Source organism: Pseudomonas segetis (assembly GCF_900188155.1).
GTDB classification, from domain to species: domain Bacteria; phylum Pseudomonadota; class Gammaproteobacteria; order Pseudomonadales; family Pseudomonadaceae; genus Aquipseudomonas; species Aquipseudomonas segetis.
The window spans coordinates 1-57,465 of record NZ_FZOG01000008.1 but is presented as its reverse complement, the minus strand read 5'-3'; the positions used below and the strand labels follow the sequence as shown (position 1 = coordinate 57,465).

General features: G+C 55.9%; 50 protein-coding genes, 1 tRNA gene and 1 pseudogene (1 of these 52 only partly in view). 22 read left to right on the top strand and 30 right to left on the bottom strand.

Translation table 11 applies throughout. The annotated features are described in order from the left end of the window. Positions 1–207, top strand: the 3' portion of a protein-coding gene (locus CHB79_RS20050; RefSeq protein WP_089361187.1) for an ATP-binding protein. The gene continues 3,036 nt to the left of window position 1, outside the view; 207 of the gene's 3,243 nt are visible here — the last part of the coding sequence; the start codon falls outside the window, past its left edge; the stop codon is at positions 205–207. A 6-nt stretch (positions 208–213) separates the two neighbouring features. Beyond that, on the top strand, positions 214–1,992 hold the full coding sequence (locus CHB79_RS20045; RefSeq protein WP_089361186.1) for a hypothetical protein: 1,779 nt from the start codon (positions 214–216) through the stop codon (positions 1,990–1,992). Positions 1,993–2,104: 112 nt separating this feature from the next. On the opposite strand, the gene CHB79_RS20040 is transcribed toward CHB79_RS20045, so the two are convergent. The 6 genes from CHB79_RS20040 to rpsU all read right to left on the bottom strand — a co-directional run bounded on the left by CHB79_RS20040 (position 2,105) and on the right by rpsU (position 13,708). Further along, the gene (locus tag CHB79_RS20040) at positions 2,105–5,089 is read right to left on the bottom strand and encodes a TrlF family AAA-like ATPase (RefSeq protein WP_089361185.1); all 2,985 of its coding nucleotides are present in this window, start codon (positions 5,087–5,089) and stop codon (positions 2,105–2,107) included. A gap of 257 nt (positions 5,090–5,346) precedes the next feature. After that, positions 5,347–5,423 (bottom strand) — tRNA-Ile (locus tag CHB79_RS20035). Between the two features lie 15 nt (positions 5,424–5,438). Continuing rightward, positions 5,439–9,173, bottom strand: a complete 3,735-nt coding sequence (locus CHB79_RS20030) for an EAL domain-containing protein (RefSeq protein ID WP_089361184.1) — start codon at positions 9,171–9,173, stop codon at positions 5,439–5,441. 111 nt (positions 9,174–9,284) lie between these two features. Beyond that, positions 9,285–11,129, bottom strand: coding sequence for an RNA polymerase sigma factor RpoD (gene rpoD, locus CHB79_RS20025; protein ID WP_089361183.1), 1,845 nt, complete (start codon positions 11,127–11,129; stop codon positions 9,285–9,287). Positions 11,130–11,196: 67 nt separating this feature from the next. After that, entirely contained in the window at positions 11,197–13,170 is a 1,974-nt protein-coding gene (gene dnaG / locus CHB79_RS20020) for a DNA primase (protein WP_010486069.1), read from the bottom strand. Between the two features lie 322 nt (positions 13,171–13,492). Continuing rightward, a complete protein-coding gene (gene rpsU, locus CHB79_RS20015) occupies positions 13,493–13,708 on the bottom strand; it encodes a 30S ribosomal protein S21 (protein ID WP_003296736.1) in 216 nt (71 codons plus the stop codon). Positions 13,709–13,917: 209 nt separating this feature from the next. Between rpsU and tsaD the strand changes: the two genes are divergently transcribed. Next, on the top strand, positions 13,918–14,943 hold the full coding sequence (gene tsaD, locus CHB79_RS20010) for a tRNA (adenosine(37)-N6)-threonylcarbamoyltransferase complex transferase subunit TsaD (protein WP_089361182.1): 1,026 nt from the start codon (positions 13,918–13,920) through the stop codon (positions 14,941–14,943). Between the two features lie 76 nt (positions 14,944–15,019). Here the strand turns inward: tsaD and plsY are convergent, their stop codons facing one another. After that, entirely contained in the window at positions 15,020–15,589 is a 570-nt protein-coding gene (gene plsY / locus CHB79_RS20005; RefSeq protein WP_089361181.1) for a glycerol-3-phosphate 1-O-acyltransferase PlsY, read from the bottom strand. Between the two features lie 379 nt (positions 15,590–15,968). Here plsY and folB point away from each other — a divergent pair, with 379 nt between their 5' ends. Beyond that, on the top strand, positions 15,969–16,325 hold the full coding sequence (gene folB, locus CHB79_RS20000) for a dihydroneopterin aldolase (RefSeq protein WP_010486102.1): 357 nt from the start codon (positions 15,969–15,971) through the stop codon (positions 16,323–16,325). After that, entirely contained in the window at positions 16,316–16,849 is a 534-nt protein-coding gene (gene folK / locus CHB79_RS19995; protein WP_089361180.1) for a 2-amino-4-hydroxy-6-hydroxymethyldihydropteridine diphosphokinase, read from the top strand. Before folB ends, folK begins: the two co-directional genes overlap by 10 nt. A gap of 11 nt (positions 16,850–16,860) precedes the next feature. Here the strand turns inward: folK and CHB79_RS19990 are convergent, their stop codons facing one another. The 12 genes from CHB79_RS19990 to CHB79_RS19935 all read right to left on the bottom strand — a co-directional run bounded on the left by CHB79_RS19990 (position 16,861) and on the right by CHB79_RS19935 (position 31,685). Then, positions 16,861–18,099, bottom strand: a complete 1,239-nt coding sequence (locus CHB79_RS19990; protein WP_089361179.1) for a multifunctional CCA addition/repair protein — start codon at positions 18,097–18,099, stop codon at positions 16,861–16,863. A 108-nt stretch (positions 18,100–18,207) separates the two neighbouring features. Next, positions 18,208–18,726 carry a DUF4136 domain-containing protein gene (locus CHB79_RS19985; RefSeq protein ID WP_089361178.1) on the bottom strand — a complete coding sequence of 173 codons (519 nt, stop codon included), beginning with the start codon at positions 18,724–18,726 and terminating at the stop codon, positions 18,208–18,210. 60 nt (positions 18,727–18,786) lie between these two features. After that, positions 18,787–20,367: a SpoVR family protein gene (locus tag CHB79_RS19980; RefSeq protein WP_089361177.1), complete on the bottom strand. Its 1,581-nt coding sequence runs from the start codon at positions 20,365–20,367 to the stop codon at positions 18,787–18,789. Next, entirely contained in the window at positions 20,364–21,635 is a 1,272-nt protein-coding gene (locus CHB79_RS19975) for a YeaH/YhbH family protein (protein WP_089361176.1), read from the bottom strand. Before CHB79_RS19975 ends, CHB79_RS19980 begins: the two co-directional genes overlap by 4 nt. A gap of 96 nt (positions 21,636–21,731) precedes the next feature. Continuing rightward, positions 21,732–23,654, bottom strand: a complete 1,923-nt coding sequence (locus CHB79_RS19970; protein ID WP_010486113.1) for a PrkA family serine protein kinase — start codon at positions 23,652–23,654, stop codon at positions 21,732–21,734. A gap of 413 nt (positions 23,655–24,067) precedes the next feature. Beyond that, the gene (gene glpE, locus CHB79_RS19965) at positions 24,068–24,397 is read right to left on the bottom strand and encodes a thiosulfate sulfurtransferase GlpE (protein ID WP_010486114.1); all 330 of its coding nucleotides are present in this window, start codon (positions 24,395–24,397) and stop codon (positions 24,068–24,070) included. Continuing rightward, complete coding sequence (locus CHB79_RS19960) at positions 24,394–25,218, bottom strand: symmetrical bis(5'-nucleosyl)-tetraphosphatase (RefSeq protein WP_089361175.1); 825 nt, start codon at positions 25,216–25,218, stop codon at positions 24,394–24,396. Before CHB79_RS19960 ends, glpE begins: the two co-directional genes overlap by 4 nt. Then, complete coding sequence (apaG, locus tag CHB79_RS19955) at positions 25,218–25,598, bottom strand: Co2+/Mg2+ efflux protein ApaG (protein WP_089361174.1); 381 nt, start codon at positions 25,596–25,598, stop codon at positions 25,218–25,220. The genes CHB79_RS19960 and apaG overlap by 1 nt, the downstream gene beginning before the upstream one ends. 102 nt (positions 25,599–25,700) lie before the next feature. Further along, positions 25,701–26,522 (bottom strand): 16S rRNA (adenine(1518)-N(6)/adenine(1519)-N(6))-dimethyltransferase RsmA, encoded by an 822-nt coding sequence (gene rsmA / locus CHB79_RS19950; protein WP_089361173.1) that lies wholly within the window; start codon positions 26,520–26,522, stop codon positions 25,701–25,703. 123 nt (positions 26,523–26,645) lie between these two features. Further along, positions 26,646–27,641: a 4-hydroxythreonine-4-phosphate dehydrogenase PdxA gene (gene pdxA / locus CHB79_RS19945; protein WP_089361172.1), complete on the bottom strand. Its 996-nt coding sequence runs from the start codon at positions 27,639–27,641 to the stop codon at positions 26,646–26,648. After that, positions 27,638–28,930: a peptidylprolyl isomerase gene (locus CHB79_RS19940; protein WP_176443232.1), complete on the bottom strand. Its 1,293-nt coding sequence runs from the start codon at positions 28,928–28,930 to the stop codon at positions 27,638–27,640. The genes pdxA and CHB79_RS19940 overlap by 4 nt, the downstream gene beginning before the upstream one ends. Continuing rightward, entirely contained in the window at positions 28,911–31,685 is a 2,775-nt protein-coding gene (locus tag CHB79_RS19935; RefSeq protein ID WP_089361170.1) for an LPS-assembly protein LptD, read from the bottom strand. Before CHB79_RS19935 ends, CHB79_RS19940 begins: the two co-directional genes overlap by 20 nt. A 125-nt stretch (positions 31,686–31,810) precedes the next feature. On the opposite strand from CHB79_RS19935, the gene CHB79_RS19930 reads away from it, so the two are divergent. The 3 genes from CHB79_RS19930 to CHB79_RS19920 are packed head-to-tail and all read left to right on the top strand — an operon-like array spanning position 31,811 to position 34,258. Further along, entirely contained in the window at positions 31,811–32,839 is a 1,029-nt protein-coding gene (locus CHB79_RS19930; RefSeq protein WP_089361169.1) for an aminoglycoside phosphotransferase family protein, read from the top strand. Further along, the gene (gene murU, locus CHB79_RS19925) at positions 32,836–33,507 is read left to right on the top strand and encodes an N-acetylmuramate alpha-1-phosphate uridylyltransferase MurU (RefSeq protein WP_089361168.1); all 672 of its coding nucleotides are present in this window, start codon (positions 32,836–32,838) and stop codon (positions 33,505–33,507) included. The genes CHB79_RS19930 and murU overlap by 4 nt, the downstream gene beginning before the upstream one ends. A 1-nt stretch (position 33,508) precedes the next feature. Further along, positions 33,509–34,258, top strand: coding sequence for a DnaJ domain-containing protein (locus CHB79_RS19920; RefSeq protein ID WP_089361167.1), 750 nt, complete (start codon positions 33,509–33,511; stop codon positions 34,256–34,258). A 32-nt stretch (positions 34,259–34,290) separates the two neighbouring features. Here CHB79_RS19920 and CHB79_RS19915 read toward each other — a convergent pair whose 3' ends face one another. Continuing rightward, a complete protein-coding gene (locus CHB79_RS19915; protein WP_176443231.1) occupies positions 34,291–35,313 on the bottom strand; it encodes a DUF3530 family protein in 1,023 nt (340 codons plus the stop codon). Between the two features lie 137 nt (positions 35,314–35,450). Here CHB79_RS19915 and rpe point away from each other — a divergent pair, with 137 nt between their 5' ends. The 6 genes from rpe to trpC all read left to right on the top strand — a co-directional run bounded on the left by rpe (position 35,451) and on the right by trpC (position 41,015). Further along, a complete protein-coding gene (gene rpe, locus CHB79_RS19910) occupies positions 35,451–36,125 on the top strand; it encodes a ribulose-phosphate 3-epimerase (protein WP_089361165.1) in 675 nt (224 codons plus the stop codon). Then, positions 36,122–36,838, top strand: coding sequence for a phosphoglycolate phosphatase (locus CHB79_RS19905; RefSeq protein ID WP_425439616.1), 717 nt, complete (start codon positions 36,122–36,124; stop codon positions 36,836–36,838). The genes rpe and CHB79_RS19905 overlap by 4 nt, the downstream gene beginning before the upstream one ends. Before the next feature lie 212 nt (positions 36,839–37,050). After that, a complete protein-coding gene (gene trpE, locus CHB79_RS19900) occupies positions 37,051–38,526 on the top strand; it encodes an anthranilate synthase component I (protein ID WP_089361163.1) in 1,476 nt (491 codons plus the stop codon). Positions 38,527–38,536: 10 nt separating this feature from the next. Further along, complete coding sequence (locus CHB79_RS19895; protein WP_010486144.1) at positions 38,537–39,130, top strand: aminodeoxychorismate/anthranilate synthase component II; 594 nt, start codon at positions 38,537–38,539, stop codon at positions 39,128–39,130. Next, positions 39,130–40,179, top strand: coding sequence for an anthranilate phosphoribosyltransferase (gene trpD / locus CHB79_RS19890; protein ID WP_089361162.1), 1,050 nt, complete (start codon positions 39,130–39,132; stop codon positions 40,177–40,179). The genes CHB79_RS19895 and trpD overlap by 1 nt, the downstream gene beginning before the upstream one ends. Beyond that, the gene (gene trpC, locus CHB79_RS19885; protein WP_089361161.1) at positions 40,176–41,015 is read left to right on the top strand and encodes an indole-3-glycerol phosphate synthase TrpC; all 840 of its coding nucleotides are present in this window, start codon (positions 40,176–40,178) and stop codon (positions 41,013–41,015) included. The genes trpD and trpC overlap by 4 nt, the downstream gene beginning before the upstream one ends. A 116-nt stretch (positions 41,016–41,131) precedes the next feature. Here the strand turns inward: trpC and crp are convergent, their stop codons facing one another. Beyond that, positions 41,132–41,776: a cAMP-activated global transcriptional regulator CRP gene (gene crp, locus CHB79_RS19880; protein WP_010486147.1), complete on the bottom strand. Its 645-nt coding sequence runs from the start codon at positions 41,774–41,776 to the stop codon at positions 41,132–41,134. A gap of 235 nt (positions 41,777–42,011) precedes the next feature. Between crp and CHB79_RS19875 the strand changes: the two genes are divergently transcribed. Together CHB79_RS19875 and speD are read left to right on the top strand one after the other, a co-directional pair. Further along, entirely contained in the window at positions 42,012–42,443 is a 432-nt protein-coding gene (locus tag CHB79_RS19875; RefSeq protein WP_089361160.1) for an OsmC family protein, read from the top strand. A 259-nt stretch (positions 42,444–42,702) separates the two neighbouring features. Next, on the top strand, positions 42,703–43,497 hold the full coding sequence (speD, locus tag CHB79_RS19870) for an adenosylmethionine decarboxylase (protein WP_010486151.1): 795 nt from the start codon (positions 42,703–42,705) through the stop codon (positions 43,495–43,497). 51 nt (positions 43,498–43,548) lie between these two features. Here speD and CHB79_RS19865 read toward each other — a convergent pair whose 3' ends face one another. Then, complete coding sequence (locus CHB79_RS19865; protein ID WP_089361159.1) at positions 43,549–44,316, bottom strand: carbonic anhydrase; 768 nt, start codon at positions 44,314–44,316, stop codon at positions 43,549–43,551. Between the two features lie 113 nt (positions 44,317–44,429). Next, positions 44,430–45,077, bottom strand: a complete 648-nt coding sequence (gene coq7, locus CHB79_RS19860; protein WP_089361158.1) for a 2-polyprenyl-3-methyl-6-methoxy-1,4-benzoquinone monooxygenase — start codon at positions 45,075–45,077, stop codon at positions 44,430–44,432. 345 nt (positions 45,078–45,422) lie between these two features. On the opposite strand from coq7, the gene CHB79_RS19855 reads away from it, so the two are divergent. Next, the gene (locus tag CHB79_RS19855) at positions 45,423–46,907 is read left to right on the top strand and encodes an AAA family ATPase (RefSeq protein WP_089361157.1); all 1,485 of its coding nucleotides are present in this window, start codon (positions 45,423–45,425) and stop codon (positions 46,905–46,907) included. On the opposite strand, the gene CHB79_RS19850 is transcribed toward CHB79_RS19855, so the two are convergent. From CHB79_RS19850 to hemJ, 4 genes are all read right to left on the bottom strand, one after another. Next, the gene (locus CHB79_RS19850; RefSeq protein ID WP_089361156.1) at positions 46,904–47,695 is read right to left on the bottom strand and encodes an SDR family NAD(P)-dependent oxidoreductase; all 792 of its coding nucleotides are present in this window, start codon (positions 47,693–47,695) and stop codon (positions 46,904–46,906) included. The genes CHB79_RS19855 and CHB79_RS19850 overlap by 4 nt on opposite strands. 53 nt (positions 47,696–47,748) lie before the next feature. Further along, the gene (locus CHB79_RS19845; protein ID WP_089361155.1) at positions 47,749–48,726 is read right to left on the bottom strand and encodes a DUF805 domain-containing protein; all 978 of its coding nucleotides are present in this window, start codon (positions 48,724–48,726) and stop codon (positions 47,749–47,751) included. Between the two features lie 168 nt (positions 48,727–48,894). After that, entirely contained in the window at positions 48,895–49,848 is a 954-nt protein-coding gene (locus tag CHB79_RS19840; protein WP_089361154.1) for an NAD(P)H-dependent flavin oxidoreductase, read from the bottom strand. Between the two features lie 40 nt (positions 49,849–49,888). Continuing rightward, positions 49,889–50,317, bottom strand: a complete 429-nt coding sequence (hemJ, locus tag CHB79_RS19835) for a protoporphyrinogen oxidase HemJ (protein WP_010486158.1) — start codon at positions 50,315–50,317, stop codon at positions 49,889–49,891. A gap of 133 nt (positions 50,318–50,450) precedes the next feature. On the opposite strand from hemJ, the gene argC reads away from it, so the two are divergent. The 4 genes from argC to erpA all read left to right on the top strand — a co-directional run bounded on the left by argC (position 50,451) and on the right by erpA (position 53,078). Beyond that, complete coding sequence (gene argC, locus CHB79_RS19830; RefSeq protein ID WP_089361153.1) at positions 50,451–51,485, top strand: N-acetyl-gamma-glutamyl-phosphate reductase; 1,035 nt, start codon at positions 50,451–50,453, stop codon at positions 51,483–51,485. A 47-nt stretch (positions 51,486–51,532) separates the two neighbouring features. Next, positions 51,533–52,219: a DUF6776 family protein gene (locus CHB79_RS19825; RefSeq protein ID WP_010486160.1), complete on the top strand. Its 687-nt coding sequence runs from the start codon at positions 51,533–51,535 to the stop codon at positions 52,217–52,219. A gap of 9 nt (positions 52,220–52,228) precedes the next feature. Beyond that, a complete protein-coding gene (locus CHB79_RS19820; RefSeq protein WP_010486162.1) occupies positions 52,229–52,654 on the top strand; it encodes a bactofilin family protein in 426 nt (141 codons plus the stop codon). Between the two features lie 73 nt (positions 52,655–52,727). After that, positions 52,728–53,078, top strand: coding sequence for an iron-sulfur cluster insertion protein ErpA (gene erpA, locus CHB79_RS19815; protein ID WP_010486164.1), 351 nt, complete (start codon positions 52,728–52,730; stop codon positions 53,076–53,078). A 73-nt stretch (positions 53,079–53,151) separates the two neighbouring features. On the opposite strand, the gene CHB79_RS19810 is transcribed toward erpA, so the two are convergent. Next, positions 53,152–54,243, bottom strand: coding sequence for an anhydro-N-acetylmuramic acid kinase (locus CHB79_RS19810; RefSeq protein WP_089361152.1), 1,092 nt, complete (start codon positions 54,241–54,243; stop codon positions 53,152–53,154). 6 nt (positions 54,244–54,249) lie between these two features. After that, positions 54,250–55,671 carry an OapA family protein gene (locus tag CHB79_RS19805; protein ID WP_089361151.1) on the bottom strand — a complete coding sequence of 474 codons (1,422 nt, stop codon included), beginning with the start codon at positions 55,669–55,671 and terminating at the stop codon, positions 54,250–54,252. 221 nt (positions 55,672–55,892) lie between these two features. On the opposite strand from CHB79_RS19805, the gene tyrS reads away from it, so the two are divergent. After that, entirely contained in the window at positions 55,893–57,092 is a 1,200-nt protein-coding gene (tyrS, locus tag CHB79_RS19800) for a tyrosine--tRNA ligase (RefSeq protein ID WP_089361150.1), read from the top strand. Between the two features lie 85 nt (positions 57,093–57,177). Here tyrS and CHB79_RS22135 read toward each other — a convergent pair. Further along, positions 57,178–57,465: pseudogene (locus CHB79_RS22135) on the bottom strand (hypothetical protein); the annotation flags it as partial.

The window sequence follows — 57,465 nt, the reverse complement described above, 5'->3', positions numbered from 1 at the left end:
GTGGGTGCCTATCTTCTTCTACCGGCGATTCTTAAAGATGGGCAGCCAGAGCTTCTCTTTGAGATGGCGATCATGAAGAGAAAACTGGTAGTCAGATCCGCTACGGACGTCGGGAAGAATGATCTGGAGGTCATGGCGCTTGGGGCTCAACTGTACCGTGAGCGATTTGGTGAATCGGGGGCGGGTGATAATGAAGGGGCTAGTTGATACGCAATGACTATTAATTATTTAGAGGCCTTTCCACTTCCTTTGGATTGTCTGCCAGAACGGTTGAAACAGCTCTTGGCACCAGCAGGTATGTCACCGAGGCAGATGGTGGAGGTAGCGTCACTCTACGAGAGTGATCCGGATGGGATGGAGGCCGAGCATCTTCATTTACTGATGGCCGTGGTTCCTGTCGGTCAGGATGTCCCGCTTGAGGTCCTGGACGAAGGTGCTAGTGGCGTCGTTGAGTACTCTGTTCCCGCAGGCGAGGTGTCTGGCTGTTCTGCGAGTTTTACGCCCTCCATCTCAGGGTACGATTACATTGTGGCGTCATGGGGTGATGGCTCCTTCTACACCTTCAACCTTGCGGAGAAGGTTTGGATGGCACTCGGATTGACCCCTCGCTGCGTTGGTAACGAGCATCAGAGTCTTGTCTTTGATGACTTAGGGCTTCCAGAATTTGGTGTGGCCGAGGGAGAGGTGTCCAGTGAATATCACTGGAACTTGAAGAGGCCCGTAAGTTGGCGCATGTCGAATGAGTACCTCCGTCGCTATCTTTGGCTACGCGGTGCCCGGGGTGTGCGAGTTTTTTACTACTCAGCCCAGCTACCGGATGTCCCCGAGGTGCGAGCGGTTATGGGAGGAAAGTCTCATGTAGGCTGCAAGCCTACCGAAGGTGTCGCCTGGTACGAGTTAGACATCCGCGAGCATGAGGGAGGTCTCCTACTACAGCTTTGGGCCTCAGTTGAGGCGGTAACGCCAGAGCTCTGTCCAGAGCAAACTGCTGAGGGCATCCTATGGCCAGGTCATGCCCAGCCTATGACTCACGCACGAGCAAACGCATTGGTGGGGAATGATCCGGTCTATCTCGATGATCGGTTCCTAAAGAGATATGAGGAGAGTGCTTTTTATGACTCGGTGCCTGCTTATGTTTGGGGGCAGTGGCATTGCAGTCCTTCATACAGAGGGCAGTGGAGTTTCACAGCTTGTCGGCGGGTTGGGAGAAACCTGCTCCAAGTGCCGATGCGTGAGCTTTACAAAGCGAAGCCTGATCGCGAGATAGTGCATGCCCGATCATTTGCGGTTGATCCGGCCGACTTAGCGCATGTGGACCTGAATGAAGAGCATGTTGTTGCGAAGGTGCAGCGGCTGCTCGATGTGCTTTTACAGTTGGGCGACGGCCTTTCTGCACTAGGTAGAGCCGTGGGTCTGAACAAGTCGGCAGAAGAGCTGACAGGTTTCCAGCGTACAGAGGTGGCGGCAAATGGTTGGTTGGCCTATCCAGCGCTCAGTCGCCTTGCCCAAGTGGCACCATTGGACATGACACAACAGATGTTCCTCGCTCGCTGCAAGAGTTTGCATGAGGTCTGGCAGCGCGTTCCAAACGGCTATCTCAAGTCATTGTTAGAGCATGCTGGGTGTCCGAGAGCGGCGGTCAAAGACCTCGGAAGTCTCAAGCTTTTGCAGGCACTTTTGAATGTCATCGAAAGACTGAACGTTCATGAGGAGGCGAGCGATACCTTCGCTTCAGGTAGCGAGCCCGAGGGCTGGAATGATCGCAATGAAGCCATGGCCCCCTTGTTCTTGAATAACGATCTCAGAATCGCTGATGCTCACGAGGCTATGGAGCGGTGCCTGAGCACCCTGCAGCAACTTGGTTTCGATATAGCAACTGTCAATGCAGGCTATGGAAGAGCTTTAGATTTTGTTATGGACGGAGTTATTGATGCTCTGGGTAAAGTCGCTGTTGCTATCCAGGGTTTGATAAGCCGCAGTCGACCTCAGTGAATCGCCCCGGACTGCTAGATCTCAAAGAGCACACTCAGATGGTGGTGCCAACATACGTCATGCTGTGACCGGCTTGATGGGGCGGCCCCATCAAGGTCTCCGGCGATCGGGTTCAGATTGAAACCCGCAGACGTTTGGCGCGTTCTTTGAAAGCACGCTCACCGCCTTCTAGGATTTCGCAGACGTGCTGCCTAATGAGCGGGTTTTCGAGGCTACCGCTCACGTAGGTAATGAGCGGCAACTTGCCAGGTCTATGCGACCCGCACTTAGCCACGATCACTTGATCCGCATCAGTGTTAACTACCAGGTTGGCATTGTGTGTCACGATGATGATCTGACGCCGCTTTTTAGCATCACGGAAGCGATGTACCAGCTCCTCGAAGATCGACTGAGGGTCCAGGTTTTCTTCGGGTTGGTCGATGATCAGCGGCCGGTCGTCTTCCGCATCAATGGCCAGATACAGCAATAGTAACACGATGCCGCGTGTACCAGGAGACAACTGCTCGATATCGACGCCGTCGTACTGCAAGCCATATCCGACAGTGATGTGATCGGTGCTGTAAAGCCAGTCGGAGATATCGCGCGCCCATGCGCGGAAGTCAGCATTCTCCGGCATGTGATCTCTGAGCGCCGACTCATTGGTTTTCACGAAGTCTAGTAAGGCTGTGGCAGCTTGGGTGGCGTCACCTGTCGACCAAGCTGACAGCAGCCCGGCGCGTGCGCATCGCAACAGTTCGCCGCGCCCTTTGAAGGGGCCATTGGTACGTAAGTCCAGGAGACTTTCACCTTTGGCTGCCCATCCTGCTAGGTCGACAACTCGGCGTACCGAGAATGACAGCTTTGATAGGGAACCGGCGGCCTCATCAATGCGAGATTTGATGGGCCCATAGAGATCTACTAGCTCCTTTTCTTCTTCGACGATGGCCTCGAAGATGGCTGCATATGCCGTACGACGTGTGTCGAGCAGTACCCGTATACGCTCATCGGCTCCTTGGGCGCGTTCAATCTGCTGGAGCACTTTGTTAAGTGCAGTCTCTGCCCTGGTGATCTTGTCCGACAAGGTTGTGAAGCGCTTGGCGTTCTGTGTGTCAACGCCAACCAGTGTACGTATGCGTGCCAGCTCTCGTTCCAGCAAGGAGAGAGACTGATTGGCAAGACTCGAATCCAGGGATATTAGTGCGACTGTTGGATCAGGGTTCGCCTGAACCATTGGATCAGTATTCGCGGGACCTTGCAGCTCAGCAATCAACAGGCTCGCCTGTTTGATTTGTTCGGTCAGAAGCAAGTCGACTGGGCCTACAAAGTCGAGTTTGAAGTAGTCCCAGTCAGCGTCGCTTAAACCGGCGTTCTCGCGATCGCGCTTAAGGTCGGCGAGGAATGCTGGCGCTTGCCTGGAGCGGAAGTCACGCACGTCGTTTTGCAGGTTGAGCAGGGATTGATGCTTACGTACAGCCTGATCCACCTGCTGCCGTTTCGCGTCGACCGCAAGGGAGATTTGTTCATGACGTCTGGCCCGTTCTTCATTGCCCTTGGGGATCAGTGCGTCGCGATCAGTTTTGTCCTTATCAATAGCTCGTTTCTTCTCGTCGCGATCCTTCTCCAGTGCCTTGAGGCCGTCCTTTCTAACGCGCTCATCGGTGAGGTCGGCGGATGCCCTAGTCAGCGCCTGCTGCTGCCGTTCGCGCATCTGGCGTGAGGAATCCAGGCGAATATTCAGCAGTTCCATAAATGAGTCGGCACCTTGGCGATCGGCGAGCGGGTGCGCATTGAAAATTACTCGCTCGATCTCCGCGACCAGAGCGTCATCCAAGCCTTCCGCCGAGCAGAGCTGATCAACAAACTGTTGCGACAGGTACTGAACATACGGGCTGGCTAGATAGTCTTCCATGTCAGTTTGGGTGAGCTGATTTCCGGTCTTTTCTCCAGATGCCCAGTGCAACTCGGCTTCACTGTCACCGAGGTGCTGTTTCGCTCGATGGATAAAAGATCGCTCGTTCAGATGGGGGGAAAGCGCAAGGCCACCGGCCGCGATCAAATCTGCCAGTGCAGTTTTGCCTGACCCCCGAGCACCGATCACGGCAACCAGGCCCGCATTCAGTGCTACGGCGCCATTCGCGATCCACGGCGCGTTTGTGACGGACACTGACTTGATCGCATGGCTATCCAGTGCACCGCGCGGAGGCTCGGCACCAACAAAAACCCGCTCTTCAGGTTCGATGCAAATCTGGCGTAGCGAATCAAATGTTAGATCTCCTTTGATCCAGCATCGGCGGTCACCATCGGGTTGGCCTACCTTGGCTACAGAATGGGCGTCTGACCCATGCAGGCAAGGTTTGCAACCGTTGTACTGGCTTTCAAGTTCATCGACCGAGGCTGACTCTTTGCCGAGCCAGAACCGGATTTGCTTTGGATTCGCACTGAAGACGATATGCGCCAGACCTTCGATATTCTTGCGCTGCGCGGCGAATGAGCCTGTCGCGTCGCGTAGTCCAGATGAGCCATCTTTTTCTCCGCCCGCTACTGCGATAAGGGTGTTCTTTTTGACCCATTCGTTCTTCGACAACACCTGCTTGAGTTGATCGAAAGTTACCTTGAATTGGTTGGCGCCTTCGGATCGGGCTACATCGTCGTCTGTCAGCTGTGCCTTGTGAGTGCGCCCCAGCCGAATGAGGTCGTCGCGATGGCACCGATAGGTCTCACCTAGATGAGGGAACTCGAACTCTAGTAGGAAGCGCTTAATACGCTCAACATGATCCGAATCATGCGGTGAGAACAGCAGATGGATATTGACTGCGGATGCCTTCGCCGTCTCGATGCCCAGACGCAGTTCGACGTTGGGGAAAATCAGGCCGACGCCAGGCAGCCGGCCCTGTTTTTTTAGGTCAACGACCTGCTCGTAGCGCTCAATGCCGAAGTAGTCGGTGATGCCCAGGGCACGAATGGGAGGGCTTGAGGCTTCAATGGCACTGAGGAACTCCTCCCAGGGATCTGGCCCCGTGTATTGGTCGTTCAGAGCAGTACCGGGCGTATGGATATGCGGGTCCCAGCGATGCCACAGAGAGCCTAGATCGCTTTGGACATCAAACTCGTCAGCCATGAGATTCCCTTCGGTGCTTTGCCAAGCTAAGCAATCTATAAGAAGCCGAAGTAATTGCCTAGCGGTGTCTTCATAGTCTCCAGGCGGGGCAGGATTGAGAAGCCATAGAGTGTGCTTAGCTCGCAACAAAGGTGGAGTGAGGCGTTGAGGGGGGGTAAAGCGGGAGCAGAGATGAGATGTGGGGACTAAAGCGGGGACTAAAATGGCTGAAAACGAAAAAGCCCACTGGGGTGGTGGGCTTAAGTCGTTGTTTCATATGGTGGGCCCACACGGACTCGAACCGTGGACCAAAGGATTATGAGTCCTCTGCTCTAACCAACTGAGCTATAGGCCCTCAGAAGCTGGCGGATTATACCGGCGCCTTTCGTGTCATGCCAACTGATCGCTTCGGTTGAAGGAATTTATCTGCAAAAAGTTGGGCAGACAGGGGGCGATTTATGAAAAAGCCCTGTATCTGTTCACAGCCTGCGTCGGCTAGGAACTGCGCCTGGGCTTGGGTTTCGACGCCTTCGGCAATTACGCTGAGCTGCAGGCTGTGGCCCAAGGCGATGATGGCGCGGGCAATTGCTGCGTCGTGGGGATTTTGCGGAAGTCCGCGGACAAACGACTGGTCTATCTTCAGCGTGTCCAAGGGGAGGCGCTTGAGGTAGCTCAGTGATGAGTAGCCGGTGCCGAAGTCATCGATTGCCAGTTGCAGACCGAGATCCTTGAGTCGATGCAGTGTCTCGAGGGCATCTTCTGTCTGGTTCATGATGAAGCTTTCGGTAATCTCCAGCTGGAGCAGGTTGGCAGCCAAGCCATAGCGTTTGAGCATGGCTGCGATCATTTCAACAAGGTCCGGCTGGCGTAGCTGTTCCCCGGCCAGGTTGACTGCTATGGCGCCGAACGGGGCATGAGAGGCCTGCCATTCAGCCATCTGCCTGCAGGATTGTTCCAGCATCCAGCTGCCAAGCGGGAGGATCAAGCCGCATTCCTCGGCCACCGGTATAAAGCGATCCGGCTGGATTTCTCCCAGTTTCGGGTGTGCCCAGCGTACCAAGGCCTCGGCGCCAATCAATTGGTTGTCACCGAGGCTGAACTTGGGTTGGTAGACCACATGCAGTTGGCCGTGCTCCAAGGCGTGGCGCAAACCAATTTCAAGGTTCATGCGCTCGGTCGCGATAGAGGACAGCTCAGGGGTGTACAGCTCAAGGCGGTTGCGGCCCTTGGCTTTGGACTGGTACATGGCCGTGTCGGCGTTCTTGACGAGGGCGGCGACATCTTGGCCGTCACTTGGGTAGAGACACAGGCCGATGCTGGCGCTGATAAAGAACTGATGCTGTTTGACGATAAATGCCTGGTTGAAGCAGGCCAGGAGGTTTTCGGCGGTTTGCGATGCCTGTTCATGGGTGCTCAAGCCAGGTAGAAGAAGGATGAATTCATCACCACCAAGCCGGGCAATTGTGTCCTGTTCGCCCAGTTGGGACTTGAGGCGCTCGGCAATGCTTTTAAGCAGTTGGTCGCCAATGGGGTGGCCGAGGCTGTCGTTGATGTGCTTGAACCGATCCAGGTCCATGAACAACACGGCGCCTTGGCGTCCACCTGCATTGCAGTCTTCAAGTTCGGCTCTGAGCCGTGTTTCGAATAGCAGGCGATTGGGCAGGCCGGTTAATGAGTCGTGGTGGGCCTGGTGATCCAGTTTGGCTTGCGCCTGTTTCAGCGGTGTGATGTCAGCAAATACGCCCACATAGTGAGTGATTTCATCAAGGCTGTTGCGCACCGCGCTTATGGTGAGCCATTCCGGGAATACCTCGCCTGTTTTGCGCTTGTTCCAGATCTCGCCCTGCCAATGGCCGTTGAGGTTGAGTTGTTGCCACATGCCGGCGTAGAAGCTGCGGTCATGACGACCTGACGACAGCATGCTGGCGTGCTTGCCCAGGGTTTCAAGTTCGCTGAACCCGGTGATTTGGGTAAAGGCGCGGTTGATGGCTGTGATGTATTGGCGGGTGTCGGTAATCATCACGCCTTCGGCCGTATTTTCAAACACGGTGGCGGCTTGCAGGAGTTTTTCCTGCATGACTTGCCGCTCTGTCACGTCGCGGGCGATGGTGAGCAGGCAAGCCTGGTTGCCGATGGTCATAAGCTGGGCTGAAAGCTCGCAAATACGGATGGCGCCATTGCTTGTCCTGATCGTCGCGGTGTAATCGCGCACACTGCCGTGGTTCTTGAGTTGCTGCAGTATATAGGCGCGTTGTTCGGGGTCGTTCCAGAGTCCGAGCTCCAGGGTTGAGCGATTCAATACTTGGTCTGCACTGAACCCGGTTATGCGGGCGAATCCTTCATTGGCATCAAGCAAGACGCCATCTTCGGCGCGGGTAATCAGCATGCCGTCCGGGGATGCATGGAATGCCTTGGCGAATTTTTCCTCGGACAGCTCAAGCATTTGTTGAGTGCGACGTATGTGGCTGATGTCGCGGATAACAACGACCAGCGTACTCTTGTCAGAGTGATTGAGTGCTTCAGCTGAGATCAGGCCGGTAAATAGCTCGCCGTTGCTGCGCCGAAATGGCAGTTCGAGATCGCGAAGCGAGCCATTTGTCATTTTTTGATTAAACTCGATATCTGCGCCTTTGCTGCCCCAGATATTGAGTTGGTATGGGGTTTTCCCCATCGCCTGGTCGCTGCTGATACCGGTTTGTTGTTCAAATGCCTGGTTGACTTCAAGTAGCTTGCCGCTCTTGCGATCGGCAATAACCATGATGTCCGGGCACTGCTGGAATACCGAAATAAACATCTGCTTGGAGACAAGCAGTGCCTGCTCAGTGCGCTTGGCTTCGCTGATGTCGATCATCAAGCCGCGCAAGGTCAGGGTGTCTTCTTGCCTGCTCAGGGTCACGATGTCACGTACCCAGACGGTGTGCCCATCCTTGGCCAGCAAACGATAGTCGAGGCTATGGTCGCGGCCAGCGGCGGTTTCTGCACTGGTGAAGGCTACGGTTCTGGCTGCGTCCTCGGGATGCAAGATACTTTGCCAAAAGCCCGGCCTCTTCCAGTTCTCAAGCGGGTAGCCGAGGAGAACTTCGGCATGGGGGGAAACGTAGGCGTAGCAGGGGGAGTCTGCCGTCGATTCCCAGGTGATGGCCGACAGGTTTTCGACCAGGCTGCGATAGTGATGCTCGCTTGCGCGCAGCTCCTGCTCGATCAGGCGGCGTTTGCTGGCCTCGGTGTTCAGGCGACGGTTGTTGATTACAACGCTCAGCAATATGGCGAGCAGCGCCGCAATAAAGGGCAGGCCGTAGATCAGTACTTCACGCCAGTGATTGCGATTATCGATTACGCCGCCAATCCAGGGTTTCTGCAACTCATCGACTTGTTCAGCGCTCATCTCGTCAAAGACTTTGTCGAGTATGCCAACCAGCACCTGGTTGCTTGCTGGGGTGGCCATCGCCAACTGGTAGCGGTAAGGCGTTTCACCGGTGATTGAAACACCTTCGAGCTTCAGCTGGCGCAGGCGCCAGACGCTTGAGGCAAGATCGCCGACCAGGGCATCCGCGCGGCCGGTGCTGAGGGCTTGCAGGGAGGCGTCCACAGAAGGCAAGGGCAGCAAGTTCAGGTCCGGGTTGTTGGCGCGCAGCAGTTCGTGTGGCGCGTAGTCCTTGACGACGGCAACTTTCAAGCCGTAAAGCGCTTTGAGGTCGCTTGGCTGTGGTCCGTCATTGCGTGCCAGGATGACAATGGGGAAATCCAGGTAGGGACGGGTAAAGGCAAGGTACTTTCGCCGCTCGGGTGTCGACATGATGCCTGGGAGCAAGTCGATATCGCCAGCCTTGGCGAGCGTGAGCACCGCGCTCCAGTCTCGGGGTTCGACGGGCCTGACTTTTACCTTGAGGCTTTGTTCGATGTGGCTGATATAGCTTGCGGCGAGGCCTTGATACTTGCCTTGCTCATCACGGAACTCGAAGGGCGGCCAGGAAGTGTCTATGCCGAGGCGCAGTATGGGGTGCTGCTGCAGCCATTTTTCTTCAGTGGGGGTTAATGTCAGTGCCGCTGCGGCTGATGCCCAGAGCGTCAGACCAAACAGGATAATGGCTGGCAATTGCCGCATCACTTGCGTAGTCCGTATCGAGTAGGTAGATAAGCCTGAGTGTAGTCTGGGTCTTACTTTACTGGGAACCAGAAAATAAAAACCCCGGTAAATTTACCGGGGTTTTTAGTCTTACTCGTCGAGGAAGGAGCGTAGGTGCTCGCTTCGTGTCGGGTGGCGCAACTTGCGCAGCGCCTTGGCCTCGATCTGACGAATACGTTCACGCGTTACATCGAACTGTTTACCTACCTCTTCAAGGGTGTGGTCGGTATTCATGTCGATGCCGAAGCGCATGCGCAGTACCTTGGCTTCACGTGCAGTTAGGCCGGAGAGTACTTCACGGGTAGCTTCCTTGAGGCTTTCCACGGTCGCCACATCAATTGGCGATTGCATGGTGGAGTCTTCAATGAAGTCGCCCAAATGCGAATCTTCGTCGTCGCCGATCGGGGTTTCCATGGAGATCGGCTCTTTAGCGATCTTCAATACCTTGCGGATTTTGTCCTCAGGCATTTCCATGCGTTCGCCCAGTTCTTCCGGCGTCGGCTCGCGTCCCATTTCCTGCAGCATTTGGCGGGAGATGCGGTTGAGCTTGTTGATCGTCTCGATCATGTGTACAGGAATACGGATGGTCCGCGCCTGGTCAGCAATGGAACGAGTGATCGCCTGGCGAATCCACCAGGTTGCATAGGTCGAGAACTTGTAGCCGCGACGGTATTCGAACTTGTCCACAGCCTTCATCAAGCCGATGTTGCCTTCCTGGATCAGGTCGAGGAATTGCAGGCCACGGTTGGTGTACTTCTTGGCGATGGAGATAACCAGACGCAGGTTAGCCTCAACCATTTCCTTCTTGGCGCGACGAGCCTTGGCTTCACCGATCGACATGCGCCGATTGATGTCTTTGATTTCAGCCAGCGTCAGGTCGCACTCTGCCTGCAAAGCCACCAGCTTTTGCTGGCAACGCTGAATATCGGCAACGCGATTGCCAATGGCTTCGGCATACTTGGCCTTGCCTTTAGCCAGGTTTTCAGCCCAGCTTTCGTCGATTTCATTGCCAGGGAACTGGCGCAGGAAATCGGCACGCGGCATGCGCGCATCGCGAACACATATCTGCATGATGGCGCGTTCTTGGCCGCGAAGGCGCGCAAGCGCGTCACGCAGACGCACAACCAGTGCTTCATACTGCTTGGGCACCAGCTTGATGGGCATGAACAGTTCAGCCAGAGCCTTGAGCTCGACATTGGCCTGTTTGCTGCCGCGACCATGCTTTTTCAGTGCCTTGTTGGCAATTTCGAGCTGTTCAGCTACTGCGGTGAAGCGGCGCAGGGCTTCTTCCGGATCCGGACCGCCGTCGCCTTCTTCTTCCTCGTCGTCGCCGTCATCGCTGTCGTCGTCATCGTCTTTGTCGTCTGCGCTATCGTCCTTTGCAGGTGTCGGTGCAGCCGCTTCGGCAGGCAAGGTGCCGTCGTCCGGGTCAATATAACCACTGAGGACTTCAACCAGACGACCACCTTCGGTGGTGACGCGGTTGTATTCGGCAAGAATGCTGTCGACTGTTCCTGGGAAATGGGCAATAGCGCCCATAACTTCGCGGATGCCTTCCTCTATGCGTTTAGCGATTTCGATCTCGCCTTCGCGGGTAAGCAGTTCCACGGTGCCCATTTCACGCATGTACATCCGCACCGGATCAGTGGTGCGGCCGATATCGGTTTCAACGGCTGCGAGTGCGGCTGCGGCTTCTTCAGCGGCAGCTTCGTCGGTGTCGGCTTCAGCCAACAACAGAGCGTCCGCATCGGGAGCACTCTCGAATACGTTGATCCCCATGTCGTTGATCATGCGGATGATGTCTTCCACCTGTTCCGGATCGGAAATATCCTCCGGCAAGTGGTCATTGACCTCCGCGTAAGTCAGGTAACCCTGCTCACGACCGCGGCTGATCAATTCTTTCAAACGAGATTGCTGTTGAGCTTTTACGGACATAACACCCTATCCATTGAAGGTCTTGGCGGGCTAAAAACAAGCCGAGGATTATACCTCGGAATTGGGCTCAAGCGCCAGTTGAGCTCTTCTCGCTCTTTGAGGAAGGGCTGCTGTAATGTTCTCTGAGCAGTGCTTTTTCCTCATCGGTCAGTTCGCTGGGACGCTTTTGCATGACACTGCGCAAGGCCTGTTCACGCCGTCTTTGCGACTGGTTGTGTGCAAGTCTAGTTATGGTGTCGATAAACTGTTGTTCAAGGTTGTCGTGATCAATTAACCATTCCTTTTCTGCGAGTGCCTGTAATAAACGTCCTTGTTCGGTGCCGTGCCAGCGCGCAATCAGTTGCAGTGAGCGTAGGCTCGGGTTTTTCTGTAGCGCGCCAACCAAGGCGACGAGAAGTTGTGCGTAAGTGTCGTCTTCTGCAGCGAAATGGCTGACATTTTCGACCTGTTGCGCAAGTTCAGGATGGTGGAGCAGTGTGCGCAGTGCGCTGATGTTGGGTGACTCAACACTGATAACCGTGCGGGGTTTTCGGGGTTGGAAATCGTCACGACCTTTCTTGCTCCACTTGCCGTCCTGTTTCTTCCAGTTGCCTTTGCTCTTTTCCTGGTTGCTGAACTCAAAGCTTAGCTCTGGTTCAGCATGTTGGTAGTCGTTGTAATCCGGTTGCCCATCGAAATACGCGCTATCCGGAATATCCGCGAAATCATTTGTCGCGCCGGTCTCTTGATGGCTGTGGACAGGCGCCATTTGATTGACTGTTTCACCGCTAAGACCGGTAATTTCACTCAGGCGCTGGCGCATCAGGATGCGCAGGTTGTTGCCTGGAACTTTCTCGATCATTGGGGCGGCGAGGGTGACCAGGTGTGCCTTGCCTTCCAGTGAGCGTGGATCAGCTTCTTCGCTCAGGTGCTCGAAAAAGTAATCGGCCAATGGTTGGGCTTGCTGGTTGATTCGTGCGCGAAAGGCCTCTGTGCCTTCGCTGCGAACCAGGGTGTCCGGGTCTTCGCCGTCCGGTAAAAATAAAAAACGTGCGCGCCTGCCGTCCTGCAGGTTGGGCAGGGTGGCCTCCAGGGCCCGCCATGCCGCATTGCGTCCGGCTTGGTCGCCGTCAAAACAAAATAATACGCTTGGCACTATGCGAAACAGGCGCTTGAGGTGCTCTTCGCTGGTCGCGGTGCCAAGTGTCGCGACTGCATTGCGCAGGCCTTGTTGGGCGAGTGCAATGACGTCCATGTAGCCTTCGACGACCATTATTTCATCGAGGTCACGGTTGCTTTTGCGTGCTTCGTATAGCCCGTAAAGCTCTTGGCCTTTGTGGAAAACCGGGGTTTCTGGAGAGTTCAGGTATTTGGGCTTGTCGTCGCCCAATACCCGCCCGCCAAATGCAATCACTCGACCACGGCTGTCGCGAATCGGGAAAATCACCCGGTCGCGAAAGCGGTCGTAGCGCTTGCCGCTCTCAGCGTTTTCCACCAGTAGACCGGCGTCAATCATGGCTTTTTGCTGGAGATTGTCGCTGGCCAGGTATTTGTGCAGGTTGTCCCAGCCGGGTGGGGCAAAGCCCAGGCCAAAGTCGCGGGCGATTTCACCTGTCAGGCCGCGTCCCTTGAGGTAGTCGACGGCGGCTTTGCGCTGTGGATGGCTTTTTAGTGCCTGGCGGTAGAACTCTGCGGCTGCGGTCAAGAGCGGATACAGCGGTGAGTCTGTTGGCTGGCGTGGCTTGTGGTTGCGTCCGCCTTCTTCGCGGGGTACTTCCATGCCGGCGCGTTTGGCCAGATCCTCGACGGCTTGCGGGAAATCAAGCTGGTCGTGATCCATTACAAAGCCGAGTGCGTTGCCGCCAGCGCCACAGCCGAAGCAGTAATAGAATTGCTTGTCCGGGCTTACGCTAAAGGAAGGGGTCTTCTCTTTATGGAACGGGCAGCAGGCGGTGTAATTCTTGCCGGCCTTTTTTAACTGGATGCGCGAACTCACCACTTCGACGATGTCGGTGCGGTTGAGCATGTCATCAATAAAAGACTGTGGAATCAAACCGGCCATAGGCGCTCAGTGTGATGGCCTGATGTTGCGCAGGCGGACATGGGGACCGTACATATATAGTCTATTGCGGGGCGCTAAACATTACATCGTAAATTGCTGCGCCGTCGCCGGGGTGCGTGGCCGTGAGCCAATGTGGCTCTGGCCGATGCTTGGTGCGTTGCTGGTATTCACGAGAAATTGAGTCAGCGCACAGCAAAAAACTCCGGTCATTCGCCGGGGGCGAAGCGGAGTGGTGCACCCAGTTCTGGGTATTATCTTGCAGAAACGGCAAAGCCCGGCCTGAGCCGGGCAATGCTGACTGCAGCTATGCGGTCTGTACGTATTAGTACAGGCGCACGCTACGGCGCTGTTCGCGCTGTACTTTCTTCGCGTGACGCTTAACAGCAGCAGCTGCCTTGCGCTTACGCTCGGAAGTTGGCTTCTCGTAGAATTCGCGGCTGCGAACTTCAGCCAGTACACCGGCTTTTTCGCAGGAGCGCTTGAAGCGACGCAGAGCTACGTCGAAGGGTTCGTTCTCTTTAACTTTGACGGCTGGCATCCAGGGCGTACCTTCACTTTAATTCGGTGGTTAACGTGCTCCTGACAGATGGCGTCGGAGTACGTAGGTTTTTAAGGGTTGCGGATGTTAACGCCTCATCGCGAAGAATGCAAAGCCTCTGATCGAAAAGCGCTGGTCGGCATACCCGTGCGGCCATTATTATGCCTGACTTCCTGTTCAAGTCTCTCTTTAAATCAAGGCTTTAGCCAATGCTGGTATTGGGTTTAGAAACCTCTTGTGATGAAACCGGGGTCGCGCTCTACGACAGTGAGCGCGGGCTGTTGGCTGACGCGCTGTTCAGCCAGATCGATCTGCACCGTGTCTACGGCGGCGTTGTGCCGGAACTGGCCTCGCGCGATCACGTGAAACGCATGCTGCCGTTGATCCGGCAGGTGTTGGAGCAGGGCCAGTGCAGTCCTGCGGATATCGACGCAATTGCCTATACCGCTGGCCCTGGCCTGGTCGGGGCGCTGTTGGTCGGCGCTTCTTGCGCCCAGTCCCTGGCGTTCGCCTGGGAGGTTCCTGCGCTGGGTGTGCATCACATGGAAGGGCACTTGCTTGCGCCTATGCTTGAGCAAAATCCACCACGCTTTCCGTTCGTCGCTTTGTTGGTGTCGGGTGGCCATACCCAACTGGTTCGGGTTGATGGCATTGGCCAATATCAATTGCTTGGCGAGTCGCTGGATGACGCAGCTGGCGAGGCATTTGATAAAACCGCCAAGTTGATGGGCTTGCGTTATCCCGGCGGCCCGGAGATTGCGCGCCTGGCCAAACAAGGTACTGCCGGACGGTTTGTGTTTCCGCGGCCAATGACTGATCGCCCGGGCTTGGATATGAGTTTCAGTGGTTTGAAGACTTTCACCCTTAATACCTGGCAGCAGTGTCTGGCTGAAGGGGATGACAGCGAGCAGACACGCTGCGATATCGCCCTGGCATTTCAGCAGGCGGTGGTTGATACCCTGACCATCAAGTGCCGCCGTGCATTGAAACTGACTGGTTTGAACAGCCTGGTGATTGCCGGTGGGGTGAGCGCCAATACTGCTTTGCGCCAGTCACTCGAGAGCATGCTTGGCGAGTTCAAAGGGCAGGTCTTCTATGCCCGTCCAGAGTTTTGTACCGATAATGGCGCGATGATCGCCTACGCGGGTTGCCAGCGTTTGCTGGCTGGGCAGCATGAAGACCTGAGTATCGCCGTGCGTGCACGCTGGCCAATGCAAGAGCTCGCACCGCTGTGAAAGGCGCTTGAGGCCACGGAGGCCGCCGCGCTGCGGGATGGACAATCGCTGGATGAAAAAGGCTCATGCCCTTGATTCAGAATTGTCGCTCACGTCCGGCAAACAGATCGCGTAGATTTCCGCGATGCCGCCACACGATAAGTGCGGTCAGTACGCTTACGGGCAGCAGCAGGCTTGGTTGTAGCCAGGCCAGTAGTGGTAGCGTCAATGGTGTTGCGATAAGGGCGGCGAGAGAGCTGGTACGGGTTGTTGCGAATGTGAGCAGCCATAGCGCTGTCGCCAGAAGTGCAGCGGGAAGATACAACCCCAGGAATACCCCGGCAGCGGTTGCAACCCCTTTGCCTCCGTGAAAGCGGAAGTACAGCGGGTACATATGGCCCACGACGGCCGCCAGTCCAACCCAGGCCTGTTGCTGAAGGTTGAGGCCAAGCATTTTGGCGATAAAGATTGGCGCCAGGCCTTTGAGCAAATCGCCGAGCAGGGTGAGAATTGCCAGGCGCTTGCCTGCAGTGCGTACCATGTTGGTTGCGCCAGGGTTGCCCGAACCATAGGCGCGCGGGTCTGGTCTGCCGGCAAGTTGGCTGAGCAAGATGGCAAAGGATACTGAGCCGAGCAAGTAGGCAAGAATTACTAGCAACGCAAACATGGAGTTGATCCGCCCCAAGGTGTGCCTTGATTCTAGCAGGGCTGAGCAAGCCCTAGGAAATCACTGAAAATGACTAAGCCAGTAGCCCAGGTCGCGGTTGCTCTTTTACAGCTGTGGCTTGTTGTTGCCCGGGTTGTTATTCCCGGTGTTTGCTACCTTTTTCAGTGTTCCCCTCGCGGGCATCAGGAAGGCGCGAAAGGCCCGCGTTTATTGGGTGAGCGGGCAGAGGCACGCTGGCCAGCGTCGCGCAGTTGGCGGATGATGATTATCCGGGTCGCAATTGAGCATTTATATCTGCCCGGGAATCTTTATAGTGCCGGGCTTGTGTTTTGATTCGGGCAATGCCGATTGCTGGGCAACTCGAGAATTGGAGAAGGGTTTGGACAGGGTCTTTATCGAAGGTCTGGAAGTCGACACTGTGATTGGCGCCTATGACTGGGAGCGTACGATTCGCCAGTGCCTGCGCCTAGACTTGCAATTGGGCTGGGACAATAAGCCAGCGGCAGCGGGCGATGATCTGGACAAGGCACTTGACTACGCCAAGTTGTCTGAACGGGTGCAAGCCTTTGCCAGTGAAGCGACCTTTATCCTGGTTGAAACCTTTGCAGAGCGTTTGGCCGAGATGCTTATGAGTGAATTCCAGATTCCCTGGCTGCGTCTGAAGGTGACCAAGCCCGGTGCAGTTCCGGCCGCGCAGGGCGGTGTAGGCGTGGAGATTGAGCGCGGATGTCGCTAACTCCGGTTTACCTTGGCCTTGGCAGTAATATCGACCGAGAAGCGCACCTTTGCGCGGGGCTTGATGCGCTGGCGGGGTTGCTTGTGGATATGCGCTGTTCGGCGGTGTTCGAGAGCGCGCCGGTGGGTATTAAAAGTGGTCCTTTCTTCAATCTGGTGGTTGTCGGTATGACCGATATGCCATTGCACGAATTTGATCGAAAGCTGAAGTTTATCGAGGCCGATAACGGCCGATACGCACCTGATCGCGTCGGTTTGCCGCTGGATATTGATGTGTTGCTCTATGGCGATCTGGTCGGCAATTTTGATGGTTTGATATTGCCCCGAGCTGAGATCCTGAAGAATGCCTTTGTGCTTTGGCCGCTGTCGCTGCTGGCGCCTGATGCGTTGCATCCAGGCGAGCAACGCAGCTTCGCAGAGCTTTGGTCGAATGCGCAGATCGAGCAAGTGCTGCAACCAACAGCGTTCAGCTGGAGGCAGCAGCAATTGACGCCCCTTGAGCTACTTGAGGCGCCCCCCGGCTAGGCCCGGATTGGTCAATCAGAATGCGCTTGATAGGTTTTTTTGAATTGGCTGATGGCTTGCAGTCGTTCGCGTTGCAATGCCTCACCCAGCTGCGGCCCCTTGAACCCCTGGGCCAATAGTGGCTGTACGCTAACCGCGCAAGCTGCTTGCATCACGCGGCGCAGGTAGTCGGCCTGGGGATAGTCGCGCTGTTCAAAACCATCACGGCCGCGAGCGTCCATCTCGCAGGCGGCAATGAACTCCGCGAAGCGCTGGGGCCTGCGGTATACGTCAAAGCGCTGTAACAGCTCCAGTAGAGTTGAGGGCTTGAGTTCAAGGGCGCGATGGCCATGGGTGTGATATTCGCCAACCAGCAGCGCCAGTTCCTGGCAGTCCTTGGGTGCCTTGCAGCGGGTATTGATTGCCTTGATCAGCTTGATGCCACGTTGTTCATGGGCGATATGCCTTGGCCACTGGTCTGGTGCAGTCAAGCCCTTGCCCACGTCGTGCAGCAGGCTGGCCCAGCGAACGTTGAGCGGCTGGTCATGCACTGCACACTGGCGCAGTACGCTCAGGACATGGCGGCCAGTGTCTATTTCCGGGTGATGGGCGGGAGGTTGAGGTACGCCAAACAGCGCGTCGACTTCGGGAAACAAAGCCTTGAGTGCACCACAGTTACGTAGCACCTCGATGAAAACATCGGGTCTTGGCTCCATCAGGGCGCGGGAGATTTCTTTCCAGCTTCGTTCCGGCGTCAGGGCGCTGAGTTCGCCTGACTCGCTCAATTGACGCATCAGCTGCATTGTTTCAACTGCAACGCTAAAGCCCAGTGGCGCGTAGCGCGCGGCAAACCTGGCGACCCTTAGTACGCGCAGCGGGTCTTCGCTAAAAGCGGGGGATACGTGACGCAACAGCCTTGCTTCAAGGTCGCGCTGGCCGCCATATGGGTCATAGAGCTTGCCGTTCTCGTCCTCTGCCATGGCATTGATGGTCAGGTCACGACGGATCAGGTCTTGCTCAAGCGTGACGTCGGGGCTGGCGAAGAAAGTAAAGCCGCCATAACCCAGGCCACTTTTGCGCTCAGTTCGCGCCAGTGCGTATTCATCTTTGGTTTTCGGGTGCAGAAAAACCGGAAAATCAGCTCCAACCGGGCGATAACCAAGTTCGACCATCTGTTCAGCCGTGGCGCCCACCACAACCCAGTCATTTTCTGTCACTTCTCGGCCCAACAAGCGGTCACGTACCGCACCGCCAACTTTGTAAATTTGCATGCCTGCCTCCGTTGTTGCAGAGGATAGCGGTTGTAAGCGCTGCTGGGGAGTTTGGCTTGAGCAATGCTTGCTTTGCCGAAGCGCCTGCCTGGGCTTGCACGGCATTGGCTAAGGTGCGGCGCTGGCGGGTATTTGTGCAGTAAGGGCCTGCGTCGCTTGCTTGAGCAATTCAGCACTGTAGCTGGCAGGGCTCAGGCCGGTTTTGCTGGTGCCTTCCCACAACAGATTGTTGGCCTGGTCAGTCAGGCGTAAACGCAGAGTTCCGGTCTCATCCTGCAGTCGGTGGATGGCCAGGTAGGCGCCAAGCTGGCTGGGAGGCGCTTGGTCGACTTTGAATTCGAGAGGGCGCTCTTGCACGGCGAGCCAGTAATACACGTTGATTTGGGCGGGTTCGGCCTGTCGGTAGCCATGCAGCTGGAGTTGCTCGCTAAGTAGTGAAGCCAGCTGCGGATAAGCGCCTGGAAATGCCGTTGGAGCCTTGAGTATGGAGGCGGGTGCGATCAGTTTGAAGCGCTGTAGACGCGCAAGCGCTTGCGGGCTCGCATGAGATACCTGCGTCTGGGGTATATGGGGAGGTGCGCAGCTAGCCAAGGCTGCGCAGGTCAGGACAAACAGTAATAAACGCATCAGGGACACCTCAACGAGTACAGCCTGATGCTCTGTAGCCGGAAGGTAAAGCGCAACCGGTCAAATGGGTGGGATTATCAGGTCGAGTCGCGGGTAGTCACCCTCTCGCGCAGTGTCATTCTTTGGGGGCACATGCTGGCTGTTAATGAGTTTGTCGCCCTGCATGACCTCGAGATGGATGTCGAAGCCCCATAGGCGATGCAGGTGCTTGAGCACTTCTTCAGTGGAACTGCCCAGCGGTTTGCGGTCGTGTTGCTGATGGCGCAAGGTCAGGGAGCGGTCGCCGCGCCGGTCGATGCTCCAGATCTGTACGTTGGGCTCGCGGTTACCCAGGTTGTACTGCGCAGCCAGTATTTCGCGAATCATCCGGTAGCCATGTTCGTCATGGATGGCCGGGACCAGCAATTCATCTTTCTGGTCATCGTCGAGTACGCTGAATAGCTTTAGATCGCGAATCACCTTGGGGGATAGGTACTGCAGGATAAAGCTTTCATCCTTGAAGCTGTGCATGGCGAACTTGAGGGTGCTCAGCCAGTCACTGCCGGCAATTTCCGGAAACCAGCGTTGATCTTCCTCTGTTGGGTGTTCACAGATTCGCCGGATGTCACAATACATGGCGAATCCCAGGGTGTAAGGGTTGATGCCGCTGTAGTAGGGGCTGTCAAAGGCGGGTTGGTAGATCACGCTGGTGTGGGACTGTAGGAACTCGAGCATGAAGCCCTCTGTGACCAGGCCTTCGTCATAGAGGTCGTTCATCAGCGTGTAATGCCAGAAGGTCGCCCAGCCTTCGTTCATGACCTGGGTTTGGCGCTGTGGGTAAAAATACTGGGCGATTTTACGGACGATGCGAATCACTTCGCGCTGCCAAGGCTCAAGCAGTGGCGCATGTTTTTCCAGGAAGTACAGGATGTTTTCCTGTGGCTCGGAGGGAAAGCGATTGTCATCCTTGTCGCTGTCTTTGCTCGCTCCCTTGGGAATGGTGCGCCAGAGGTCGTTGATCTGTTTTTGCAGGTGTTCCTCGCGCTCTTTCTGGCGGCGGCGCTCTTCCTCGGCAGAGATGGGGTAGGGGCGTTTGTAGCGGTCAACGCCGTAGTTCATCAGGGCGTGGCAGGAGTCGATCAGGTCTTCAACTGCATCAATGCCGTGGCGCTCCTCGCACTGCATGATGTACTGCTTGGCGAACACCAGGTAGTCGATGATCGAACTGGCATCGGTCCAGGTGCGGAACAGGTAGTTGCCCTTGAAAAAGCTGTTATGGCCATAGCATGCATGGGCGATCACCAGCGCCTGCATGCACATGGTGTTTTCTTCCATGAGGTAGGCGATGCATGGGTCGGAATTGATGACAATTTCGTAGGCAAGCCCCATTTGCCCGCGGCTGTAGTTTTTCTCGGTGGACAGGAACTGTTTGCCATAAGACCAGTGGTGGTAACCCAGGGGCATGCCGACTGACGCATAGGCGTCCATCATTTGCTCGGCGGTAATGACTTCAATCTGGTTGGGGTAGGTGTCGAGTGCATAGCGCTCGGCAAGCCTGCTGATTTCACGGTCATAGGTGCGGATCAGCTCGAAGGTCCACTCTGAGCCGGTTGAGATTGGCTGGCGTTTTCTTTCGGATGTGGCCTGGTCATGAGCTGTCATGCTGTAAGCCTGCGCTGGAAAAGTTCGCGGAATACCGGGTAAATGTCACCGGCAGTCACCAACTGCTGCTGAGCAAAGGTGTCAGCAAACGCATCACAAACCTGCTGATATTCGTACCACAGCGCCTGATGCTCGCGCGGAGTGATCTCGACATAGGTGAAGTATTGTACAAAGGGCATGATCTGGTTGATCAAAATGTCCCTGCACACCGGCGAGTCGTCATTCCAGTTGTCGCCATCGGAAGCCTGGGCGGCATAGATGTTCCACTCGTTGACCGGGTAGCGCTCGGCCATGACCTCTTGCATCAGTTTCAGTGCGCTGGAAACAATGGTGCCGCCCGTTTCCCGTGAATAGAAGAATTCTTCTTCATCCACTTCCCGCGCGCTGGTGTGATGACGGATAAACACGACTTCGATCTTGTCGTAGTTACGCTTGAGAAACAGGTAGAGCAAGATGAAGAAGCGCTTGGCGATGTCCTTGGTGGCCTGGGTCATTGAGCCGGAGACGTCCATCAGGCAGAACATGACCGCCTTGGAGCTTGGGTTGGGGTGTTTTACCAGCAGGTTGTATTTAAGGTCGAAGGTGTCGAGGAAAGGCACACGGTTGATGCGTGCATGTAGCTTGCTGATTTCCTCTTCAAGTGCCTGGATATCGCCGAAATTATCGGGCTCTTCGCGTTTTAAGCGTTCAAGTTCAGCCTGTGCGAGTTTAAGTTTCGCCCGACTGCTACCGGACAGCGCTATGCGCCGGGCATGGGCCGAGCGCAGGGTGCGTACGATATTGATGCGTGATGGATTTCCCTCGCTGCTGATACCGGCCCGCACGGTCTTGTAAGTGTCTGTGCCGGTTAAATGACGCTTGACCAGGTTGGGCAGTTCGAGATCTTCGAACATGAAGTCGAGAAACTCCTCCTGGGTGATCTGGAAGACGAACTCATCCATGCCTTCGCCAGAGTTGCTCGCCTTGCCGCTGCCCTGGCCACCGCCGCCTCCTTGAGGACGAGGAATACGATCACCAGCCGAGAACTCTTTATTGCCCGGGTGCACGGTGGTTTGTCTGCCCCCGTGGCCATGGTGCAGCACGGGCTCGTCGATATCCCGCCCCGGGATACTGATTTGCTCGCCATGCTCCATATCGGTAATTGAACGGTGGCTTACGGCCTCCTCAACCGCTTTTTTGATGTGCTCGCGGTAGCGGCGCAAAAAGCGTTGGCGGTTTACCGTGCTCTTGTTCTTGCCGTTTAGGCGTCGGTCGATCACATAGCTCATGACTTCTCCTTAGAGCATGCCTGAACCAGACTGGGCTCAGGCACCTCTATGGCCAGCGGGCGCTTGAGTGCCCGCAGCAACCCGCGTGGGGCTCGGTTACTGTGATTTACGTACCCGTAGATACCACTCGGACAGCAGGCGAACTTGTTTATCGGTGTAACCGCGTTCAACCATGCGGGTCACGAAGTCGTTGTGTTTCTGTTGATCCTCTTTACTGGCCTTGGCGTTGAAACTGATGACTGGCAGCAGGTCCTCGGTGTTGGAGAACATTTTCTTCTCGATCACCACGCGCAGCTTCTCGTAACTGAGCCAGGTTGGGTTCTTGCCGTTATTGTTGGCTCGGGCACGCAATACGAAGTTGACGATTTCGTTGCGGAAATCCTTTGGATTGCTGATGCCGGCTGGCTTCTCGATTTTTTCCAGTTCTTCGTTGAGTGCTACACGGTTGAGGATTTCACCGGTTTCCGGGTCGCGGTATTCCTGGTCCTGAATCCAGAAGTCGGCGTACAGCACGTAGCGGTCGAAAATGTTCTGGCCATATTCGCTGTAGGATTCGAGGTAAGCGGTCTGGATCTCCTTGCCAATAAACTCGATATAGCGCGGTGCCAGGTATTCCTTGATAAAGCGTAGATAGCGCTCGCGCACTTCAGCCGGGAATTGCTCCTGCTCAATCTGTTGTTCGAGCACGTAGAGCAGATGCACCGGGTTGGCGGCGACTTCATTGGCGTCGAAGTTGAAGACTTTTGACAGTATCTTGAAGGCGAAGCGGGTTGAAAGGCCATTCATGCCTTCATCGACGCCAGCGCTGTCGCGATATTCCTGGATCGACTTGGCCTTGGGGTCGGTGTCCTTGAGGTTTTCACCGTCATAGACGCGCATTTTCGAGTAGATATTCGAGTTCTCAGGCTCTTTGAGCCGCGACAAGACCGAGAATTGGGCAAGCATCTTCAGGGTGTCAGGCGCGCAGTGCGCGTTGGCCAGGGAGCTGTTGACCAGTAATTTGTCGTAGATCTTGATTTCATCGCTGACGCGCAAGCAATACGGCACTTTAACGATATAGATCCGGTCGATGAACGCCTCGTTGTTCTTGTTGTTACGGAAGCTGTGCCATTCAGATTCGTTGGAGTGCGCCAGCAGTATGCCGTTGTAGGGAATTGCCCCAAGGCCCTCGGTGCTGTTGTAGTTGCCTTCCTGGGTGGCCGTGAGCAATGGGTGGAGCACCTTGATCGGTGCCTTGAACATCTCGACGAATTCCATCATGCCCTGGTTAGCCCGGCACAGGGCGCCCGAGTAGCTGTAGGCGTCGGCGTCGTTCTGTGGATACTCTTCCAGCTTGCGGATATCGACCTTGCCGACCAGGGCGGAGATATCTTGGTTGTTTTCATCGCCAGGTTCGGTTTTGGCGACGGCAATTTGCTTGAGAATCGAAGGGTAGAGCTTAACCACGCGGAACTGGCTGATGTCGCCGCCAAATTCGGCAAGACGCTTGGTAGCCCAGGGCGACATGATGCTGTTGAGGTAGCGTCGGGGAATGCCGTACTCCTCTTCGAGGATTGCGCCGTCTTCGGCATCGCTAAACAGGCCAAGCGGAGACTCGAAGACCGGCGAGTCCTTGATTGCATAGAAAGGGACTTTTTCCATCAAGTGCTTGAGTTTTTCGGCCAGAGAAGACTTGCCGCCGCCCACTGGGCCAAGGAGGTAGAGAATTTGTTTCTTTTCTTCGAGGCCTTGGGCCGCATGGCGAAAATAGGAAACGATCTGGTCAATGCATTCTTCCATGCCGTGGAAGTCCGCAAACGCCGGGTAGCGCCGTATGACCTTGTTCGAGAATATTCTTGATAATCGCGAGTTGCTTGATGTATCGAGTAGTTCCGGTTCGCCAATTGCCAGCAATAAGCGCTCTGCGGCCGAGGCGTAAGCGCTACGATCCTGCTTACATAGCTCGAGATACTCCTGCAGAGACAGCTCTTCCTGGCGTGTCGATTCGAAACGTTGTTGGAAGTGACTGAAAATGCTCATGACTTCACCTCGCTCAATGTCCAGAGACGGCTCGGGATCGGTCGTGCAGGCGTTGGTGGTTGGCTGAGTACCAGCCGTGGATATCCCCCCAGAGCACCTACTGAACCTCTGAAAATTGCTGCGCCAGGCAGTGCATTGTGACCAATCTGCTCAGTGGGCCGGCTTGCCTTGGCAAACCGCGTTTTAGCATCTTGATGCTTTGCACCGCCCTCGCTTGCTGGCTTTCATTAGGTTCCTATCATACCGATGGCCCGGATGCCGGTTGGCAGGCTCTACTTGGTATTTAGATGGCCTAAGATAAATGATAGTTGGTAATCAGAGAGGTCAAGCGTCAAGTGGCCATATCCTTATGATGGAAATGCCAGAAGAGGGCGCCAAGCCTTGGCTGGTGCGGCTTGGCGTGATGTAAAAAATTATTCCTGATCAGACTTGCTGGTTTCGCCAGGGAAGCGTGCATGCCATAGCTCAAAGCCACCATCCAGGCTGTAGACATCGGTAAAACCCTGGCCGATCAAATAGGCTGCGGCGCCCTGGCTGGAGTTGCCGTGGTAGCAGGAGACAATCAGGGGATGATCAAGGTCCGCCTGGGCAATGAAATCGACCAGTGAATGATTATCAAGGTGCTGTGAGCCGCTGATGTGGCCTGCAGCAAAGCTGTCCGGGTCCCTGATGTCGACCACCACGGCACCTTGCTGGCGCAGCGCCTGGGCCTGCTCAGGGGAGATTCGCTTGAATTCACTCATTGGCTTTCCTTACTGCATTCACAGCGATGCAGTTTAGCATTGTCGATATTCATCAATGTCAGGGCGCCGCCCCAGACACAGCCGGTATCCAGGGCATATAGATCGGGCTCTGGGCACTTGCCTTCAAGCGCCGCCCAATGGCCGAAGATAATCTTGGTGCCCCGGCTTTTACGCTGGTCGTGGCTGAACCAGGGTTGATAGCCGGCAGGCGCGGTGTCCAGGCCTTCCTTGCTCTTCAGGTCGAGGGTCCCGTCTGCCGCGCAGAAGCGCATGCGGGTGAAGTAATTGGTGATCACCCGCAGGCGCGGGATGCCGCTTAGCTCGTTACTCCACACAGTGGGCTCGTTGCCGTACATGCCATCGAGAAACGTCTTGAGGCGGCTGTCGTCACGCAGCACCGCTTCGACTTCAGCGGCGCGCTTGAGCGCCTTGTCGATGCTCCATTGTGGAGCAATGCCTGCGTGCACCATGGCCAGGTTGCGCTTGGGGTCATAGTGCATGAGTTTTTGCTGGCGCAGCCAGTCGAGCAGGTCTGCCCGGTCTGGTGCGTCGAGGATCTCTTGTAGCGTGTCGGACTTCTTCAGGCGTTCGACGTTGTGCGAAACGGCAAGCAGGTGAAGGTCATGATTGCCCAGCACGCAGGTCACGCAGTCGCGCATGGCGTAGAGGAAGCGCAATGTCGCCAGCGATTCAGGGCCGCGGTTGACCAGGTCGCCCGCGAGCCAGAGTTTATCCTTGGCGGGGTCGAAGGCGACTTGTTCGAGCAAGCATTTAAGGGGTTCAAGGCAGCCTTGCAGGTCGCCAACAGCGTAAGTGGTCATTAGTGCAGTGAACCTGGGACGGCTAGACGAAAGGGCGCGATTTGGGCATCGAAGGACGTACCGTCTTCGGCAATCATCTGGTAGCTGCCTTGCATGGTGCCAACTCGTGTAGTCATGACAGTGCCGCTGGTGTAAGTGTGGCTGTGGCCTGGTGCTATCAATGGTTGTTCACCGACCACGCCGGCGCCACGAACCTCCTGCACGCGGCCTTCGCCATCGGTGATCAACCAGTGGCGCGAGAGCAACTTGGCAGCAAGCTGGCCGTTGTTGGTGATGGTCACGGTATAGGCAAATGCGAAGCGGTGTTGCTCGACCTGTGACTGCTCCGGCAGGTATTGAGTCGCAACGCTGACGTCTATTTGATATGGCGAATCTGGCATGCTCAAACCTGCTGGTTTAGGTGGTGCTGTGGCGGCTATCTATTGATTAAAACGTATGGCTGGGGTTGCTGCCCGTTTGTAGCGGGCACAAGGCCTCAGGGGTTATTCCGGGTTCGGCTCGCCAGGTGCAATCTGCTCGGCAAGCTTGTCGGCCAGGCGCACGAACGCGGCAAGGTCGAGCTGTTCGGGACGCAGACTGCCATCGACACCCGCAGCTTCTATCTCGCTGGCCGGCAATAAGGCCTTGAGCGTGTTGCGCAGGGTTTTACGGCGCTGATTGAAGGCTTCGCGGACCACTCGCTCCAGTAGCTTGTGATCTTTGGCTGGATGAGGCAACACTTCGTGCGGCACCAGGCGGACAATGGCCGAGTCAACTTTAGGGGGCGGGTTGAACGCACCCGGTCCAACATTGAACAAGTGTTCTACCCGGCAATGGTACTGCACCATGATCGATAGACGGCCCCAGTCACCACCGCCAGGGCCAGCGGCCAGGCGTTCAACCACTTCCTTTTGCAGCATGAAGTGCATGTCGCGGATCAGTGAGGCATTGTCCAGCAGGTGGAATATCAGCGGGGTCGAGATGTTGTACGGCAGGTTGCCGACGACGCGCAGACTGCGCGGCTGCGCTTCAAGACGCTGGAAGTCAAACTTCAGGGCGTCGCCCTGATTCAGGCGAAAGCGCGGCTGGCTGCCGAACTTGGCTTGCAGGATCGGAATGAGGTCTTTATCGAGCTCAATTACATCCAACTGCGCACCGCTGTTGAGCAGGCCTTCAGTCAGGGCACCTTGTCCCGGGCCGATCTCTAGCAGGTGTTCTGCTTCTTTGGCATGGATTGCGCGAAGGATGCGGTGAATGACGCCGGCGTCATGCAGGAAGTTCTGGCCAAAGCGTTTGCGCGCGCGGTGTTGGTAGCTCTCGGACATTAGTAGCTCTCAGGCTTTAAAAGCAGCTCCAAGCGTCAAGCCGAGCTTAAAGCGAATATAAAAGAATATTGATTGCCTAGTTTAACAGGGAGTCGGCACCCTGGCGTGGCCCGTCATCGACGCTCAGTTGCCTGATTGGCTGGCGGCCATCTCGTAGGCTGTTTGCAGGGCGACGTCCATGCTGCCGCTGTCGATCTTGCCACTGCCTGCCAAGTCGAGTGCGGTACCGTGGTCGACCGAAGTGCGGATAATCGGCAGGCCCAGGGTTATATTCACCGCTGCGCCGAACCCTTTGAACTTGAGCACCGGCAAGCCCTGGTCATGATACATCGCAAGCACCGCATCGCAATGGTCGAGGTGTTTTGGAGTGAACAATGTATCGGCAGGGAGCGGGCCAACAAGATTTATGCCTTCGGCGCGCAGGCGCTCAAGGGCAGGTTCGATGACCTCTATCTCTTCTCGTCCCAGGTGGCCGCCTTCGCCTGCGTGGGGGTTCAGGCCGCATACCAGGATGCGCGGGTTGGCAAGGCCGAATTTACTGCGCAGGTCGTTGTAGAGGATGCGGGTGACCCGGCTCAGGCGTTCGGCTGTGATTGCCGCCGCCACATCTTTAAGCGGTAGGTGGGTGGTTACCAAGGCGACTCGCAGGCCGTGGGTCGCGAGCATCATGACCACCTGTTCGGTGTGCGTTAGCTCGGCCAGAAATTCGGTGTGGCCGGAGAAGGCAATGCCGGATTCGTTGATCACGCCCTTGTGAACGGGGGCGGTAATCATCCCGGCAAAGTGGCCATCAAGACAGCCCTGTCCTGCGCGGGTCAGCGTTTGCAGCACATAATCCGCGTTAGCTGCATTTAACTGGCCCGCTATTACCGGGGCGGCAAGTGGTGTATCCCAGACATACAGGCTGCCTGCCGGAGCGGGCTGATCTGGCCAGGCGTCAGGAGTTGTGTTGATCAAACTGACTTTCAAGCCAAGCAAGGCTGCACGTTCTGCAAGCAGTACGTGACTGGCAATAACTATGAGTGGCTGTGGTTGTGTATGCTGGGCAAGCAGCAGGCATAGGTCGGGACCTATGCCTGCCGGCTCACCTGGCGTCAGTGCAAAACGTTGCGTTTTCACTGCTTGATTTCTACGTAAGCCTCGTCGCGGATCTGCCGCAGCCAGGCTTGCAGTTCTTCGTCGTACTTACGGTTGCGCAGGATGGTCTGAGCCTGCTGCTTGCGATATTGCTCGCTGCTGTCAGTGGCGCGGCGGCCCATGACTTCAAGGACGTGCCAGCCATAACGCGACTTGAATGGCTTGGATACTTCACCGCTCGGGGTCGAGTCCATCACTTCGCGGAACTCGGGAACCAGTGCAGATGGATCGATCCAGTCAAGCTTGCCGCCGTTGAGCGCCGAGCCTGGGTCTTCGGAGTAGTTTTTTGCCAGTTCGGCAAAATCTTCGCCGGCTTTGATCCGCTCGTAGAGACGTTCGGCCAGACGCTGGCTCTCGGCGTCGCTACGGATGGCATTTGGCTTGATCAGAATATGGCGAACACTGACCTCGTCACGCACCTGAGCGCCACCACCACGCTTTTCCTGGAGCTTGATGATGATAAAGCCACCAGGTGTGCGCACAGGTTCAGTCACATCGCCTACGCTCATTTTGCTCAGCATGCTGTCGAAGGGCGGAGGTAACTGGCCAGCCTTGCGCCAGCCCATTTCGCCACCTTCCAGGGCTGTTTCGCTGGACGAGCGCGCAATTGCCAGCTGGGCGAAATCAGCGCCTTGCTGCAATTGCTGGTAAAGGTCCCGGGCTTGCTGTTCGGCAGCTTGAACCTGTTCAGGCGCTGCACCTTCCGGCACCGGTACCAGGATGTTGGCCAGGCGAAACTCTTCGGACAGTTGCATCTTGCCCAAGTCTGAGTTGAGGAAGTTCTGGACTTCCTGGTCGCTAACCTGGATGCGATCGGCAACCCGGCGCTGGCGCACACGGCTGATGATCATTTCACGGCGAACCTGATCACGTGCCTCGTCAAACGACAAGCCATCCCGGTTCAGCGCGGCGCGGAACTGGTCAACAGTCATGCCATTGCGCTGGGCAATAGTGCCGATGGCCTGGTTGAGCTCCTCGTCGGTGATGCGGATGCCCGAGCGTTCGCCAATCTGCAGCTGAATGTCCTCGATAATCAGACGTTCCAGTACCTGCTGCTGGAGTACATGCTCCGGCGGCAAGGTCGACCCACGCTTGGCGATGGTCTGCTGAACCTCTTTCATGCGACCGTTCAGTTGGCTTTGCATGATTACGTCGTTATCAACGATGGCCGCTACACGGTCCAGAGGTTGTACTTCAGCCTGTACCGCACTACCTATCAACATCGCGCCCAATAACAGGGGGCGCACGTAATCAGAAAGCTTTGTCTTCACGTTCACGATAACCTTGAATGCCTTGGTCGAGGAAAGATTCAGTTTTATTGCCAGTCACGCCGCCCAGGCCTTTGAGTACGATCTGCAAGAAGATGCCGCGATCGGGCTCATCGTTAAACGATGGGTTCTGGCTCACTTCGTCATTGTCGATCCAGTAACGATTGATTAAACGCAGTTTCCAACAGCAGCTGTCGTATTCAAAGCCACCAAAGGCCTCGAGGGTACGGTTGCGGCTGTAATCGTACTGCCAGCGCGAAATAACGCTCCACTGCGGGACAATTGGCCAGATAACCGAGAAGTCGTGCTGGCTGATCTTGTAATAGTCTTCGATGTAGTTCGGGCTGCCTGGCGTGCCGTAGTCACCGCCGCCAACAACCCAGTTACCGGTGCTCTGGTCGTAACGCACGGTGTCGTTGCGATAGCGGTAGCCGGCGTTGATAACCTTGTTCGGGTTATCTTCAGGCTGGTAGTGGAACATTGCGCTGCCGGAGCGAGTTGTGTGGCTGTCCGGGTCCCAGTTGAAATCCGAGCTGAAGCGCCAGTCGCGGTTGAAGCGATACAGGTACTGCAGCGCGTAAGGCGAAACAGATGCCTGGGCGTCGTCACGGGTTTTGTAGTCGATGCCAGCGAGCTGCACTTTGCGGTCAGCAAAATAGAAGGCCTGGCCGATGCTGAAACGCTGACGCTCGAAGCCATTTTCTTCGATCCAGCGGTTGGTCACGCCCAGCGATAGCTTGTTCTCGTCACCAATGCGATCTTTACCGGAGAAACGGTTTTCGCGGAACAGAGAGTTGTAGTTGAAGGTGCTCTCACTGGTATCGAAAATTGGGATATCAGTTTGGTCTTCTTCCGGCACATAGAGGTAGTACAGGCGCGGCTCAAGGGTCTGCCTGTAGTTGGTGCCGAACATCTGGGTGTTGCGGTCAAAGTACAGGCCACTGTCGACGCTGAGCATGCCAACGCCACGGTTTTGCGTGCTGTCATACTTCTGTTCGGCGAGCAGTGTCGACTTGCCCTGGCTGTCCAGGTCCAGGTCGTAGTTGGTGTACAGGTATTTAGCCTGTGGCTTGATATAGCCCCAGCTCCAGTCCAGCGGCAAGCTGACCGATGGTTCAAGGTGCAGGCGGTCACCGTTGGCGCGGGCCAGGCCTCTGACGTTCTCGTCGAGGCGGCGCTCTGGGTTGCCATCCTCGTCGATGTAGTTGCCATGGCGCAGGTCACGATCAAAGCGAACCAGCTCGGTGCCGTAGCCAAACTGAACGCCACCCGGCTGGAATGGCAGTTTGCCGTCCAGGGTGATTTGCGGCAGACGGTTATACGGGGTGATGTCGCTGATGGTCGCCAGCTCATAGGCTTGGGCATTGAGGCGGGCGGTATAGCTGTCGCCGCGATAGGTCAGGGTGCCGCGCTGGTTGACGAAGTCTGGCGTATCGATGCCCAGGTCGGTATTGAGATCCTGGAAATAGTAGGGATCGCTGATGTCGGTGTAGTCGACCTCAGCGAGCAGGCGGCTATTGAGGCCGCCCTTGTGCTGCCAGCTGTACATCCAGCGGGTGTCACTGTAGTCGGACTGCAGCTTGCGGTCGTCGTTTTCATCATTGAGGTAGGCGGCGCCAATCTGGCCTTCGCTGCTCTTGGTCAGGTAACGACCTTCACCTTCCATCAACAGACCACGGTCACTCATGTACGTCGGGTACAGGGTGGCGTCGTAGTTGGGAGCCAGGTTGAAGTAATAAGGTGTTTCCAGCTCGAAGCCGTTGTCGCTCGAGCTGCCAATGGTTGGCGGCAGGAAGCCGGACTGGCGACGGTCATCGATAGGGAAATAAATGTACGGCGTGTAGAACACCGGGAAGTCTTTGACCCGCAGCGTTACGTTGGTCGCAGTACCGAAGCCGGTGGCTGGGTTCAGCGTGATGTTATTACCTTTGAGGTGCCAGGCATTGCTGCCAGGTTCGCAGCTGGTGTAGGTACCGTCTTTGAGGCGAATAATCGCGGTTTCTTCACGTTTGGCGTAAAGCGCGTTACCGCGGATATGGCCGCGGTGCATGACATATTCGGCGTTGTCGATCTTGGCTTCGCCGTTGTCCAGTTGCAGCTCGGCGTGATCGCCGACAACCAGGGCGCCCTTGTCGCGCAGTCGCACGTTGCCGTTCAGCTCACCGATGTTTTCAGCTTGCCGCAGGTTGGCCTCATCGGCCTCGACTTGCATGCTTGCCTGGCGGATCACGACATCGCCGGCCAGCGTGGCAATCTGCTCTTCCTGCTGGTAGCGCGAGGCTTTGGCCGAGACGAACATTGGCGCTTGATTGAGCGGCGTATCGTCGTTCATGCCCGGGCGCTCAGGCTCGACGTAGGCGCCCGAACAGTACGGGGCTGTCTCCGCGAGCTGCGCTTCGGATAACTTTTCACGAGGCACCCAGTCCAAATGGCTGTAATCTGCGCTGCGAGAGGTCAGACCCTTGCCTTCACTTTCAGTGACAAGCTTGGTGCCGACAGCCGCTGCTGCAACTTTGCCGCCGTTTCGGGTATCTGAAGTGGCGGGAGCACTGAGGCTGGATTCATCGTGAATCGGGCGCGCAGGTACTGCTGCATCAGCCGTTTTGGGGGTACAGGCCCAGCCGCCGGATGCAGAAGCCGAACAGTCATACTGTTCGGCTGCCACGGCGAATTGACTGGCAACAGGTTGTAAGGCCAATAGGCCACTAGTCACCAGAAGTGGGAATTTTTTACGAATAGCGGGGTATTTTACTGCCATCTTATTTTTCCGGGCTTCCTGCGCGCTAATGACCCAGAGGCCGCACGCCTCTCGATGGGCTTTAAAAGATGCTGGATAATAAAGCATGACCCGCGCAACGGCTAGGGCCGTCGGAGACCCTTGTAATGCATAAAGAAGATATACGCCTGGAACTGCTGGAAAAATGGCTCGATCAACAACTGCCCAATGTGTTTGCAAAGCAAGGCTGGGGGGCGGTTCCGGCCGCCACGCTGACCTCTGCAAGCAGTGATGCGAGCTTTCGTCGTTATTTTCGCTGGCAGGGCGAAAATCGCACATTGATTGTGATGGATGCACCGCCACCGAATGAGGATTGCCGGCCGTTTGTGAAAATTGCCGCCTTGCTCCAGCGTGCAAATCTGAATGTGCCATTGATTTTGGCTGAAGATGTCGAGCAAGGCTTTCTGCTGTTGAACGACCTGGGCAGCCAAACCTATCTGGATGTCATTACGCCTGAGAACGCAGACCAATTATTTGCCGATGCCCTGCAGGCCCTGCTTGCGCTGCAGCAATTGCCTATGGATACCGAATTGCCAAGCTATGACGTGGCCTTGTTGCGTCGTGAGCTGGAGCTTTTTCCAGAGTGGTACGTCAAGCATCACTTGCAGGTTGAGTTCAATGCCGAGCAACGAGATGCATGGGACAAGATGAGCCGTTTGCTGATCGACAGTGCCCTGGCTCAACCCAAAGTCTTGGTTCACCGCGACTTTATGCCGCGCAATCTAATGATTAGTGAGCCTAATCCGGGTGTGCTTGACTTTCAGGATGCGGTCTATGGTCCAGTCACCTATGACGTGACCTGCCTGTTCAAGGATGCCTTTGTCAGTTGGCCCGAGCCTCAGGTTCGGCAGTGGCTTGAACGCTATTGGCGGCAGGCGCAGGCACTGGGGATTCCCGTTCAGGCCGATCTGGAGGATTTCTTGCGGGCCAGTGACCTGATGGGCGTGCAGCGGCACTTGAAGGTGATCGGTATCTTTGCGCGTATTTGTCATCGTGATGGCAAGCCCAAGTACTTGGCCGATGTGCCGAGATTTTTTGCCTATATCAATGCAGTTATCCAGCGTCGCCCTGAACTGGCCGAGCTGGGTCACTTATTTGGCAGCTTGCCGCAAGCAACTGAGGCGGTGGCGCAATGAAGGCAATGATCTTGGCCGCAGGCAAGGGCGAGCGCATGCGCCCGCTGACATTGCATACGCCTAAACCCTTGGTGCGTGCTGCTGGCGTGCCCTTGATTGAGTACCACATCAATGCCCTGGCAAGTGCGGGCTTCACCGAGTTGGTGATCAACCACGCCTGGCTGGGACAGCAGATCGAGGACTACCTGGGTGACGGCAGTCGTTTTGGTGTGAGCATCTGTTACTCGGCAGAGGGCGAGCCGTTGGAGACCGGTGGCGGCATTTTTAAAGCCTTGCCATTATTGGGGGATGAGCCGTTCCTGGTCGTTAATGGTGATGTGTTCACTGATTACAGCTTCGCAAATCTACGACAGCCACTGAGTGGCCTGGCACATTTGGTGCTGGTCGATAATCCTGCGCATCATACCCAGGGCGACTTTAGCCTGCAGCAGGGCATGGTACGGGACGGCGCGGATGATCAGCACTGTTTGACCTATAGCGGTATTGCGTTGTTGTCCCCCAAACTGTTCGCAGGCTGTGAGCCTGGTGCATTTAAGCTTGCACCACTGTTGCGCGAGGCAATGGGGCGGGGCTTGATCAGTGGCGAGCATTTCAGCGGGCACTGGATAGATGTCGGCACCCACGAGCGCTTGGCGGATGTGGAGCAGTTGTTGGCACGGGAGCACTGAAGTGATTTGGCCGAGCACGGTGTTGGGCGCTGTTGCGGGGTTTGCCATTGCCAGCATTCCAGGCGGTTTGCTGGGGGCCTTGCTGGGCCAGGTTGTTGACCGGCGCCTGCGGCTGGCAAGCTGGGCGCAACTGCGCGAACGTGTCGGAGGCCCGGAGCAGCCAAAGGATGATGATCTACTGTTCATCATGCTTGGGCGCCTGGCCAAGTGCGACGGACGGGTGCGCCAACAGCATATTGATCAGGTTCGGGTTGAAATGCAGCGCATGAGGCTCGATGAGTCGGCTCAGCGACGTGCGATTGAGGCGTTTTCCAGAGGGAAAACCGGGCGCGATAATCTACGCGCCCCTCTGCGCCGACAGGCGCACAATGCCAAGTCGCTGTTAAGTGCCTGCTGGCGCATGGTCAGTGCAGCTGGGCCGGTAAGCCGGTCTGAACGTGAACTGATCTTGCTGTGGGGGACCTGGCTCGGGTTGTCGGTGAATGCCAACGAAGCGCTTCGGGCGGGCGCCGGGACCCAGCCATCCATGCCCGTGCAATCGGGTTACCAGCAAGCGTTGCGCTTGCTTGGCGTCGCGGCAGACAGCACGCCAGCGGAAATCAAGCGGGCATATCGCCGGTTGCTGAGTCGCCATCATCCGGACAAGCTGCAAGGCAACGGTGCAAGCGTGGAGCAGGTGCGTGCAGCCACGGATAAAACCCGGGAGTTGCATCAGGCCTACAACCTGGTTCGCCAACGCCGTGGGTTTTGAGTTGGTCGCCAGCAGCGCGGCCAGATGCCTGGCTATTGTGTGGCAGGACTGCTTTGCAAGTGCAGGCTCAACCAACCTTTGATGCGTCGAAACAGCTGCTCTTGCTCAACATCCCGATTACCCGGCAGCGAATTCATTGCGATCTGAATATAGGCCGTGCGTTTTTGTCTTTTGGCCGCATCCAGGCGTTGTTTTGCGGCGTTACGTTCGGCGAGTTGGTCTCTGTAGTAGAAGTCGCCAGTTGCAAGTTCAAGTTTGCTGAGAACGGTGTCAAAGCCCGGGTCGAGGTCTGCGGGCGCTTGCGGCGCAATCATCAGCAGGTTGTTTACGAAGGGTGGCTGCTGTTCGGCGAGGTAGCGTGCAGCCCAGTAGGCTCCAGTGCCCTGGCCGGCCAGCACGACAGTAGTGGCGCCCTGTTGCTGCGCAAAGCTGATGCCTTCGGCAATGCGTGCGAGTACCCGCGTGGCGTAGTCTGGTTGCGCTTCATTGCTGGTGTCTCCGTCCGCTGGGCTTGTGTTTGATTCTTGGGCCTTTTCGGCGGGGTCGGATGTTGCCTCGGCAGGTGTTTCCTGCGGCTCTGCCGATGCTTCGTTGGGCTGTTCGGGCACTGCAGTTTCAATCGAGGGCGTGGCATCGCTTGGCGCAGATGTATCAGTACCCTCAGGCGGCTGCTTGGATTCGGCATCGGGAAGTGTAAGGCTCAAGCTGCTCCAGCCGGTATCAGGAAGTTTGCGTCGTAGCGGGCCAATGCCAATCGGCCAGTCGGCGCTTTCATCTTCACCTGGTACCAGAATCACGGCCCCTTTGGCAGGCGCACTGTTTCCGGGGCGCCAAAGGGCGAGAAAGGTTTCGTTGGCTTGGGTTTTGATTTGTTGCTGTTCGTTGGCCGCAAGCTGCCTCTCCAGTGCTGCTGTTTCGGCCTGGCTACGCTCGCCAAGGGCCGGGCGTTCGACAGGCTTTTCTGGCGTCTTTGTCGGGGTGGGCGGCTCGGTTTCAGCAAGCGCCAAGGGGCCGAGCAGTAGACTTAAAACGATAGCGATTGCGCGCAACAACATAAAATAGAGGCTCCCAACTGCCTGAGTGATCCAGCCTAGCGTTTTCGGCATCAAGTTGTAAGCCGTCATCGGCACGGCAAAACCTTAGTGTGGGCTGCTACAATGCGCGCAATCCCTGTGTTTTTCTGAGGTTAGCCATGCAGCCCTTTGCCATCGCCCCGTCAATCCTGTCTGCCGACTTTGCCCGATTGGGCGAGGAAGTGGATAACGTACTCGCTGCGGGCGCCGACATTGTCCACTTTGATGTCATGGACAACCACTATGTGCCCAACCTGACTATCGGCCCGATGGTTTGCTCCGCGCTGCGTAAGTACGGGATTACCGCGCCAATTGATGCGCACCTGATGGTCAAGCCGGTTGATCGCATTATTGGCGACTTCATTGAGGCGGGTGCCAGCTATATCACCTTCCATCCCGAAGCATCCGAGCACATCGACCGTTCCTTGCAGTTGATCCGCGACGGCGGCTGCAAGGCAGGTCTGGTGTTCAACCCGGCGACCCCGCTGAGCGTGCTCAAACATGTCATGGACAAGGTCGACATGATCCTGTTGATGAGCGTTAACCCAGGCTTTGGCGGGCAGAAGTTTATCCCGGGCACCCTGGACAAGTTGCGCGAGGCGCGGACGCTGATCGATGCCAGTGGTCGTGAGATTCGCCTGGAAATCGATGGCGGGGTCAATGTCGGCAACATAGCCGAGATCGCTCAAGCGGGCGCGGATACCTTTGTTGCCGGGTCGGCGATCTTCAACCAGCCTGATTACCGCGCGGTGATCGATGCCATGCGTGCCGAGCTGGCGCGGGTGCAAGCCTGATGCCGTTGAGCGCGGTGCTTGAAGGCAAACTGCCGAAACTGGTGATGTTTGACCTTGATGGCACCCTGATTGATTCGGCCCCGGATTTGGCGGCAGCCCTTGATAAAACCCTTGTTGCGCTAGGCCGTATGCCAGCCGGCATTGAAAACGTGCGGCTATGGATTGGTAATGGTGCACGAGTCCTGGTGCGTCGCGCCCTGGCCGGTGGCATGGCCCATGAGCATGTCGATGAGGCGCAGGCAGAGTCTGCGCTTGAGCTATTCATGCAGGCCTACGCCGATAACCACCAATTGACGCAGGTTTACCCTGGCGTGGTCGAAACCCTCGATTGGCTGCAGGCGCAAGGCGTGGTGATGGCAGTGGTGACCAACAAGCCAGAGCGGTTTGTGGCGCCGTTACTCGATGAGAAAGACTTGGGCGGCTATTTTCGTTGGATTATCGGGGGCGATACCTTGCCCCAGCAAAAGCCAGACCCCGCCGCACTGATGCATGTCATGCACCTGGCCCAGGTAGGTGCAAACCAGGCGCTGTTCGTGGGCGACTCACGCAATGACGTGCTAGCAGCCAGGGCTGCTCAAGTGCCATGTGTGGCTTTGAGTTATGGTTATAACCATGGTCGGCCCATCAGCGAGGAGCGTCCCGCTTGTGTGCTGGATGATTTACGTGAACTCAAAGCACTGATTTCCTTTGACTCCGTCGCATCGCTGGGTTGATTAGACCCGGCGGCTGCGCTAGTGTTGCCTGACTTTAATCCACGCCCAAGAGATTTTCCCGTGGTGGTTACCTGCAAACTCTGGCTTGAACGAGCCGGAATGAAAATCATCAAGGCCCTGGCCCGTTGGCGCTGGCGCCTCTGAATTGATCTTGGCCGGTTAGCCGGCGCGTTTGCACACGACCGTTTTACCCTCAAACCACGAGGCAGATCATGATCCGCGAAGAATTCCTGCGTTTAGCCGCGTCTGGCTATAACCGTATCCCTGTTGCCCACGAAACCATTGCTGACTTCGACACCCCGCTGTCGATCTACCTGAAGCTGGCCGATCAGGCCAACACCTATTTGCTCGAATCGGTGCAGGGCGGTGAGAAATGGGGGCGATACTCAATTATTGGCTTGCCGGCACGCACAGTGCTGCGCGCCTATGAGCATACCGTCATTGTCAGCATTGATGGCGTCGAGACCGAGCGCCACGAATGTGAAGATCCGCTGGCGTTTGTCGAGCAATTCAAAGAGCGCTACAAAGTTCCGACCTTGCCGGGCTTACCACGTTTCAATGGTGGTCTGGTCGGTTACTTTGGCTACGACAGCGTGCGCTATGTTGAAAAACGCCTGGCTGTCTGCCCAAACCCCGATCCGCTGGGTAATCCGGATATTCTGTTGATGGTCTCGGATGCGGTGGTGGTCTTCGACAACCTAGCAGGCAAGATGCATGCGATTGTCCTGGCCGACCCGGCCCTGGAAGATGGTTTTGAACAGGCTCAAGCGCATTTGCAGGATATTCTGCACAAGTTGCGCCAGCCCATCGAACCTCGCCTTGGTGTCGACCTGAATGCACCGGTGGGCGCGGAGCCAGCGTTCCGCTCAAGCTTCAGTCGCCAAGACTACGAACGCGCGGTTGATACCATCAAGGAATACATTCTGGCGGGCGATTGCATGCAAGTCGTGCCATCGCAGCGTATGTCGATTGATTTCAAGGCAGCGCCGATTGATCTGTACCGGGCGCTTCGTTGCATCAATCCAACGCCTTATATGTATTTCTTCAACTTCGGCGATTTCCACGTCGTTGGCAGTTCGCCGGAAGTGCTGGTGCGGGTTGAGGATAATCTCATCACCGTTCGCCCCATCGCGGGCACGCGGCCGCGCGGGGCCAATGAAGAGGCCGACCATGCGCTGGAAGTCGACCTGTTGTCCGATGCCAAGGAAATTGCCGAGCACCTGATGTTGATTGACCTTGGACGCAATGACGTGGGGCGTGTGGCCAGCACCGGCAGTGTCAAGCTGACCGAGAAAATGGTTATCGAGCGCTACTCCAACGTCATGCATATTGTGTCCAATGTTACCGGCCAGCTGAAACCGGGGCTGACGGCGATGGACGCGCTGCGTGCCATTCTGCCTGCGGGTACCTTGTCCGGCGCACCGAAAATCCGCGCCATGGAAATCATTGACCAGCTTGAGCCGGTCAAGCGTGGCGTGTACGGCGGCGCAGTGGGCTATATGGCCTGGAATGGCAATATGGACACCGCCATTGCCATTCGCACGGCAGTCATCAAGAACGGTGAGTTGCATGTGCAGGCGGGTGGCGGGATTGTTGCTGATTCTGTCCCTGAGCTCGAGTGGGAAGAAACGCTGAACAAGCGCCGAGCCATGTTCCGCGCTGTTGCCCTAGCCGAACAATCTCACTGAGGAGCCTGCCATGTTACTGATGATCGACAATTATGACTCCTTTACCTACAACGTGGTGCAGTACCTCGGTGAGTTGGGTGAAGAGGTTAAAGTCATACGCAATGATGAATTGACTATCGCTGAAATCGAGGCGCTCGGGCCTGACCGGATCGTCGTGTCTCCAGGGCCCTGTACGCCGAATGAGGCGGGCGTGTCGCTTGAGGTGATCAAGCACTTCGCTGGCAAGCTGCCCTTGCTTGGCGTGTGCCTGGGTCACCAGAGCATCGGCCAGGCCTTTGGTGGCGATGTGGTGCGCGCGCGCCAGGTCATGCACGGCAAGACCAGCCCGGTTTATCACCTGGATAAAGGTGTCTTCGCCGGGCTCAACAACCCGCTGACCGTGACCCGTTATCACTCATTGGTGGTCAAGCGTGAGACCCTGCCCGATTGCCTTGAGTTGACCGCCTGGACCCAGACAGAAGAAGGGGCGGTCGATGAAATCATGGGCCTGCGCCACAAGACCCTGAATATCGAAGGCGTGCAATTCCATCCTGAGTCTATTCTCACTGAACAAGGCCATGAGTTGTTTGCCAATTTCCTCAAACAGCAAGGAGGCGTTCGCTGATGGATATCAAGCAAGCCCTTAACCGGATCGTCAGCCAGCTCGACCTGAGCACCGAGGAAATGCAGGACGTCATGCGTGAAATCATGACTGGCCAGTGCACTGAGGCGCAGATCGGCGCGTTCTTGATGGGCATGCGCATGAAGAGTGAGACGATCGACGAAATCGTCGGTGCCGTTTCAGTGATGCGTGAACTGGCCAGCCACGTTGTATTGCCTAGCCTGGATCATGTCGTTGATGTGGTCGGGACAGGTGGGGATGGCACGAATATCTTCAATGTTTCAACAGCCGCAAGCTTTGTTGTAGCGGCGGCGGGCGGCAAGGTTGCCAAGCATGGTAATCGTGCTGTTTCGGGCAAAAGCGGCAGCGCCGATTTGCTCGAGGCTTGTGGCATCTACCTGAACCTGACACCGGAGCAGGTGGCGCGCTGCATTGATAGTGTCGGCGTCGGCTTTATGTTCGCCCAGGTTCATCACAAGGCAATGAAGTATGCCGCTGGGCCTCGCCGAGAGCTGGGGTTGCGTACCCTGTTCAATATGCTCGGGCCCTTGACCAACCCGGCAGGTGTTAAGCATCAGGTCGTTGGCGTGTTCAGCCAGGCCTTGTGCAGACCGCTGGCCGAGGTGCTCAAGCGTCTTGGCAGCAAGCATGTTCTGGTGGTGCATTCGCGTGATGGGCTGGATGAGTTCAGTCTTGCGGCAGCGACCCATATTGCTGAGCTTAAAGATGGAGAAGTCAGCGAGTACGAAGTGCTTCCTGAAGACCTGGGGCTGAAGAGCCAGAGCCTGGTTGGGCTCACGGTTGATAGTCCAGAGGCATCGCTGGAGTTGATTCGCGATGCCTTGGGCAAGCGAAAAACCGAGGCTGGTGAAAAGGCCGCGGACCTGATCGCGCTCAATGCCGGTGCGGCGCTGTATGCCGCTGATCTGGCAAGCACCCTCAAAGAAGGTGTGCAGTTGGCCCACGATGCTTTATGTACTGGTCTTGCGCGCGAAAAAATGGAAGAGCTGGCATCATTCACTGCAGTATTCAAACAGGAGAGCGAAGGGTGAGCGTGCCAACAGTTCTGGAAAAGATTCTTGCGCGTAAAGTCGAAGAGGTTGCTGCACGCAGCCGTATTACCAGCCTTGGTGAGTTGGAGCGTGAAGCGCGAGCTGCGGATGCGCCACGGGGCTTTGCTCAGGCCCTGATTGAACAGGCTGCAGCTAAGAAATCGGCGGTGATTGCCGAGATCAAAAAAGCCTCGCCAAGCAAAGGCGTGATCCGTGAGGACTTTGATCCGGCAGCAATAGCCAAGTGTTATCAGGATGGCGGCGCAACCTGCTTGTCAGTGCTCACCGATATCGATTTTTTCCAGGGCGCGGATCATTTTCTACAGTTGGCGCGCAATGCATGTACTCTGCCGGTGATCCGCAAGGATTTCATGATCGATCCCTACCAGATTGTCGAAGCCCGTGCTTTGGGCGCCGATTGTGTATTGCTCATTGTCTCTGCGCTGGACGATGGGCAAATGGCAGAGCTGGCGGCGACAGCCAAGTCATTCGATCTTGATGTTTTGGTCGAGGTGCACGATAGCCAGGAATTGGACCGTGCATTGCAGACGCTGGACACCCCGCTTATCGGCATCAACAATCGCGACCTGCACACCTTTGAGGTCAACCTTGAGACGACCCTGGAGTTATTGCCGAGAATTCCACGTGAGCGCCTGGTTGTGACCGAGAGCGGTATCCTCAATCGTGCTGATGTCGAGTTGATGGAAATCAACGAGGTCTATGCATTTCTGGTTGGCGAAATCTTTATGCGTGCAGAAAAGCCAGGGGCTGAACTCGAGCGCCTGTTTTTCCCGGAACGCAAGCGCTTGATCAGTAGCAATCTTGATGTTGATTGAGGTCTGATGCCAAGCATCTAGCTATCGCCGGCCATGGCCGTGCAGGTAAGAAAAAACCGCTACTTCAGTCTGTCCTGGGTAGCGGTTTTTTTGCAGCTTCTGGCACTGTAGCGCTATCAGCGCGTGCCGAAAACAACCATGGTTTTGCCTTTGACATGGACCAGGCCCTGTTCTTCAAGGGCTTTAAGTACACGACCGACCATTTCACGGGAGCAGCCGACGATCCGGCCGATTTCCTGGCGAGTAATCTTGATCTGCATGCCATCAGGATGAGTCATCGCATCAGGCTGCTTGCACAGATCAAGCAGGGTACGGGCCACACGCCCGGTTACATCAAGGAATGCCAGGTCGCCCACTTTGCGCGTGGTGTTGCGCAGACGCTCAGCCATCTGGCTGCCCAGCGCATAGAGGATGTCCGGGTCCTGTTCCGTCAGTTCGCGAAACTTGGTGTAGCTTAGTTCGGCGACTTCACACTCGGTTTTTGCGCGGACCCAGGCGCTGCGCTCTTTGTCGGCGCCTTCTTTATCAAACAGGCCCAGCTCGCCGAAAAAATCGCCCGAGTTGAGGTACGCGATGATCATCTCACGGCCGTCGTCATCTTCAATCAGGATCGTCACCGAGCCTTTAACAATGAAGAACAGCGTTTCGCAGCGGTCACCCGCATAGATGATGGTGCTTTTAGCCGTGTAACGACGGCGATGACAATGTGCAAGAAGCTTGTCGAGGTTCTTTATTTTAGGTGTAAGGGTTATTGCGACCATGCCCGAGTCCCGAAATATAAAAGATGTGTGCCTTGTTCAGCAGGCGTTTTCTTATTAGTTATGTGAGCTAGTGTGCCAGTAAAGTGGCGTCAGCTTAACCAACACTATCTTACACGGGCTCATTTTGCGACCCAGCTAACAACATTGAGTTGAACTTTTACCAAAGTACAGCTATAGCCGGGTGTTTAGAGGGCTGTGATAAGCTGCTGGCCTTTTGATCAGCGGAGGCTTGGTAATGAAAGCGCGCATTCAATGGGCTGGCGAAGCCCTGTTTATTGGTGAGTCTGGTAGCGGTCACGCCGTGGTTATGGATGGCCCCCCTGAAAGCGGTGGACGTAACCTGGGTGTGCGCCCCATGGAAATGGTGCTGATTGGCCTTGGCGGCTGCAGCAACTTTGATGTGGTGAGCATCCTCAAGAAATCACGTCAGGCGGTTGAAAGCTGCGAGGCGTTCCTTGAAGCCGAGCGTGCGGGCGAAGAGCCCAAGGTGTTCACCAAGATCCATCTGCATTTCGTGGTCAAGGGGCGCGGCTTGAAAGAGGCGCAGGTCAAGCGGGCCGTCGAGTTGTCGGCCGAGAAGTACTGCTCTGCATCAATCATGCTGGCTCGCGGAGGGGTTGAGATTACCCACGACTACGAGATTGTCGAGCTCGGCCAGGCCCAATAAGCTGCGTTCAGGCATCTTCACCTGATGTTTTAGCCTGCTGCTGACATCCTTTTATCATTTGCAGCGTTCACACTCTGGCGGGCGCTGCTTTGCATCTGCATAATGGCGCCCCTTTTTAGGGGCGCTATGCGCTTCGTACACATAACCAAAATCGCCAAAGCGAAGAGGTGTTAACCGTCCTACGCAACCGAGAACTTCGCGGTTGACGGGCATGCTCGACCACGCGGCCTTGCCGCTTTCTATAGAGAGTTTTAAAACGGTGAAAAGCAGACTCAAGCTCCATGGGTTCAACAACCTGACCAAGACCTTGAGCTTCAACATCTATGACATCTGCTACGCGGAAACGCCTGAGGACCAACAGGCGTATGTTCAGTACATCGACGAAGAGTACGATGCTGAGCGCCTGACGCAGATTCTCACTGATGTTGTTGACATTATCGGTGCCAACATCCTCAACATTGCCCGCCAGGATTACGAGCCGCAAGGCGCCAGCGTAACCATCCTGATTTCCGAGCAGCCGGTTGAGCCGACCGAAAGCCAGATAGAGGAGTCACCAGGCCCGTTGCCTGAGACCATCCTTGCGCATCTGGACAAAAGCCACATCACCGTACATACCTATCCGGAAATCCATCCGGTAGACGGTATTGCCACTTTCCGGGTTGATATCGACGTATCGACTTGCGGCGTGATTTCACCGCTCAAGGCACTGAATTACCTGATTCATCAATTTGATTCGGATATCGTGACGGTCGACTACCGCGTGCGAGGCTTTACTCGCGACGTCGAAGGCAAGAAGCACTTTATCGATCATGAAATCAATTCGATTCAGAATTACCTGTCTGATGACACGCAAGACGCCTATCAAATGACTGACGTTAACGTGTATCAGGAAAACCTCTTCCACACCAAGATGTTGCTCAAGAACTACGACCTGGATGATTACCTGTTCGGTGATGCCACCCGTAGCCTGACGCCAGAGCAACGTCAGCAGGTCGAGGCGCGCTTGCGTCACGAGATGCTGGAGATCTTCTACGCGCGCAATATGCCCAAGTAGCTGCCCAGCTGAGAAAGAGCCCGCTAATGCGGGCTCTTTTATAATGCTGCTTTAGTCTTCATCAATTTCGCGCTGATTGATCGCTGCTGCTGGGCGGTGATTGTCGGCAAAAATATGCCGGAATGCGCTGATCTGGCCTTCTGACAGCTGCAATGGCTGTTCGAACAACACCCATTGCACGCCTTCGGTGCAGGGCGGTGTGGTCAGTGATCCCTGGTAGAAAAAGTGTTTGCTGGTGCTGGGCAGGGTCTTGCTCAGGTCAGGTGCTTGCGCTTGGCCGATCTGCACCTGAGCTCCCTTTTTCTGCGGCAGCATTTTGCTCCAGATGTGCTCGAGCTCGGTGTTGCTCTCTCCACTCTTAATCATCGCGGCAACCACTAATAACGAACCATCCGCTGCCTGGTTGACCCAATGCATTTCCATGGGAAAGTGTTTGCCGTTGTACAGGTGTTCGCTTGGGGAGTGAAAGTGAAACTGCAGCAACTGGTAAGTCTTGCCTTGAAACACAAGGCTGTTGTCACCCTGTACGTTGGCCTGAATCGAGTGCCCATTGTTGACCACATCCAGCGGGCTGCGCTGATAGTTGAAACTAAGGCTGGCCGATGCCGCGTTGATATGGGTTGCGCTGGCACTGGGTATATCAATAGGTGATTGGTGAGTGCCTTTGGCGCAGGTTGCATAACCGCCGTTGGTATCGAGCATGGCCCAATGATCCGGGGCGTTGTGTCCGGAATAGCTCCATTCGCTTGCAGCGCTGTAGAAAGGTAAAGCGGCGAGCACTCCGGCAATTAGTTTTAGGCGAGTTGGTTTAATCAGCATAAGCACATTCCTTGTGTTTACAGGCCTGCAGGTTGGCACCCAGCCGAGTTTCCTACCCGACTAGGTCCTGCTGGTATCAGCTTTTTACAAGCCAGGTTTGAATAAGCCTGGCCTCAGATGCGATACGCGCTTTTGGTCATCACTTTCGACAGCAGGGTCATGCCGAACTTTACCGGTCTTGGGAACTTGATACCGCCTGCTTCGAGCGCAGTGTTGGCGTGATGGCTTTCGTCTTCACGCATTTGCTCAAGAATCGCCCGGGTCTTTTCGTCATGCTCTGGCACCTGTACCAAGTGCTCATCCAGATGCTTGACCACCTGGTCTTCAGTGGCGGCCACAAACCCCAGGCTAACCCTGTCACTGACCAGGCCGGCGAGGGCGCCAACGCCGAACGACAACCCATAAAACAGTGGGTTGAAAACACTTGGCCGGCCGCCAAGCTGGTGAATGCGCTGCTCGCACCAGGCAAGGTGATCGACCTCCTCGTCGGCCGAGTGCTCCATCGCCGCTCGAACTTCTGGCAATTTAGCGGTCAGGGCCTGGCCTTGGTACAGCGCCTGAGCACAAACCTCGCCGGTATGGTTGATACGCATCAACCCGGCAATGTGCTTGGCCTCTTGCTGATCAAGTTCAGTTTCCGGCTGTACAACAGCGGGTGATGGACGCGTTGGCTGGCCACTGAATGGCAGCAGCGTGCGTAACGCGACATCAGCCTGCAACAGCAGGCGATCCACAGGGGAATATTGGCGGTCACTGGCCATGGGATAACCTCCGGCGAGAACAATTGCCTACAGTTTACGCTAATCGTTGGAACAAGGCTTGATCGAGATCAGCCGGGGCAGGTAGCACTTGCCGCACCAGCCTACTGAGCGGCGTGTTCGCTGCTTATGATAGAGGATGATCATGGATTATTAATTTCACTGCTTTCCTTGAGTGAAATCTTGCCCAGTTACAAGATTAAGTTTGCCAGGCGTTTTACTATCCGTTGCTGCTGCGACGGGATGTCTGCGCGTGGCTACCGATTGGTCGATGATGAAGCGGGCGCCCGTGGTTGAAAAAAGCGCTAGGGGGCATGGTCATTACAGTGGATAGGTCAGGGAGTTACTGTGAAAAACGATATACATGATCTAGGCCTGGTGCTCGACTCGAAAGTAAAGCTGGTGCTGATCGAGTCCTGGGATGAGCTGCGGGTACTGCAAACGCTTACCAGTCTGGCGGTCAAGCGCAGCCTGGGCCTGTACACATGGTCGGTTACCGAAGGCTTGCAGCACCTGGGCTTTGCCACTGGTACTTTGGGCCATGAAGGCTCGCATGAGCCTGAAGCGGCATTGCGTTTGATCAAGGCCGATCCGCAACCCAATCTGTATGTCATGTGCGACTTGCACCCGTTCTTGCCCGACAACCCGAAGCTGGTGCGCTTGCTCAAGGAAATTGCCATGGATGACAACCTGCACAAGCCGACGCTGGTGCTGGTTTCACATGCTTGCAAGCTGCCGCCGGAAGTTCAGCGCTACGCCGCGCGTTTCAGCCTGGCATTGCCGGGCGAAGATGAGTTGTTGGCAATCGTTCGCGAGGAGGCGGCGCGCTGGAGCGAGCGCAATCGCAATATTCGTGTACGCACCGACAACCGCACCTTGCAGCAAGTGGTGAAGAACCTACGCGGGATGAGTCATGCCGAGGCGCGCATCCTGGCGCGCAAGGTCATTTGTGATGACGGCGCGATCACCCAGGATGACTTGCCTGAGCTGAACAAGGCCAAATCACAACTGCTCGATCTCGAAAGCGTCCTCAGTTTTGAGTATGAAACAGCGCAGTTTGCCGATGTCGGTGGTCTTGAAAACCTCAAGCGCTGGCTGGCTGACCGTCAGGCCGCGTTTGTTGACGCCACCATGCAGGATATTCCCAAGGGGGTGCTGTTGGTCGGTGTTCAAGGTGGCGGCAAGAGCTTGGCGGCCAAGGCCATTGCCGGGTTATGGGGACTGCCGCTGCTGCGCCTGGATTTTGCCAGCCTGTACAACAAGTTCTTCGGCGAGACCGAGCGCAACCTGCGTGAAGCGCTGACGTTGGCGGAGCAGATGTCGCCCTGTGTGCTGTGGATTGATGAAATCGAAAAAGGCCTGGCCAGCGGTGATAATGACGGTGGCGTAAGCCAGCGGGTGCTCGGCACACTTCTAACCTGGATGGCCGAACGCAAGTCGTCGGTATTTATGGTTGCCACTGCCAACGTCATCGAGCGCCTGCCGCCTGAACTGGTGCGCAAAGGGCGGTTTGACGAGATGTTCTTTGTCGATTTACCCAATGCCGCGACCCGCGAGGAGATTTTCAGCATCCATCTCAAGCGACGTGAGCTTGACCCTCAGCAATTCGATTTGAAATTGCTGGCCAATGCCTCTGATGGCTTTTCGGGTGCGGAAATCGAGCAGGTGGTGGTTAGTGCGTTGTATACAGCCCAGGCGCGACAGCAGCCAGTGGATATAGCAATACTGCGGCACGAGATTCAGACGACTTCGCCGTTATCAGTGGTGATGGCAGAGCATCTGGATGCGTTGCGCACTTGGGCGAAAGATCGAACAGTAGCTGCCAGCGACTAGTGATGAGCGAGAAATCGGCGATTGATTCGCGCGCTGATTTTTCGCACTAGCCAGCGCGGTGCCAGCTTGGGCGAGAATGCCAGCAGACGGTTACGCCAGCCGGGAATAATTATTGCGCGGTTCTTATCCAGTGCGCGGACGGTCGCCAGCGCCACCTCTTCAGCGCTCATCATCAGCTTGCTGCTCGCCAGGCGCCTGTCATCCAGCGCTGCTTTGCGAAAAAATGCACTTCGCGTTGGCCCAGGGCAGAGCACTGATACGCCCACACCATGCTCCTTGAGCTCTTCGCGCAATGCCTCGGACAAATGCAGCACATAAGCTTTGCTGGCGTAGTAGTTGGCCATCCAGGCACCCGGTTGGAAAGCGGCTACGGACGCGACGTTGAGAATCTGGCCGTTACCCTGGCCTGCCATGACATTGCCAACTGAATGACACAGGCGTGCCAAAGCCAGCATGTTGACCTCTATCAGTTGTTGTTCCTGTAGCCAGTCCTGGGCGACGAATGCGCCGGAAGTGCCGAGCCCTGCGTTGTTGACCAGCAGATCAATGGAGTAGGTGCCTTCCTCCAGCTCCATCAGCAACCCTGTTAACTGGATTGGTTTGCTAAGGTCGCAAGCACGGATTAACACTTCGACGGAAAAGCGTTGAGCAAGCTCTGCTGCAATAGCTTCCAAGGCTTCACGATGGCGAGCCACCAACAGCAGGTTACGCCCGCGCCTGGCCAGTGCTTCAGCCAGGGCCAAGCCAATACCGCTAGTGGCGCCGGTAACTAAAGCATATCGAGACATGAGGCATTACTCCGTGATGGGGCCTGCGCGGCCCCATGCGTTGATATCTCGCGCTAGTTTACCGCTCCTGACTGTAGAAGTTGGAGAGCGTCCGGGATGGTCAGCAGGGCGATGATGGCGCCGAGCAAGGCCAACGCCGAGCACACAATGACAAATCCCGATAGAACCTTGACCGATGTGCTGTTCGGCGGCGGTGGTGGGCCATACCGATTGGGGCCCTGGGTGCCAGGCATGAATAGCATCAGCAGGCTAAAGATACTGCCGACTATTGGCACAATGGTGATCAATAGCAGCCAGCCGGACCAACCAATGTCATGCAGGCGTTGGACGTTGATCATCACACCGACAATGACCAGCGCGATACTGACGATAATCATCAATATGGCACCAACGGTTGCCGAGATAGCGGATCCGGCCGCCGCAATACCGAATATAGGCGCACAAAGCAGCATTAGTACAAAGGTCCACGCCAGGAAACGCAGGCGACCGATACGACCATCGGTGGTAAACGGCTTGAGTTCGCCAAACTCTGGCAGGCGTTCGCCCACTGGAGCCTTTGGTGGCGCGTATGGCGTATGAGCTGCCGGGGGCGGGGCGACTGTAGTTGCGGCCGGTGCTGTTTTTGCGGCTTGTTCTTGCAAAGCCTGGCGTGCAAGAAACTTCTCGATAACGATGCCGCAGGCCGAGCATTCGATGGCTTTATCTTGACGATGTCCGCACTTGGGACACTGCATTGTTTCAGCCGACTCTGGCGCTTGTTTATGCTCATCGGTATCAACCAGTGAAAGGCTCGCTGCCAGGTCGGGCTCTTTTGTGGCTTTGGCGCCAGCATTGTGCAGCGCTGCAAGGTACTTGTCCGCTTCGTCTTCGTGCAGGTCACGCTTGAGAGCGATCGGGCTGCCGCTGAAGAGGGTATTAACTCGAGCGCTATCACTTTTAAAAAGCTTGGCCAGATTGTCCTTGGCTGTCTCAAGTGCCACCCCGGGCATCAGTTCACCACTGAAAACAATCTTGAAGCGAGTTTGTGTCATGCGAGCTTTCCTTGTCGGCGCTAGTGTCGTTAGTGTGGCTATTTTACCCTTGGGCTCAGCCTAGAATATAACGGCCGGATTTTCTCTGGCACATGATGGGTGTCAGCAAAGTTTCAATTGATGCATTAGTGGCGATATGCCTTTAAGCGGCATTGATTATTGATGCCTTCAGCGCTGTTGTAAACGCAGTACGCGCTCTTGTGCGGCCTTGTACTCGTGATCCAGTCGTGAAATCAGGGACTTCACGTCTGGAATTTCATTGATTTCGCCTACGCCTTGACCTGCCGACCACACGGTTTTCCATGCTTTGGCTTCATCGTTGATTGGCTTGAGCTTCTCACCGTAATTAACTTCACCTTTTTGCTGTAGTTGGGCTAAGTCATAGCCTGCGCGCTGCAAGCTCTGGCGCATAAAGCTTGCCGGGATACCCGACACCGCCGGGGTGTGGATAATGTCGGCAGCCTTGGCCTCGGTGATCATCTGTTTGTAGTCAGCTTCGGCGTCACTCTCCTGGGTCGCAATAAAGCGGGTGCCCATGTAGGCAAGGTCTGCCCCAAGCATTTGCGCCGCCAGAATCTCATGGCCGTGATTCAGGCAGCCGGAAAGCAGCAAGGTTTTATCGAAGAACTGACGCAACTCGGCAATTAGCGCAAACGGACTCCAGGTCCCGGCATGACCACCAGCACCGGCGGCGACTGCAATCAGCCCGTCAACCCCTGCTTCTGCAGCTTTTTCACCATGGCGGCGAGTGGTGACATCATGGAAGACCAGCCCGCCATAACTGTGCACCGCATCCACCACTTCTTTGACTGCGCCCAGGCTGGTGATCACTATAGGTACGCGCTTTTCAACACAGATAGCCAGGTCAGCCTGCAGGCGTGGGTTGGTGCCGTGCACGATCAGGTTTACGGCATAGGGCGCTGCGTTGTCCTCAAGCCCCGCCTCGATTTCATCAAGCCATGCGCGAAAACCACTGCTCTCGCGTTGGTTGAGTGCTGGAAAGCTACCGACTATCCCGTTGTTACAGCAGGCGGTCACTAGTCGTGGGTTGGATACCAGGAACATTGGCGCGGCTACGACTGGCAAGCGTAAACCTTGTTCGAGCACTTGGGGTAATGACATCACAGCACCTTATTTGAGTCGTATATGGTTTGGGATGAAATCAGAACGGGCGCACTATCACCAAAATCACAATGCCAATCAGTGCCAGCACTGGCGCCTCGTTGAACCAGCGGAAAAACACATGGCTGTGCGTATTCTCGCCTAAAGCAAAGCGTTTTAGTTGTACACCGCACATATGTTGATAACCAATCAGAAGTATCACCAATACCAGCTTTGCGTGTAGCCAGCCTTGGCTGAAGTAATAGCTTGGGTTGAGGCTGATCAGCGCTACACCAAAAATCAGGGTGGCGAGCATGGCGGGGGTCATGATGCCGCGATACAGCTTGCGCTCCATGACGCAGAAACGCTCGCGGCTGACACTGTCTTCACTCAAGGCGTGATAGACAAACAAGCGGGGCAGATAAAACAGTCCGGCGAACCAGCAGACCAGCGAGATGATGTGTAAGGCTTTGAGCCACAAGTAGAGCATTTAGACCAACCTGAACGAATTAATACCCCGATAGTAGTGCTCCGATACGCATCCGTCATCACTGCTAGTTGGCCGCATCGTCTCAGGGCTTTATTATCAAGGGCTTTCCAGTGGCTTTCTGTAGGGGCAAGTAATGATTAAGGTCGGAATCGTCGGCGGCACAGGTTACACCGGTGTCGAACTGCTGCGTTTATTGGCGCAGCATCCGCAAGCTCAAGTGACGGTCATTACTTCGCGCTCTGAAGCAGGGCTACGCGTTGACGAGATGTATCCAAATCTGCGCGGCCACTACCCGGACCTGGCATTCAGCGTTCCTGATGTTGCAACTCTTGGTGCCTGTGATGTGGTGTTTTTTGCCACGCCCCACGGTGTTGCCCATGCCTTGGCCGGCGAGTTGCTTGATGCAGGCACCAAGGTTATCGATTTGTCTGCTGACTTTCGCCTTGAAAACGCTGAGGAATGGGCGCAATGGTACGGCCAGCCGCATGGTGCCCCCGGCTTGTTGGCTGAAGCCGTATACGGTTTGCCTGAGGTCAATCGCGAAGCGATCAAGAGTGCCCGCCTGATTGCTGTACCGGGTTGTTATCCCACTGCGACCCAGCTGGGCTTTTTGCCGCTGCTTGAGGCCGGCCTAGCCGATCCGAGCCGTTTGATCGCTGATTGCAAGTCGGGTGTTAGCGGGGCCGGACGTGGGGCCAGTGTCGGCTCACTGTTCAGTGAAGCGGGGGAGAACATGAAGGCTTATGCGGTAAAAGGCCATCGCCATTTGCCTGAAATCAGCCAGGGACTGCGTCGCGCTGCTGGCCAGCCTGTAGGATTGACCTTCGTGCCGCATTTGACACCGATGATCCGGGGTATCCATTCCACGCTTTATGCAACGGTGGTCGATACCTCTGTTGACTTGCAGGCGCTGTTTGAAAAACGCTACGCCAATGAGCCCTTTGTCGATGTGATGCCTGCGGGAAGTCATCCGGAAACCCGTAGCGTGCGTGGCGCCAATGTCTGCCGTATCGCCGTACATCGTCCCCAAGGTGGCGAGCTGGTCGTGGTGCTGTCGGTTATTGATAACCTTGTCAAAGGTGCATCGGGCCAGGCCGTTCAGAATATGAATATTCTATTTGGTCTGGACGAGCGTGCTGGCTTGTCCCACGCCGCCTTGTTGCCCTGATGGCGGGGTGGGAGGTACGCCCGAGCGGTCCTGACCGCTCAGGGCGGATGCGTTTTTTGCTTTTGGTGCTACTACTTGCCTTGCCTGCGGCGTTTTATGCCGGCATGTACTGGGAGCGTCAGCAGACACTGGCTCTTTCTGCGGAAATAAAGCCGATGGCCAAGCGCTTGTCTGAACAGGAAAGGCAGTTGGATGACTTGCGGGCGCAGATTGCGATTGCGACTAGCGGTGCCAGGGTCGCAGAAAAGGCAAATGAACAAAACCGTCTGACGATTAAGTTGCTTGAAGAGCAAATCTTCAAACAGCAGCAGGATCTTTCTTTCTATAAAGGTGTGCTTGCACCTGCCAGCCGACGCAAGGGCCTGCGAATTCGAACCTTTGAGCTACAGGCAACAGAAAAACCGCAGCGCTTTCGCTACAAAGTGCTGCTTAGCCGGGTAGGTAAGGACGACAGCCCGCTCAGTGGCCAGTTGCATATCACGGTCGAGGGTAGCCAGGGGGCAAAGGATAAAGTGGTGCTTGAGCTTGCGAGCCTGACTCGAAGTGAGTTTGTAACGTTCAAGGGCAAGCTGATTCCTTACACCTTCAAGCATTTCAAATCGATCCCTGATGCAGGCAGGTTTGCCGAGCTTGAATTGCCTGCCGGGTTTGAACCGAGTCAGATACGAGTGCGCGCCGAAATCAAAGGCGAAAAACCGCTGGAGCGTACCTTCAAATGGTTAGACAAAGAGTAAGTAACCCTTATGTGGAATAAAGAAAAATCCAAACCTGACCTGCAGCGTTTTAGCGGCAAGACCAGCCTGATTGCTGCGGGCGCTGCCTTGAGCGGGGACTTGAAGTTTTTGGGCGCTGTCCAGGTCGATGGGCAGGTCAACGGTAACCTGATCACCAGCGAAGGCATGGTTCGCATCAGTGTTGAGGGCAAGGTTGAAGGCGAGATCCGTGCACCCCATATAGTGATTGATGGTGAGGTCGTAGGTAACGTCTACGCCAGCAAGAATCTGGAACTGGGCGCGCGTGCACGTGTGCAGGGTAATCTGTACTACGGCCTGATGGAGATGGCAATGGGCGCGCAAATCGAAGGCAGCCTGTGTCATCTAAAGGATGAGGCGCGTCCGCTGGAGCTCCCAGAAACTTTGCTTGATACTGAGGCTGATGTTGTACAATAGTTGACCTCTTTTGTAGGGTAAGCGGATAATAGCCGCAACGCAGTATGGCGCTTAGCGCCGGGAGATAGTCAGCATGAGCGTCGAAACCTTCACCCCCACGGCTTTGCAATTTACTCAAGGTGCTGCAAGCAAGGTGAAGAGCCTGGTTGATGAGGAAGGTAATCCTCGTTTAAAACTGCGTGTGTTTGTCACAGGCGGTGGTTGCTCTGGCTTTCAGTACGGCTTCACTTTTGATGAAGAGCTCGCGGACGATGACACCATCGTCGAGCGCGAAGGAGTTAGCCTTGTGGTCGATCCAATGAGCTTCCAGTATCTGGCTGGCGCTGAGGTCGATTATCAAGAAGGGCTCGAGGGGTCACGGTTCGTGATAAAGAACCCGAACGCTACCACTACTTGCGGTTGTGGCTCGTCCTTTTCCATTTAAAGACCAGCCCGTCGCTGCGCAAAAACTACAGCATATGAAAAGGCCGCGAATATCGCGGCCTTTTTGGTTGCGCCTACGCGGGGTAGATGGCGCCCAGGATGCGTAATCCACTTGCGCCCGTTACGCTTGGGCGGTTTGCACAAATGTGTTCAAGGCAGCAGTGCGCCAGCCAGGCAAAGGCCATGGCTTCGACCCAGTCGGCAGGCACGCCGTAAGCTGCAGTGGTCGATACCTGGCAGTGTGGCAACAGTTGGGCCAGGCGCTGCATTAGGGCTTTGTTGTGCGCGCCGCCACCGCATACCAGTAACTCTTGCGTATTGCTCTGGGCCGCTTGTAGCGAGTCGACGATGCTTCGCGCTGTCAGCTCGAGCAAGGTAGCTTGCACGTCTTCAGGCTTATAGCTGGGCAGTGTCTGAAGCTGGTTTTCAAGCCAGCCGAGATTGAATAGTTCGCGTCCGGTGCTTTTCGGGCCCGAGGTCTGGAAGAAGTCGTCAGCATAGAGCCTGTTGAACAGCTCCGGTTGAACCTGGCCGCTGGCTGCCCATGCACCATCGCGGTCATAGCTGTGCTGTTGCTGATGCTGGATCCAGGCGTCAAGCAACACATTGCCTGGTCCGCAGTCGAAGCCATGGACGTGGCTGCCTGTCTCGATCAGGCTTAGGTTGCTGAAACCACCAATATTAAGTACCGCCCTGGCGCCTTGGCCTTCACCGAATAGCGCCTCATGGAATGCCGGAACCAGCGGCGCGCCCTGGCCACCAGCGGCTACATCACGGCGCCGGAAATCTGCAACCACGGCAATCCCGGTAAGCTCCGCGAGGAGGGCGGGGTTGTCGATCTGGATGGTGAATCCGCGTGCCGGCTCATGCCGAACCGTCTGGCCGTGGCTGCCAATTGCACGGATTGATTCGGCTTTTAATTCCGCATCGGCCAGCACCTGGGCAACACCTTGGGCTGCCAGTTTGACCCAGCGCTGCTCGGCAAGCGCGGCTCTTGCCAACTCATCTGTGCCTGATGAGCACAGTGCGAGAAGCTCTGCACGCAGGTCATCAGGCATCGAAATGTAGTGGCTTGCGACGAGGCGGGTATTGCGCTGTTGTTCTATCAGGGCGATGTCCAGGCCATCGAGACTGGTTCCGGACATCACGCCTATATAGTAAGGCATCGCGACTTAGCGCTTGTTTTGCGCAAGCATGGTGCTGCGCTCTTGGTCCATCTGTGCCATCAATGGCTTGGCTACTGCCATGAATCGAGCTTTTTCGCTCTTGGCGATGGGATCCGCCATCGGTAGTTTCTGGCTCAGCGGATCGACATGGACCCCATTGACCTGAAACTCGTAGTGCAAGTGCGGGCCGGTGGACAGGCCGGTGGTGCCGATGTAACCGATAATCTGGCCCTGTTTGACCGTGCCGCCGGTGCGGATGCCCTTGGCAAAGCCCTGCATGTGGCCATACAGCGTCCGGTAGCGGTTGCCATGCTGGATGATGACAGCATTGCCGTAACCGCCACGGCGTCCGGCAAGGACAATTTTTCCATCGCCTGTTGCCTTGATAGGGGTGCCGCGTGGGGCGGCGTAGTCAACCCCCTTGTGTGCGCGGATCTTGTTCAGGATTGGATGGCGACGGCCGTTGGAGAAACGCGAGCTGATGCGTGCGTAATCCACCGGGGTGCGAATAAATGCCTTGCGCATGCTTTTGCCGTCGGCACCATAATAAGTGGTGTTGCCGCGTTTATCTGTATAACGCACTGCAGTGTAGGTTTTGCCGCGGTTGGTGAAGCGTGCAGACAGGATATTGCCGTTGCCGACGCGCTTGCCGTCAACCATCTTGTCTTCGTAAATCACTTCAAACTCGTCGCCACTGCGAATGTCCATGGCGAAGTCGATGTCGTAACCGAAAATATTAGCCAACTGCATGGTCAGGCTGTGCGGCAGGCCAGCACGTTGCCCTGCTTGCGACAAAGAGCTGCGAATTACACCGTGGGCGTATGAATCGCGAATTTCGGGTTTAACCAGGTCGCGCTTGAATGAATATCCGTCAGCAGTCTTGGTGATACTGACGGTTTCCATGCTGCTCAACTTGCTGCTAAGGCTTTCAAACTCGCCAGTGTCGCTGACTTTGAAGTCTAAAACCTGACCCGCCTTGATGCGTGTGAGTTTCTTTGCGTCCTTGCTGCTATTGAGCACTTCATGCAGCGTACTGGCCGGGATATTGGCCCGCTCGAACAAAGTCGACAAAGTATCGCCTTTTTCAACAGTCAGCTGGCGTTCGTTAGGGTTCCTTGGCGGTTCGACAAGCTCAGGCGCTAAAACGGGGGAAGCTAAAGCCGTGCTTTCGGGTTGTGCCGGTGTGACTGTCTTGGCGAAGGGGGTGGGAACCGGGTCTTCTGGGTTGATGAGGCTCGCTGCATCGCTACCAGGCTCGAACTGCTCGGCGGGGTTATCCAGATCCAGGCCGATATAGGTTTTTTTCGCTTCTACTTCTCGTGTGGGAAATACTAAAAGAGCAAGGCTGAGGATGGCGGCGACCCCGCTTGCCGCGAGAATATGGGTTTTGGGGTACAGGGGTGGCTTTTTGCTAGTTATATTTGTCATAGGTGGCTTTTGGCTACGAAAAGATGAAAAGAAAAAGAAATAAAGAAGGTTGTACATGATGAATATGTACTAACTGTATAAAATATAACCAAATTGCCCTCGAGGCAACCCTCGTTGAGGGGCTCAAGGTGTAAGTTTGTTTGTCGCTTGGCAAAACTTGTCATTTGTCAGCGATCTTGTATCGTTGTTCACCTTTATTTTTAGTGGTTATGAGTCCTGCCATGAAGTCGGTTGAAGAGCAGCTGGCGCTTATTAAGCGCGGCGCAGAAGAAGTCCTGGTTGAATCCGAGTTGGTCGAAAAGCTCAAGCGGGGCGTACCGCTGCGTATCAAGGCGGGCTTTGATCCAACTGCGCCTGATCTCCATCTCGGGCATACCGTGCTTATTAATAAGCTTCGTCAGTTTCAGGAGTTGGGCCATCAGGTCATTTTCCTGATTGGCGATTTCACCGGCATGATCGGTGACCCCAGTGGCAAGAGTGCAACGCGCCCGCCGCTGACGCGTGAGCAGGTCTTGGATAACGCCGAAACCTACAAGGCCCAGGTGTTCAAGATTCTCGATCCGGCGAAAACCGAGGTTGCATTTAACTCGACGTGGATGGAGCAGCTGACTCCGGCGGATTTTATCAAGCTGGCTTCGCAGTACACCGTGGCGCGTATGCTCGAACGCGATGATTTCAATAAGCGCTACACCACCAATCAGCCGATTGCGATCCATGAGTTCCTGTACCCGCTGGTTCAAGGTTATGACTCGGTTGCATTGAAGGCGGATGTTGAGTTGGGTGGCACCGATCAGAAATTCAATTTGCTGATGGGGCGTGAGCTGCAGCGCTCCTATGGGCAGTCCTCCCAATGCATTGTCACCATGCCTTTGCTTGAAGGTCTGGATGGCGTTAAGAAAATGTCCAAGTCGCTGGGCAACTATATTGGTATCCAAGAGGCGCCAGGTGCTATCTACAACAAGCTGGTGTCGATGCCAGACTCGTTGATGTGGCGATACTTCGAACTCTTGAGCTTTCGCTCCATGGATGAGATCAATCAGTTCAAGCTTGATGTAGAGGGTGGTGCCAATCCTCGTGACATCAAAATCAAGCTGGCTGAAGAGATCGTTGCGCGCTTTCATGGCGAAGAGGCGGCAGCAAATGCCCATCGTTCGGCGGGTAACCGCATGAAGGAAGGCGAGCTGCCGGAAGATCTGCCGGAGATCGAGTTGTCCGCAACCGAAGATATGCCTATCTCCGCGCTGCTTAATAAAGCAGGGTTGGTCAAGAATGCTGCGGCTGCCCGTGATCTGTTGGGTAATGGCGGGGTGCGTGTCGACGGCGAGGTGGTAGAGCGTACCTATATAGTCAAGTTGGGCACGACCCAGGTTTATCAGGCGGGCAAGAAGGCATTTGCACGAATTACCCTGAAAGCTGAATAAAACCCTTGACGGCAAATCTGAGGTGCCTATAATGCGCACCTCTTCCGGCGCAGGCCTCTCGGAAAACTTCTTGGAAAACAAGAAGTTAGCTTAAAAAGAGGGGTTGCAAAGCAGCGAAAGCTGTGTAGAATGCGCCGGGCTCTGAAGGGTGTTTTGAATGGCCTTTGGAGTGATCGCCCGGGTGATCGGAAGCGGTAGAAAAAGAGGTGTTGACAGCGAGTTTGAACGCTGTAGAATGCGCCTCCCGCTGACGAGAAGCTGGTTTGATCGGAAGCGCAAGTGGTTGAGTAGAAACGGTTTTCTTCGGAAAAGAACTTCGAAAAACAGCTTGACAGTAAATGAGGCTGCTGTAGAATGCGCGCCTCGGTTGAGA

Bases quoted from the DNA above. Each gene is read 5' to 3' on its own strand.
- CHB79_RS19915 (WP_176443231.1), bottom strand. From the start codon at position 35,313: ATGTTGTTGCGCGCAATCGCTATCGTTTTAAGTCTACTGCTCGGCCCC.
- CHB79_RS19970 (WP_010486113.1), bottom strand. From the start codon at position 23,654: ATGAGCATTTTCAGTCACTTCCAACAACGTTTCGAATCGACACGCCAG.
- glpE (WP_010486114.1), bottom strand. From the start codon at position 24,397: ATGAGTGAATTCAAGCGAATCTCCCCTGAGCAGGCCCAGGCGCTGCGC.
- CHB79_RS19960 (WP_089361175.1), bottom strand. From the start codon at position 25,218: ATGACCACTTACGCTGTTGGCGACCTGCAAGGCTGCCTTGAACCCCTT.
- CHB79_RS20030 (WP_089361184.1), bottom strand. From the start codon at position 9,173: ATGCGGCAATTGCCAGCCATTATCCTGTTTGGTCTGACGCTCTGGGCA.
- trpD (WP_089361162.1), top strand. From the start codon at position 39,130: ATGGATATCAAGCAAGCCCTTAACCGGATCGTCAGCCAGCTCGACCTG.
- CHB79_RS19975 (WP_089361176.1), bottom strand. From the start codon at position 21,635: ATGAGCTATGTGATCGACCGACGCCTAAACGGCAAGAACAAGAGCACG.
- tsaD (WP_089361182.1), top strand. From the start codon at position 13,918: ATGCTGGTATTGGGTTTAGAAACCTCTTGTGATGAAACCGGGGTCGCG.
- CHB79_RS19805 (WP_089361151.1), bottom strand. From the start codon at position 55,671: ATGACAAATATAACTAGCAAAAAGCCACCCCTGTACCCCAAAACCCAT.
- argC (WP_089361153.1), top strand. From the start codon at position 50,451: ATGATTAAGGTCGGAATCGTCGGCGGCACAGGTTACACCGGTGTCGAA.
- CHB79_RS20040 (WP_089361185.1), bottom strand. From the start codon at position 5,089: ATGGCTGACGAGTTTGATGTCCAAAGCGATCTAGGCTCTCTGTGGCAT.
- dnaG (WP_010486069.1), bottom strand. From the start codon at position 13,170: ATGGCCGGTTTGATTCCACAGTCTTTTATTGATGACATGCTCAACCGC.
- CHB79_RS19840 (WP_089361154.1), bottom strand. From the start codon at position 49,848: ATGTCATTACCCCAAGTGCTCGAACAAGGTTTACGCTTGCCAGTCGTA.
- CHB79_RS19820 (WP_010486162.1), top strand. From the start codon at position 52,229: ATGTGGAATAAAGAAAAATCCAAACCTGACCTGCAGCGTTTTAGCGGC.
- CHB79_RS19935 (WP_089361170.1), bottom strand. From the start codon at position 31,685: ATGGCAGTAAAATACCCCGCTATTCGTAAAAAATTCCCACTTCTGGTG.
- plsY (WP_089361181.1), bottom strand. From the start codon at position 15,589: ATGTTTGCGTTGCTAGTAATTCTTGCCTACTTGCTCGGCTCAGTATCC.
- murU (WP_089361168.1), top strand. From the start codon at position 32,836: ATGAAGGCAATGATCTTGGCCGCAGGCAAGGGCGAGCGCATGCGCCCG.
- folK (WP_089361180.1), top strand. From the start codon at position 16,316: ATGTCGCTAACTCCGGTTTACCTTGGCCTTGGCAGTAATATCGACCGA.
- CHB79_RS19875 (WP_089361160.1), top strand. From the start codon at position 42,012: ATGAAAGCGCGCATTCAATGGGCTGGCGAAGCCCTGTTTATTGGTGAG.
- CHB79_RS19810 (WP_089361152.1), bottom strand. From the start codon at position 54,243: ATGCCTTACTATATAGGCGTGATGTCCGGAACCAGTCTCGATGGCCTG.
- rsmA (WP_089361173.1), bottom strand. From the start codon at position 26,522: ATGTCCGAGAGCTACCAACACCGCGCGCGCAAACGCTTTGGCCAGAAC.
- trpE (WP_089361163.1), top strand. From the start codon at position 37,051: ATGATCCGCGAAGAATTCCTGCGTTTAGCCGCGTCTGGCTATAACCGT.
- CHB79_RS19895 (WP_010486144.1), top strand. From the start codon at position 38,537: ATGTTACTGATGATCGACAATTATGACTCCTTTACCTACAACGTGGTG.
- erpA (WP_010486164.1), top strand. From the start codon at position 52,728: ATGAGCGTCGAAACCTTCACCCCCACGGCTTTGCAATTTACTCAAGGT.
- coq7 (WP_089361158.1), bottom strand. From the start codon at position 45,077: ATGGCCAGTGACCGCCAATATTCCCCTGTGGATCGCCTGCTGTTGCAG.
- CHB79_RS19850 (WP_089361156.1), bottom strand. From the start codon at position 47,695: ATGTCTCGATATGCTTTAGTTACCGGCGCCACTAGCGGTATTGGCTTG.
- apaG (WP_089361174.1), bottom strand. From the start codon at position 25,598: ATGCCAGATTCGCCATATCAAATAGACGTCAGCGTTGCGACTCAATAC.
- tyrS (WP_089361150.1), top strand. From the start codon at position 55,893: ATGAAGTCGGTTGAAGAGCAGCTGGCGCTTATTAAGCGCGGCGCAGAA.
- hemJ (WP_010486158.1), bottom strand. From the start codon at position 50,317: ATGCTCTACTTGTGGCTCAAAGCCTTACACATCATCTCGCTGGTCTGC.
- CHB79_RS19980 (WP_089361177.1), bottom strand. From the start codon at position 20,367: ATGACAGCTCATGACCAGGCCACATCCGAAAGAAAACGCCAGCCAATC.
- CHB79_RS20045 (WP_089361186.1), top strand. From the start codon at position 214: ATGACTATTAATTATTTAGAGGCCTTTCCACTTCCTTTGGATTGTCTG.
- CHB79_RS19865 (WP_089361159.1), bottom strand. From the start codon at position 44,316: ATGCTGATTAAACCAACTCGCCTAAAACTAATTGCCGGAGTGCTCGCC.
- CHB79_RS19825 (WP_010486160.1), top strand. From the start codon at position 51,533: ATGCGTTTTTTGCTTTTGGTGCTACTACTTGCCTTGCCTGCGGCGTTT.
- rpsU (WP_003296736.1), bottom strand. From the start codon at position 13,708: ATGCCAGCCGTCAAAGTTAAAGAGAACGAACCCTTCGACGTAGCTCTG.
- CHB79_RS19990 (WP_089361179.1), bottom strand. From the start codon at position 18,099: ATGCAAATTTACAAAGTTGGCGGTGCGGTACGTGACCGCTTGTTGGGC.
- CHB79_RS19930 (WP_089361169.1), top strand. From the start codon at position 31,811: ATGCATAAAGAAGATATACGCCTGGAACTGCTGGAAAAATGGCTCGAT.
- rpoD (WP_089361183.1), bottom strand. From the start codon at position 11,129: ATGTCCGTAAAAGCTCAACAGCAATCTCGTTTGAAAGAATTGATCAGC.
- rpe (WP_089361165.1), top strand. From the start codon at position 35,451: ATGCAGCCCTTTGCCATCGCCCCGTCAATCCTGTCTGCCGACTTTGCC.
- crp (WP_010486147.1), bottom strand. From the start codon at position 41,776: ATGGTCGCAATAACCCTTACACCTAAAATAAAGAACCTCGACAAGCTT.
- CHB79_RS19985 (WP_089361178.1), bottom strand. From the start codon at position 18,726: ATGCGTTTATTACTGTTTGTCCTGACCTGCGCAGCCTTGGCTAGCTGC.
- CHB79_RS19845 (WP_089361155.1), bottom strand. From the start codon at position 48,726: ATGACACAAACTCGCTTCAAGATTGTTTTCAGTGGTGAACTGATGCCC.